The sequence below is a fragment of the Cryobacterium sp. Y50 genome (assembly GCF_002929805.1).
Classification (GTDB): Bacteria; Actinomycetota; Actinomycetes; order Actinomycetales; family Microbacteriaceae; genus Cryobacterium.
This window is the reverse complement of the sequence record NZ_PJJM01000095.1, coordinates 1-57,671: the sequence shown is the minus strand read 5'-3', so window position 1 is coordinate 57,671 and position 57,671 is coordinate 1. Positions and strand designations below refer to the sequence as shown.

49 protein-coding genes, 1 tRNA gene, 2 pseudogenes and 1 riboswitch are annotated in these 57,671 nt (G+C 64.9%); of the genes and pseudogenes, 19 read left to right on the top strand and 33 right to left on the bottom strand.

Annotated features, from left to right (window positions below; genetic code table 11):
* Positions 1-130 precede the first annotated feature (130 nt).
* The 4 genes from CXY73_RS12850 to CXY73_RS12835 all read right to left on the bottom strand — a co-directional run bounded on the left by CXY73_RS12850 (position 131) and on the right by CXY73_RS12835 (position 3,739).
* Entirely contained in the window at positions 131-1,018 is an 888-nt protein-coding gene (locus CXY73_RS12850) for an aminotransferase class IV (RefSeq protein WP_104177928.1), read from the bottom strand.
* A gap of 148 nt (positions 1,019-1,166) precedes the next feature.
* Positions 1,167-2,051, bottom strand: coding sequence for an anti-sigma factor domain-containing protein (locus CXY73_RS12845; protein ID WP_104177927.1), 885 nt, complete (start codon positions 2,049-2,051; stop codon positions 1,167-1,169).
* Positions 2,048-2,632 (bottom strand): sigma-70 family RNA polymerase sigma factor, encoded by a 585-nt coding sequence (locus tag CXY73_RS12840; RefSeq protein ID WP_233198320.1) that lies wholly within the window; start codon positions 2,630-2,632, stop codon positions 2,048-2,050. The genes CXY73_RS12845 and CXY73_RS12840 overlap by 4 nt, the downstream gene beginning before the upstream one ends.
* A gap of 477 nt (positions 2,633-3,109) precedes the next feature.
* Positions 3,110-3,739 (bottom strand): DNA-directed RNA polymerase subunit beta, encoded by a 630-nt coding sequence (locus tag CXY73_RS12835; RefSeq protein ID WP_104138231.1) that lies wholly within the window; start codon positions 3,737-3,739, stop codon positions 3,110-3,112.
* A gap of 104 nt (positions 3,740-3,843) precedes the next feature.
* On the opposite strand from CXY73_RS12835, the gene CXY73_RS12830 reads away from it, so the two are divergent.
* A tRNA-Lys gene (locus CXY73_RS12830) sits at positions 3,844-3,916 on the top strand.
* A 224-nt stretch (positions 3,917-4,140) separates the two neighbouring features.
* Here CXY73_RS12830 and CXY73_RS12825 read toward each other — a convergent pair.
* From CXY73_RS12825 to CXY73_RS12815, 3 genes are all read right to left on the bottom strand, one after another.
* On the bottom strand, positions 4,141-4,659 hold the full coding sequence (locus tag CXY73_RS12825) for a pyridoxal 5'-phosphate synthase (RefSeq protein WP_104138233.1): 519 nt from the start codon (positions 4,657-4,659) through the stop codon (positions 4,141-4,143).
* Between the two features lie 61 nt (positions 4,660-4,720).
* Positions 4,721-6,001, bottom strand: coding sequence for a GAF domain-containing protein (locus tag CXY73_RS12820; protein ID WP_104177925.1), 1,281 nt, complete (start codon positions 5,999-6,001; stop codon positions 4,721-4,723).
* Positions 6,002-6,092: 91 nt separating this feature from the next.
* Complete coding sequence (locus tag CXY73_RS12815; RefSeq protein ID WP_104177924.1) at positions 6,093-7,376, bottom strand: DUF445 domain-containing protein; 1,284 nt, start codon at positions 7,374-7,376, stop codon at positions 6,093-6,095.
* 331 nt (positions 7,377-7,707) lie between these two features.
* Between CXY73_RS12815 and CXY73_RS12810 the strand changes: the two genes are divergently transcribed.
* Entirely contained in the window at positions 7,708-9,852 is a 2,145-nt protein-coding gene (locus CXY73_RS12810; RefSeq protein ID WP_199185361.1) for a heavy metal translocating P-type ATPase, read from the top strand.
* 179 nt (positions 9,853-10,031) lie between these two features.
* Here CXY73_RS12810 and CXY73_RS12805 read toward each other — a convergent pair whose 3' ends face one another.
* The 3 genes from CXY73_RS12805 to CXY73_RS12795 are packed head-to-tail and all read right to left on the bottom strand — an operon-like array spanning position 10,032 to position 12,799.
* Positions 10,032-10,946 (bottom strand): DMT family transporter, encoded by a 915-nt coding sequence (locus CXY73_RS12805; RefSeq protein ID WP_233198319.1) that lies wholly within the window; start codon positions 10,944-10,946, stop codon positions 10,032-10,034.
* A 40-nt stretch (positions 10,947-10,986) separates the two neighbouring features.
* On the bottom strand, positions 10,987-11,931 hold the full coding sequence (locus CXY73_RS12800; RefSeq protein WP_104138244.1) for an aldose 1-epimerase family protein: 945 nt from the start codon (positions 11,929-11,931) through the stop codon (positions 10,987-10,989).
* A 4-nt stretch (positions 11,932-11,935) separates the two neighbouring features.
* Positions 11,936-12,799 carry a DeoR/GlpR family DNA-binding transcription regulator gene (locus tag CXY73_RS12795; protein WP_104177923.1) on the bottom strand — a complete coding sequence of 288 codons (864 nt, stop codon included), beginning with the start codon at positions 12,797-12,799 and terminating at the stop codon, positions 11,936-11,938.
* Between the two features lie 85 nt (positions 12,800-12,884).
* Between CXY73_RS12795 and galT the strand changes: the two genes are divergently transcribed.
* Positions 12,885-14,057, top strand: coding sequence for a galactose-1-phosphate uridylyltransferase (gene galT / locus CXY73_RS12790; RefSeq protein ID WP_104177922.1), 1,173 nt, complete (start codon positions 12,885-12,887; stop codon positions 14,055-14,057).
* Positions 14,058-14,074: 17 nt separating this feature from the next.
* Entirely contained in the window at positions 14,075-15,238 is a 1,164-nt protein-coding gene (gene galK / locus CXY73_RS12785; protein WP_104138378.1) for a galactokinase, read from the top strand.
* Here galK and CXY73_RS12780 read toward each other — a convergent pair.
* Positions 15,231-16,277, bottom strand: a complete 1,047-nt coding sequence (locus CXY73_RS12780) for a LacI family DNA-binding transcriptional regulator (protein ID WP_233198318.1) — start codon at positions 16,275-16,277, stop codon at positions 15,231-15,233. The genes galK and CXY73_RS12780 overlap by 8 nt on opposite strands.
* 250 nt (positions 16,278-16,527) lie before the next feature.
* Between CXY73_RS12780 and araB the strand changes: the two genes are divergently transcribed.
* The 3 genes from araB to CXY73_RS12765 all read left to right on the top strand — a co-directional run bounded on the left by araB (position 16,528) and on the right by CXY73_RS12765 (position 20,471).
* Positions 16,528-18,231, top strand: a complete 1,704-nt coding sequence (gene araB / locus CXY73_RS12775) for a ribulokinase (protein ID WP_104138252.1) — start codon at positions 16,528-16,530, stop codon at positions 18,229-18,231.
* Between the two features lie 66 nt (positions 18,232-18,297).
* Positions 18,298-19,815 (top strand): L-arabinose isomerase, encoded by a 1,518-nt coding sequence (gene araA, locus CXY73_RS12770; RefSeq protein WP_104177921.1) that lies wholly within the window; start codon positions 18,298-18,300, stop codon positions 19,813-19,815.
* Between the two features lie 113 nt (positions 19,816-19,928).
* Positions 19,929-20,471, top strand: coding sequence for a gamma carbonic anhydrase family protein (locus CXY73_RS12765; protein WP_104138257.1), 543 nt, complete (start codon positions 19,929-19,931; stop codon positions 20,469-20,471).
* 321 nt (positions 20,472-20,792) lie between these two features.
* Here CXY73_RS12765 and CXY73_RS12760 read toward each other — a convergent pair whose 3' ends face one another.
* The 8 genes from CXY73_RS12760 to CXY73_RS12725 all read right to left on the bottom strand — a co-directional run bounded on the left by CXY73_RS12760 (position 20,793) and on the right by CXY73_RS12725 (position 29,795).
* Positions 20,793-21,677: a bifunctional methylenetetrahydrofolate dehydrogenase/methenyltetrahydrofolate cyclohydrolase gene (locus tag CXY73_RS12760; RefSeq protein ID WP_104138260.1), complete on the bottom strand. Its 885-nt coding sequence runs from the start codon at positions 21,675-21,677 to the stop codon at positions 20,793-20,795.
* 215 nt (positions 21,678-21,892) lie between these two features.
* Positions 21,893-23,182 (bottom strand): serine hydroxymethyltransferase, encoded by a 1,290-nt coding sequence (gene glyA, locus CXY73_RS12755; protein WP_104138263.1) that lies wholly within the window; start codon positions 23,180-23,182, stop codon positions 21,893-21,895.
* A gap of 42 nt (positions 23,183-23,224) precedes the next feature.
* A riboswitch (ZMP/ZTP riboswitch) is annotated at positions 23,225-23,313 on the bottom strand.
* Between the two features lie 208 nt (positions 23,314-23,521).
* Positions 23,522-23,866 (bottom strand): monovalent cation/H(+) antiporter subunit G, encoded by a 345-nt coding sequence (gene mnhG / locus CXY73_RS12750; RefSeq protein ID WP_104138266.1) that lies wholly within the window; start codon positions 23,864-23,866, stop codon positions 23,522-23,524.
* A complete protein-coding gene (locus CXY73_RS12745) occupies positions 23,863-24,132 on the bottom strand; it encodes a monovalent cation/H+ antiporter complex subunit F (RefSeq protein ID WP_233198317.1) in 270 nt (89 codons plus the stop codon). Before CXY73_RS12745 ends, mnhG begins: the two co-directional genes overlap by 4 nt.
* Entirely contained in the window at positions 24,129-24,722 is a 594-nt protein-coding gene (locus CXY73_RS12740) for a Na+/H+ antiporter subunit E (RefSeq protein ID WP_104177920.1), read from the bottom strand. The genes CXY73_RS12745 and CXY73_RS12740 overlap by 4 nt, the downstream gene beginning before the upstream one ends.
* The gene (locus CXY73_RS12735; protein ID WP_104177919.1) at positions 24,719-26,326 is read right to left on the bottom strand and encodes a Na+/H+ antiporter subunit D; all 1,608 of its coding nucleotides are present in this window, start codon (positions 26,324-26,326) and stop codon (positions 24,719-24,721) included. The genes CXY73_RS12740 and CXY73_RS12735 overlap by 4 nt, the downstream gene beginning before the upstream one ends.
* Positions 26,323-26,847 carry a sodium:proton antiporter gene (locus CXY73_RS12730; RefSeq protein WP_104138279.1) on the bottom strand — a complete coding sequence of 175 codons (525 nt, stop codon included), beginning with the start codon at positions 26,845-26,847 and terminating at the stop codon, positions 26,323-26,325. The genes CXY73_RS12735 and CXY73_RS12730 overlap by 4 nt, the downstream gene beginning before the upstream one ends.
* Positions 26,844-29,795 carry a Na+/H+ antiporter subunit A gene (locus CXY73_RS12725; protein ID WP_104138282.1) on the bottom strand — a complete coding sequence of 984 codons (2,952 nt, stop codon included), beginning with the start codon at positions 29,793-29,795 and terminating at the stop codon, positions 26,844-26,846. Before CXY73_RS12725 ends, CXY73_RS12730 begins: the two co-directional genes overlap by 4 nt.
* Before the next feature lie 358 nt (positions 29,796-30,153).
* On the opposite strand from CXY73_RS12725, the gene CXY73_RS12720 reads away from it, so the two are divergent.
* Positions 30,154-31,629 carry an amino acid permease gene (locus tag CXY73_RS12720; RefSeq protein ID WP_233198327.1) on the top strand — a complete coding sequence of 492 codons (1,476 nt, stop codon included), beginning with the start codon at positions 30,154-30,156 and terminating at the stop codon, positions 31,627-31,629.
* Positions 31,630-31,655: 26 nt separating this feature from the next.
* Here CXY73_RS12720 and CXY73_RS12715 read toward each other — a convergent pair whose 3' ends face one another.
* Entirely contained in the window at positions 31,656-32,921 is a 1,266-nt protein-coding gene (locus CXY73_RS12715; RefSeq protein WP_104138387.1) for an MFS transporter, read from the bottom strand.
* Between the two features lie 198 nt (positions 32,922-33,119).
* Between CXY73_RS12715 and purU the strand changes: the two genes are divergently transcribed.
* Both purU and CXY73_RS12705 read left to right on the top strand, forming a co-directional pair.
* Positions 33,120-33,980, top strand: coding sequence for a formyltetrahydrofolate deformylase (purU, locus tag CXY73_RS12710; RefSeq protein WP_104138285.1), 861 nt, complete (start codon positions 33,120-33,122; stop codon positions 33,978-33,980).
* Positions 33,981-34,057: 77 nt separating this feature from the next.
* The gene (locus tag CXY73_RS12705) at positions 34,058-34,414 is read left to right on the top strand and encodes a YrdB family protein (protein ID WP_233198316.1); all 357 of its coding nucleotides are present in this window, start codon (positions 34,058-34,060) and stop codon (positions 34,412-34,414) included.
* A 71-nt stretch (positions 34,415-34,485) separates the two neighbouring features.
* On the opposite strand, the gene CXY73_RS12700 is transcribed toward CXY73_RS12705, so the two are convergent.
* From CXY73_RS12700 to CXY73_RS12675, 6 genes are all read right to left on the bottom strand, one after another.
* Positions 34,486-35,145 (bottom strand): alpha/beta hydrolase, encoded by a 660-nt coding sequence (locus tag CXY73_RS12700; RefSeq protein ID WP_104177918.1) that lies wholly within the window; start codon positions 35,143-35,145, stop codon positions 34,486-34,488.
* Positions 35,145-36,122: a ring-cleaving dioxygenase gene (locus CXY73_RS12695; RefSeq protein ID WP_104138290.1), complete on the bottom strand. Its 978-nt coding sequence runs from the start codon at positions 36,120-36,122 to the stop codon at positions 35,145-35,147. Before CXY73_RS12695 ends, CXY73_RS12700 begins: the two co-directional genes overlap by 1 nt.
* Positions 36,123-36,351: 229 nt before the next feature.
* On the bottom strand, positions 36,352-37,590 hold the full coding sequence (locus tag CXY73_RS12690) for an MFS transporter (protein ID WP_233198315.1): 1,239 nt from the start codon (positions 37,588-37,590) through the stop codon (positions 36,352-36,354).
* 107 nt (positions 37,591-37,697) lie between these two features.
* A complete protein-coding gene (locus CXY73_RS12685; RefSeq protein ID WP_233198314.1) occupies positions 37,698-41,390 on the bottom strand; it encodes a S8 family peptidase in 3,693 nt (1,230 codons plus the stop codon).
* A 225-nt stretch (positions 41,391-41,615) separates the two neighbouring features.
* Entirely contained in the window at positions 41,616-45,197 is a 3,582-nt protein-coding gene (locus CXY73_RS12680) for a S8 family serine peptidase (protein WP_233198313.1), read from the bottom strand.
* Between the two features lie 410 nt (positions 45,198-45,607).
* Positions 45,608-46,822, bottom strand: a complete 1,215-nt coding sequence (locus CXY73_RS12675; protein ID WP_104138393.1) for an NADP-dependent isocitrate dehydrogenase — start codon at positions 46,820-46,822, stop codon at positions 45,608-45,610.
* A gap of 158 nt (positions 46,823-46,980) precedes the next feature.
* On the opposite strand from CXY73_RS12675, the gene CXY73_RS12670 reads away from it, so the two are divergent.
* Positions 46,981-47,433 (top strand): GNAT family N-acetyltransferase, encoded by a 453-nt coding sequence (locus CXY73_RS12670; protein WP_104138299.1) that lies wholly within the window; start codon positions 46,981-46,983, stop codon positions 47,431-47,433.
* A gap of 9 nt (positions 47,434-47,442) precedes the next feature.
* Complete coding sequence (locus tag CXY73_RS12665) at positions 47,443-47,778, top strand: MGMT family protein (protein WP_104138302.1); 336 nt, start codon at positions 47,443-47,445, stop codon at positions 47,776-47,778.
* A gap of 97 nt (positions 47,779-47,875) precedes the next feature.
* Here CXY73_RS12665 and CXY73_RS12660 read toward each other — a convergent pair whose 3' ends face one another.
* Together CXY73_RS12660 and CXY73_RS12655 are read right to left on the bottom strand one after the other, a co-directional pair.
* The gene (locus CXY73_RS12660) at positions 47,876-48,280 is read right to left on the bottom strand and encodes a DUF4389 domain-containing protein (protein WP_233198312.1); all 405 of its coding nucleotides are present in this window, start codon (positions 48,278-48,280) and stop codon (positions 47,876-47,878) included.
* A gap of 144 nt (positions 48,281-48,424) precedes the next feature.
* Positions 48,425-48,703 (bottom strand): hypothetical protein, encoded by a 279-nt coding sequence (locus tag CXY73_RS12655; protein WP_146071750.1) that lies wholly within the window; start codon positions 48,701-48,703, stop codon positions 48,425-48,427.
* Between the two features lie 145 nt (positions 48,704-48,848).
* Here CXY73_RS12655 and CXY73_RS12650 point away from each other — a divergent pair, with 145 nt between their 5' ends.
* From CXY73_RS12650 to CXY73_RS22345, 6 genes are all read left to right on the top strand, one after another.
* Entirely contained in the window at positions 48,849-49,202 is a 354-nt protein-coding gene (locus CXY73_RS12650; protein WP_104177915.1) for a cupin domain-containing protein, read from the top strand.
* Between the two features lie 326 nt (positions 49,203-49,528).
* Positions 49,529-49,999: a hypothetical protein gene (locus CXY73_RS12645; protein WP_104177914.1), complete on the top strand. Its 471-nt coding sequence runs from the start codon at positions 49,529-49,531 to the stop codon at positions 49,997-49,999.
* 47 nt (positions 50,000-50,046) lie between these two features.
* Positions 50,047-50,199, top strand: a complete 153-nt coding sequence (locus CXY73_RS22000) for a hypothetical protein (RefSeq protein WP_158253146.1) — start codon at positions 50,047-50,049, stop codon at positions 50,197-50,199.
* A gap of 200 nt (positions 50,200-50,399) precedes the next feature.
* Positions 50,400-50,954 carry a hypothetical protein gene (locus CXY73_RS12640; RefSeq protein WP_104138311.1) on the top strand — a complete coding sequence of 185 codons (555 nt, stop codon included), beginning with the start codon at positions 50,400-50,402 and terminating at the stop codon, positions 50,952-50,954.
* Between the two features lie 684 nt (positions 50,955-51,638).
* On the top strand, positions 51,639-51,929 hold the full coding sequence (locus CXY73_RS12625) for a transposase (RefSeq protein ID WP_104177912.1): 291 nt from the start codon (positions 51,639-51,641) through the stop codon (positions 51,927-51,929).
* 11 nt (positions 51,930-51,940) lie between these two features.
* Complete coding sequence (locus tag CXY73_RS22345) at positions 51,941-52,360, top strand: hypothetical protein (RefSeq protein WP_199185359.1); 420 nt, start codon at positions 51,941-51,943, stop codon at positions 52,358-52,360.
* A 376-nt stretch (positions 52,361-52,736) separates the two neighbouring features.
* On the opposite strand, the pseudogene CXY73_RS22845 reads toward CXY73_RS22345, so the two are convergent.
* Positions 52,737-52,988: pseudogene (locus tag CXY73_RS22845) on the bottom strand (IS4 family transposase); the annotation flags it as partial.
* Positions 52,939-53,355, bottom strand: a complete 417-nt coding sequence (locus CXY73_RS12610; protein ID WP_104177911.1) for a transposase — start codon at positions 53,353-53,355, stop codon at positions 52,939-52,941. The gene CXY73_RS12610 and the pseudogene CXY73_RS22845, both read right to left, overlap by 50 nt.
* A 147-nt stretch (positions 53,356-53,502) precedes the next feature.
* Here CXY73_RS12610 and CXY73_RS12605 point away from each other — a divergent pair, with 147 nt between their 5' ends.
* Positions 53,503-54,657, top strand: coding sequence for a transposase (locus tag CXY73_RS12605; protein ID WP_104177910.1), 1,155 nt, complete (start codon positions 53,503-53,505; stop codon positions 54,655-54,657).
* 356 nt (positions 54,658-55,013) lie between these two features.
* On the opposite strand, the pseudogene CXY73_RS22840 reads toward CXY73_RS12605, so the two are convergent.
* From CXY73_RS22840 to CXY73_RS12590, 3 genes and pseudogenes are all read right to left on the bottom strand, one after another.
* A pseudogene (locus tag CXY73_RS22840) lies at positions 55,014-55,340 on the bottom strand (IS3 family transposase); the annotation flags it as partial.
* Positions 55,341-55,498: 158 nt separating this feature from the next.
* Positions 55,499-56,374: a helix-turn-helix transcriptional regulator gene (locus CXY73_RS12595; RefSeq protein ID WP_104136527.1), complete on the bottom strand. Its 876-nt coding sequence runs from the start codon at positions 56,372-56,374 to the stop codon at positions 55,499-55,501.
* A gap of 273 nt (positions 56,375-56,647) precedes the next feature.
* The gene (locus CXY73_RS12590; protein WP_104177908.1) at positions 56,648-57,565 is read right to left on the bottom strand and encodes a leucine zipper domain-containing protein; all 918 of its coding nucleotides are present in this window, start codon (positions 57,563-57,565) and stop codon (positions 56,648-56,650) included.
* Positions 57,566-57,671 lie beyond the last annotated feature (106 nt).

Below are 57,671 nucleotides of genomic sequence, written 5' to 3'. Positions count from 1 at the left end.
TCGGTCTACGGGTTCCCAAGACCGGGTTATGCCCGTCGATACTGGTCTCCGCTAGTTCGATCTGCCTGCCTGCCTGCGAGCCGCGACTGTCCGCAGGCGCGTGAAGTAGCCGCGCCTGCGCCGGCGCGCCCTACGCCGTCCGCGCCAACAAGTACGCGTTCAGGGCCTCGGTCACCGGCTGGTCTGCCGGGAACGGCTCGCTGTCCAGGGCGATCACGGACACGGCGAGGCGCACGCTGGAGACGAGCCAGGCGGCATCCGCTTGGCGAAGTTCGTCGAGCGTGACGTCGCGGTATTCGACGGAAGCCCCCTGCCCGCGCAGATAGTCGAACATGCTCTGCTGCGTGGTTCCGTGCAGAATCGCGCCGCTCGGGGCGGGCGTGACGTACGATCCGTTGCTGCGCAGCACGACGCTCGAGGTCGGACCTTCCATGACGTAACCATCGGTGGTGACGAAGATGGTGTCGTCGGCGCCGCGGCGGTGGGCCTCACGAATAGCGGCCATGTTCACCGCATAGCTAAGGGTTTTGGCGCCCATCAGCAGCCAGGGTGCCTTTTCGGCGACACCACGCGGGTAGCCGCGGTCGAGGGTCACGACGCGCACGCCGGTCGCGCGCACGCCGCTGAAATCCGCCGCGGCGACCGCGTGCAGCCAAGCGGTCGGCGCCGGGCCGTGCTCGACACCGCGGCTGAGCACGAACTTGAGCGCGATCTCGCCCCGCTGCGGGATGCGCAGGGCGGCGTAGGCGATCGCGGCGCGCCACTGCTCGGCGTTTGGAACCGGGAGATCGCAGATGCGCGCGGAGTTGCGCAGCCGACTGATGTGCGGCTCAACCTCCTGCGGATGCCCATCGACGACGGCGAGGGTCTCGAAGATTCCATCGCCACGCTGCGTGCTCAGCTCGCCGACCCGCAACGCCGGGGCGCTGGATTCCATCTCGTGGAACGTGTCGTCGAAGTTCTGCTGCAATGAATCGGCGGGGACGGGATCGATCAGCAACGTGAAGGGCAGTCTCATGCCCCGAGCCTACTTCGCGCTCACCAGGGCGCGTGCGGCGCATCTGCGGCCGCCGCCGCTATGAGGGGTCGCAAATCGCCCTGTGGAAGTCAGAATCAGGACGACTTGCGATCCCGCACCGGCTGGCGGCCGACGTCGAGATCGAACGCTAACTCTGAAACGCGACGATCGGGGTGCTCGAGGGCTGGTCGGACCCACCGTTGGGTTCAACGGTGATGCCGACCTGGTCGCCGGCGTGCATGGTGCCGTCGAGCACGCGCCAGGCGGGGCCATCGCCGGTCGAGTCGAAGGTTCCAGCCGAGGCTGGGCCGTCACCGTTGATGTACCAGAGCTGATAGTCCTGATCGCTCGGCAGCACGGGCAGGTCGGCCACAAGCACGGCGGAGATTCCGAGCTTGTTCGACCAGACCAGCGTCGCTTCCTGCCCCTCGGCCGTTGTCGTCGCGGCACGCTGAGAGTCATCCGCCGCGTTGATCTGGGCGAGCCCGGCGGCCTGCTGCGACTCAAATTCGTCGTTGTTGAGTGTCTGGCCGAACAAGGATCCGCCGACGAACAGGGCTGCCGCCGCCGCAGCGGCCAGCAGGTAGTACAGCGCTGGCCGCTTGAACCAGCGCGCCTTGGCACGCTCGGTCGCCGACGAACGGTGTGGGCTCGACGCATCACCAGAACGGATGCCGGTGACCGGCCCGGACGGCGCCGTTCCCGACGTAACCGGGGAAACGACGGGAGTCGTCTCGGAGACGGCGGTGGCGGCATCCGTTGTGGCGGGGCCAACAGCGCGCGGCAGTGGCGCAAGTTGCGGGGTCGACGCGAGCATCGACATGAGGTTGGCCTTGAGCGCAGCGGAGGGCTGGACCGGGGCCACGGCGAGGCCGAGGGCCACCGCTGTGTCGTTCAACTCGGCCGTTTCGATGCGCGCCCGTTCTGATTCGGCGAGGTGCGATTCGAACGCGGCCGTGTCGTCGGCGTCGAGGGCGTGCAGGGCGTAGGCGCCGGCCAGGTCGGCCGGGTGCTGCTCGTTGCGGCCGGTCATGATGCCACGCCCAATTCGTCGCGCAGGCGGATCAGTCCGTCACGGAGTCGTGTTTTCACGGTACCCAATGGAATGTGGAGTATGTCGGCGACCTCACTGTGACTAAACCCGCCGTAATACGCGAGACTCACAGCCTGGCGCTGCAGCTGAGTCAATCGAGTCATCGCCTTCTCCACCCTTTCATGTTCGATTCGTACTTCAACGGTTTCGGCCACGTGATCGTAGGCAACGGCCAGGTCACGGATTCCGATTTTGGTATCGCGGTCACGGCCAGCCTGCGACGACCGAATTCGATCGACCGCTCGCCGGTGTGCCATGGTGAGGATCCAGGTACTCGCCCCGCCACGCGTGGATTCGTACCGCGATGCCGACTGCCAGATCTCCAGAAAAATCTCCTGGGTCACTTCCTCCGACTGCGCGTGATCGATGAGCAGGCGCTTGACCAGCCCAAGCACCCGCGGGGCGATCTGGTCATACAGCTCTCCGAAGGCCGATTGGTCGCCGAGCGCTACTCGAGCGAGCAGCTCCTCCTTGGTGGCAGGGGCTGCCGATGCAAGATCTCCGACGGAATCAGCAGTCATGAGATCTAGCATGTCAGGTCTCGTCCCGTTCCATGACTAGGGTTCGGTGCGAAGTCGCTAACAGATTGGTATTTGCGGGAATTAAGCTTCGAAACGGATGCCGGATGCCGGTCTCATCACGCCCGCCGCGTCAACGCAAAAGGCCGGGCCGCAGAGCACCTCTCGGCGCGAGGCCGCTCGAAGCGGCGAATAATGGAACCCGGGATTACTGCGGCCCGACCAGACTCCAGTGTATTCGAGCGAAGCGGCCGTCGTTGAATGTTCGCCGTCGGCGCACAGGGGATTTCGGGTTGCGTGGGCCGGTAGGTCAATCGTCGAGCAATCATCGGGCAATCGTCGGGCAATCGTGATCAGCGAGCCGGCGTGTTGGAGACCGAAAGCCGGAGCGACTGCGCGTGAACCCACCGGGCTCACCCTGCGGAAGCAGACCCACGATAGGTCATGGGCCCACTTTCCGGGCCTGGAAAAAAGGGCGGGCTACTCCAGGGAGTCGCGGCGCCAGAGGCGCGCGCAGGCCGCGAACTCGGCGGCGGTCGTGGAGAACCGTAGAGCCCGAGTCGTTAATTCCGAGGAGCGGTGCGGCTCGGTCAGGTCGTGGTCGTCGGCGATGCTCGTCGCCCCTAGTGCGGTGACTCGGCAGTACGCCGCTCCGCGATCAAGCGCGACGGCGAAGTCTCCGGTGAACAGGCCGCGCAGAATCTCGTCGGCGAGCACGATGATCTCGGCCGGACCGGTCGGCACCGCGGCACCCGCGACGAGCGGATCGATCGTGGCGGCAGCATCCGTTCCCCGCTGGTACAGGTACGCGCAGCCCTCGGGATCCTGCCGAATCAGCATACGAACGAGATAGATGCGCCAGAGTGCGCCGGGCAGGCTACGCGGCGTGGCCCGCGACCACAGTTCGGCGACCGCGTCGATGCCGTTTTCGTCGGTGTAGGCGACGAGGCGTTCGACCGTCTCGGGGTCGGGGTTGCTGCGCACCCGGTTGAGCAGGGCCTGCGCGGTTTCGTGTGCGATGCGGCTGATGTTCGCCGGGTCTTCGCCGCCCTGGAACGCCTCGAACTTGTTTCCGGAGAACAAGGTGGGCTTGTGGAAGTTGTCGGCCACGGCGGATTCTCCTCGGTTCTTTCGGCATTTAGACGGCTGGTTTTTGCTGCCCTCAACGCTACCCAGAAAAGCTGAGCGCGAATCCACGGTAGATTAGAACCCACGGGCCTCTAGCTCAGTTGGTAGAGCAAAGGACTTTTAATCCTTGGGTCGTCGGTTCGAGCCCGACGGGGCCCACAATAATCGCGCAGGTGGCGCGGCAGATGCGCACTGAATCCTGTGGATTCGGTGCGCATTTTGCGTTTCAGCGAGCATTATCACCACTCAAGGCGCATGATTTTGGCAAGTTCCGGTGGCGCGCGCTGGGTGCGCAGCGTTTTGCTGACATCGGCGAGAAGCTTGCCGCAATTTGCAGGAGTTATGACCAACCGACGAGGTCAGCGGCTGCCGACGGGTGACTTTCAGAGGTCGTAGCGGTGGCGAATATGGTGACGATCGGGGCTGGCCTGCCAGAATTCGACCTCGGTGGGGTGTAGGGCGTAGAGCTGCCAGTCGGGATTGGCTCGACCATCGGCTCCTGGCCGCTCCTCCCAATCCAAAGCGGATGCCTCAGCCGTCAGCAGTGAAACCGAGCCGACAACGCGCACCTGCCGGCCGAGAGCATGCCAATAGAAGTTCATCGCCGCCTGGGGGTTGGCAGCGAGCTCGCGTCCCTTGCGGGAACCGCGTGTGCTCGCGAATTGCCAAGCCCCGCCGGCAACGTTCTTCAGGATGAGCATGCGCGACGATACCCGACCATCGGTGGTCGTCGTCGCGAGGCTGAAGGCATGGGGCTGTGGTACACCGGCGGCGAGCGCGTGATCAAGCCACTGCAGAAACAGGTCGACCGGGTCGGCCGGTGCGTCGGACGGATCAAAAACGGGCAGTAGGTCGGGAAAGTCTGGCAGGGCGCGCAGTCTGCGCCGCAAGGAGTCGCTCACGCCGCGAGCTTACAGTGCGCGGCCCGGATATCGTCGACGCTCTCGAACGGATCGACCGCCGTCACCGGCTGCCACGGTCACCGCCCATTTCACCGCCCAATTGACCGCACGATAGCCTCGGCTGCGCCGACGGCACGCGCAGTTCACACTGCACGAGCAGCGCAAGCTCGCGCAACAGCACCTGGTCGACCTCCGCCAGCGCCCGCGGTCGAGAGTCGAACACGCAGAGCGCACCGATGCGCTCCCCCGATGGCGATTCGATGGGAAACCCGGCATAAAAGCGGATGCGCGGCTCATCCACCACGACCGAGCTGCCACTGAATCTCTCATCGGTTCGCGCGTCCTCGACAACGAGAGCACCGGTCCCCTCAATGGTGCGTGCACAGAAGGAATCGGCGCGCGGAATCTCCGTGGCGGCGAGCCCGACCCGGGCCTTGTGCCACTGACGATCGTGATCGATGACGCTGATGACTGCAGATTCGGTGTCGAAGAGCCGCTGAGCCAGGGCAACCAGTTGGTCGAACCGAGCCTCCGGTGGGGTATCGAGAATGGCCAGGCCATCGACGGCCGCCTGCCGGGCGCGTTCCTGGCTGGCTGCATCCGTTTGACGCGGATCGATGTGCGGCACGATGCCGACGCGCGCGGAGTCGAGGCTGTCGGCCAGGGCGCCGGCCAGGAGCACGGCCCAACCGCGGTAGTCGGCTGGGGTGCGGTGCCGGTCGGTTTCAGCTGTCGCCGACGGCGAGAATGGTATGAACGTCGTGCGCGGCGCCCCGGCAGCTAATCGTGCCGTGACCGCGTTGAGGTCGGTGGCTGACCAATCAGCGATGCGTACGAGCGGACGTTGGAAGATGTCGATGCTGTGGATGGGCGGAATCCCGAGCAGAAATATCTGGGTTCTGCGTGACGTCTCGCGTTCCAGCTCCTGGAGCAGGGTGGTCAACCGGTCGCGCCACTCGGTGACGCCGGTCAGGTCGAGCGCTTCGTTGAGGCCGAGAACGACAAGGACCGCGTCGAAGCGGCCGAGCCGGCTGTCAGCAAGCGCCGTCAGCGCATTCTCGGCGGTCATGGTGCGGCTGGCCAGGAGGTCGATGTCGACGCCGCGTCCGGTGCGTATCGAGATTTCGCGGGCGAGCGAGCCGGGCAGGGCAAGCTGGTGGCTGAGCACGCCCCAGCCGACCGCGGGACCGCAGCCGAGGATCAAAACGCGGTCGCTGTCGATACCAGGGGCGTGGGCCTGCGGCACGTCGCGCGGGCGAGGCAGGTGGCGGTCCGCCCGTTCGGCAGATGCCGTCCAAACGCGCATCAACGGACGAAGGGCCCACCGGACGAGGTCGTGCATTCGCGCCTTTCGGGACAGGAGAAGACCCCATTCTGTCCCGAATGGGTAAAACCTACGTATCGAGTCGCCGATTATCAGCCAATTAGTGGTCTCAGAGCAGGGCTGACACCGCGTGGGCGAGCGTAAAAATGGTCAGGCCGGCGAGGGCACCGACGACGGTTCCGTTGATGCGAATGAATTGCAAGTCGCGGCCGACCTGCAATTCGATCTTCGCGGCAGTCTCGGCGGCGGGCCAGCGCTCCACTGTTTCGGTGATGACTTCGGCGATCTCATGGCGATAGTTGGCCACGACATAACTGGCCGTGTCGGCGAGCCAGCGGTCGATGCGGGCGCCGAGCGCGGCATCCGTTGTCAGTCGTCGGCCGACGTCTTCGAGCGTCGAACAGATGCCGGCCCGCAGCGCGCTGGCCGGGTTCTGGAGTGCCTCGCTGAGTGAGGCCTTGACCGTCGCCCAGGTGTCGCCGGCGAACTCGCGTAATTTGGCGTTGTCGAGTACCTCTGCCTTTCGCATTTCAACCCGGTTGATCATGGCCGGCTCGTGTTGCAGGTCGTGCATGACCTCGCTGAGATAGTCATCGAGGGCTTTTCGAACCGGATGCTGCCGGTTCTGTCGGGCGGACGCAACGAAGGCGAGCACCTCGCGGTAGGCCTTGTCGTCGACGAGTTTGTCGACGAATCCGGGCAGCCAGGTGGGCAGCCGCTGCGACACCACGCGGCCAAACGCCTCGGGGTGGGCGCGCAGCCAGCGGTCAGCGCGGTCGAGGAGCAGGTCGACGGCCGCGTGCTGCTGTCCGCCGGTGATGAGGCGTTCGCCCACCCGTCCAAGACTCGGGCCCCACTCGGGCTTGACCAAATGTTCACGGGCGACGGACTCGATGAGGCTCTTGATGGCATCGTCGCCTAGCAGGTCGAGCACGCCCTGGCCGGCGACGGCAAGTTCGTCGGTGAGCTTTTCGGCGTTTTTCTCCTCACTGAGCCACGCGCCGAGGCGTCGGGAAGGCTGCACGGACTCGAGCTTGCCGCGGATGACCGCCTCGGAGAGAAAATTGACCTCGACGAACTCTCCGAGGCTCGCACCGATCTCGTCCTTGCGGTTGGCGATGATGTTGGTGTGCGGGATGCGCAGGCCGAAGGGGTAGCGAAACAGAGCGGTGACGGCGAACCAGTCGGCGATGGCGCCCACCATGCCGCCCTCGGCCGCGGCGCGCACGTATTCGAGCCAGGGGTAGCGATTCTGCAGGGCGAACGAGACGGTGAAGATGAGAGCCATGAGCACGAACAGTCCGCCGGCGAGCTGCTTCATGCTGGTGAGCGCGGTGCGGCGGGCGGTGTCCTGGGGGGATTCGACGGGTGGTGCCGTTTCGATCTGGGCCATGGGTCAAGCCTGCCCGATTGTGCGGTGCGGTGCGCGCACATTGATTCGTATTCCGCTCAGATCGGATACTCTGTGGGGGTATGCGCTTTCAACAATGACGACGTGATGATTGCGCGATTGATGATTCCGCACCACGAGGGCGAGCTCGCGCTGGCCGAGGCGATCGTGAGTTCACAGAAGGCCCAAATCGCTGTTATGAACGACCTGCTCGCGACGGACTAGTCGTTTCATCGGGTTTCGACTGCCGGGCGATCGCGTGCCAGCCGGGTGCGCAAACCCGTTTAAAGGTATACCCTTAGGGGGTATTAGGCTACTCAGTATCGAGGAAAAAATGACCCAGCCCCAGATGAACCACAGCACACCCAGCAGCGCCGATCACGCGAACATGGAGCATGGCGCTGTGAAGCAGGGCGCGAAAGAGCCCGGCCATCAGGACCACGGTGCCATGAACCACGCGGGCCACGGCGACCACGTCGGGCAGTTTCGGCGCTTGTTCTGGACTATGCTCATCATCGCAATACCCGTCGTGGCGTTCAGCCACATGTTTTCGATGTTCGTCGGCTACTCATTGCCGGATTTCGTGGGCATCGGCTGGATCTCCCCCGTGCTGGGCACCGTCATGTACGTCTGGGGCGGGCGGCCGTTTCTGACCGGGGCTGTATCCGAGCTGAAGACTCGCAAGCCCGGCATGATGCTGCTGATCGCCCTCGCGATCACGGTCGCGTTTCTCGCGTCCTGGGGCGCGAGCCTCGGCTTCATCGATGCCGAGCTCGACTTCTGGTGGGAACTCGCCCTGCTGATCGTGATTATGCTGCTCGGCCACTGGATCGAGATGCGTTCGCTCGCGCAAACGTCTACGGCCCTAGAATCACTCGCTGCGCTGCTGCCCGATGAGGCCGAGCGGGTCGAGGGCGAGAACGTCGTCGTCGTCTCGCCCAGCGACTTGGCGCTCGGCGACCTCGTCGTGGTGCGCCCCGGTGGGCGTGTTCCGGCCGACGGGCAGGTCACCGAGGGCACGGCCGATGTCGACGAATCCATGATCACCGGCGAATCACGGCCGGTGCAGCGCGGTGTCGGCGATCAGGTCGTTGCGGGCACGGTCGCTACCGATTCCGCCCTGCGGGTGCGCATCACTGCGGTCGGCGATGACACGGCCCTGGCCGGAATTCAGCGGCTCGTCACCGAAGCGCAGTCGTCGTCGTCACGAGCGCAGCGCATCGCCGACCGCGCGGCCGGCTGGCTGTTCTGGTTCGCGCTCGGCGCCGGCGTCGTGACCGCGATCGTCTGGACGCTGCTCGGCCAGCCGCAGATTGCCGTGGTACGCACCATCACCGTGCTCGTGATCGCCTGCCCGCACGCTCTCGGGCTGGCCATTCCGCTTGTGGTGTCGATCGCCACCGAACGCGCAGCGAAGGGCGGCGTGCTGATCAAGGACCGCCTCGCCTTGGAGAGCATGCGCCAGGTCACCTCGGTGCTCTTCGACAAAACCGGCACGCTCACCAAGGGAGAGCCCACGGTCAGCCACATCGCCGTTCGTGAAGCGGATGCCACGGCACCCGCTGGCTCCGCTTCGGCCGATCCGAATTTGACCAGCGACGAGGTGCTCGCCTGGGCGGCCGCAGTAGAAGGTGACAGTGAGCATCCGCTTGCCCGCGCCATTGTGACAGCCGCGCGCACCCGCGGGCTGACCGTGCCGCGTGCGAGCGAGTTTCAGACTGCCGCGGCGATCGGCGTGACCGGCCTGGTCGACGGGCGTCGGATCGGTGTAGGCGGGCCGAACCTGCTCGATGAGCACGGGGCGGCGGCGCTCGCCGAGACCGAGGCGTGGCAGAGTCAGGGTGCGATCATTCTGCACGTGCTACGGGACGGTGAAGTCATCGGTGCGATCGGCCTCGCCGATGAGATTCGCGAGGAGTCACGGCAAGCCGTTGATGCCCTGCACCGGCAGGGCATCGAGGTCGTCATGATCACCGGCGATGCCGAGGCGGTGGCCCAGTCGGTGGCCGCTGAGCTCGGAATCGAACGGGTGTTCGCGGGCGTACACCCGGAGGACAAGGCGCGCAAGGTCGCCGAGTTGCAACACGAGGGCCGCCGCGTGGCGATGGTCGGCGACGGCGTCAACGACGCTCCAGCGCTCGCTCAGGCCGATGTCGGTATCGCGATCGGTGCCGGCACCGACGTGGCGATCGCGTCGGCTGGCGTCATTCTGGCGAGCGACGATCCGCGCTCGGTGCTCTCGGTGATCGAGCTGTCACGGGCGAGCTACCGCAAGATGAAACAGAACTTGTGGTGGGCGGCGGGCTACAATCTGCTGTCCGTTCCCCTAGCCGCCGGAGTTCTCGCGCCGATCGGGTTCGTGCTGCCGATGGAGATCGGCGCGCTGCTCATGTCGGTGTCCACCGTCGTCGTCGCGCTCAACGCGCAGCTGCTGCGTCGCCTCGACCTACGCCCAGAGTCGAGCGTGCGCGACCACTAGGCGACCGGGTGGGACGGTGGTCTGGCGGTCTTGACCAGCGGATGGTCGCGGCCGGCGCATCCACTCGCGGAACTGTGAGCATCGAGCGCCGAGGAGTGAGTTTCGGGCCGATTCGAACCAGAAACGGGTCGAAACTCACTCCTCGGCGAGCGACTCGGGCACTCGAACCAGAAGTCGCGCTAGCCTGAAATCATTCGGTGACCAGCCTCGATGCGCTGGCCCCAGAAGGTTCCCGCAATGATGAGAATCGCCCCGATAGCGCCCACCAGGCCGAGCGTTTCACTGCCGAGCGATACTCCCACGAGCACGGCCCAGATCGGTTCGGTGCCCATGAGCAGGCTGGCCCTGGCCGCCGAGGTGCGGCGAATCGCCCACATCTGGGCCAGAAACGCGAACACGCTGCAGGCCAGGCCCAGGTAGAGCACGCCGATCCAGGCGGCTACATCGAAGGACGCAATCGCCGCGACCAGTCCGGGAACGTCGAATGCCGTGAACACGACCGCGCCAACGAGCGCCTGCAGCAGGGTAAGTGTGATGGTGCTGTCGCTGCGGCCGCGGGTGAGGTGACCCATCATGGTCACGTGCAGGGATCGCACGAGTGCCGCCGCGAAAATGAGCAGGTCGCCCACATTCGGCTCGGCGAATCCGTTGCCCGAGACCAGCAGGGCGACGCCGACGACCGCGAGCACCGCGGCCACAAAGAACGGGCGCGGCAGCCAGCGCCGGGCCGCAACCGACTCCAGCACCGGTGTGACGATGATGGTGAGGCTGATGATGAGCCCGGCATTCGTGGCGGAGGTGAACGCGACACCCTGGGTTTCCAGCCAGAGAATGCTCGCCTGCGTCACCCCGAGGAGCAGCCCGAGCCCGAGCGCTCGCCGCGTTGGAAGCCGTTCGCGCCGCACGACCCAGACGATCAGCAGAGCCAGGGCCGCCACCAGAAACCGCAGGGCGAGCACGGCCGACACGCTCGCCTGCTCGGTGAGCACCTTCGCGCTCAGATAGCTGCCACCCCAGACCGCGGCCACGAGCAGCAGCACGAGGTCGACGCGGTAGCGCCCAAGAGCGTGCGGCAGCAGCGTGCGTCGGTTCAAGACTGTGATCATGAGGCGGTGCTGCTCGGCGGCATCCGAGTTAGGCCGACAGGTCAAACCCGGCATGACGGATGCCCCAGCGCACTATCCACTGCTCCCCCGGCGCCAGCCAGTGCAGGCCCGCACCGGAATTGAAGGCATCGGCGGGCGCCGTCATGGGTTCGAGGGCGATAGCCTGGCCGCGGATCGGATCAGCATCGACGGTGCTCACCGGAAAGATCCGCGGCGTGAATACTTGGACGTAACGCATGTTCTCGTCGCCCCAGAGGGTGACGCTCCGGCCATCCGCTGCGGTGACGGTGTGTTCGCCGGAGCCGCCGACCCGGCCAAAGCCATCATCGAGGTCGAGCTCGCCGACCGTGACACCCGCGCGCAGGTCAAACCGGGTGTCATCGACAGGGGTCTCGCCAGTCGGGTTGAGGCGGTCGTCGACGTCGAGGTGGGTCGCGGCATCCACTCGCACGACGAGATCACCGGTCGGCACGTCGCCAATTTTTAGATACGGATGCGCCCCCACGGCCACCGGCGCCGCCTCGGTGCCGACGTTCTGCAGCCGGTGCGTCACGTTGAGTCCGTCGGCGTTGAGGGTGTAGGTCACATCGGTCTCGAGGTGAAACGGATAGCCGGACTGGGGGAAGACAGTCGCACCGAGCGTTACGGAGTCGCTCTGCCGGGACACCTCCCGATACGGCGTAAAGCGCAGCAGCCCATGGATGGCGTTCTGCCGGGCCGGCTCGGTGAGCGCGAGCTGACGGGTCACACCACCCTGGGTCCACTGGCCGTCGCGAATGCGGTTGGGCCAAGGCACCAGCACGATTCCCGCACCCATCGGCGGTTGTGACGTCTCAGCAAAGGTCTCGACCAGGTCTATGCCGTTCACGGCATATGCCCGCAGGCCGGCCGCCACCTCGGTCACGACCGCCCGCGCCGTGCCGCTCGGTGTCTGCAAGGTCAGGTCGTACTGGATTCCAGTGGGTGCGCACATTCGTTCAGACTACGGCCTGCGTATTCGGCGTGGTTTCCGGGAGCAAAACAGTGAGTCCGCCCTCGCGCAATTTATCCAGCGCTTCCCCGTCGGCCGTGGCATCGGTGATCAGGGTGTGGAAGGCGCTCAGCGGGCCGACCCGACCGAGGTGCACCTGGCCGAGCTTGGAACGATCAGCCACGACGATCACCCGCTCCGCCGCGGTGAGCATGAGCGCCTTAACCCCCGCCTCGGGGAGGTTGATGTTGGTCACGCCACCGGCCAAATCGACGCCGTTGCAACCGATAAAGGCCAGGTCGGCATGAACCTGGCTCAGCACCAGGCCGGCGAGCGGATCGACCAGGGAGTGTTGCAGCGGCCGCAGCGACCCGCCGGTAACGATCACGGTGAAGCGGGGGATAGCTTTTTCCAGTTCGAGGGCGATGCTGAGCCCGCTGGTGATGATGACGACGTCGTGGAGGTCGGACCTGGCACAGAGAGCGCGCGCGATCGCGTGGGTTGTCGTTCCTACGTCCAGAATCACGCTCTGGCCGCTCTGCACGAGTTTCGCCGCGACCTCGGCGATCTGCTGTTTAGGAACGACGGATGCTTCCAGCGCTTCTTCGAAGGAGTGCTCACGTTCCACCCCAAGCCCGTCACCCGGGGAATGCGCCGGCACCGCCCCGCCGTGCACGCGCCGCACGGCGCCCTGCCGCTCGAGGGCGTCGAGGTCGGCCCTGGCGGTCACTCCCGAAATACCGAAAGCACTGCGTAGTTCGCTCACCCGCACAAAACCGCGTTCGTCGACGAGGCGTTGCGCTCGCTCACGGCGCAGATGAGCGGGCAGTGGATCGGGGAGCGGATCGGGGAGCGGGCTGCGCACGTTCATTTAATCAGTATCGCTTCTTTTCTTTTACTTATCAATAAGTAAATAACTGGTTTCGTTTGGGCAAATTTGCTATCGTGGCACTGCTATGACGAATCCAGACCGCCCTCATTTTGTTGCCGACGAGACCATCGCAAGGCAGTCCAGCACCCTCGCCGACGGTCGCGATCTGGTCTATTTCGATGACCCCGACACCACGCTGCCACCCGAACGGGCCCTCGATCTGCGGGCGCCCACCGAGCGCGCGGCGACCGCGACCATGCGTCAGGACCCGCTCACCGGCGAGTGGGTCTCCATCGCCGCCAACCGCCAAAACCGCGTGTTCCTGCCACCAGCGACGCGAGACCCGCTGGCACCGCAATCCCCCGGCAATGCCTCCGAGATTCCGAGCAATTACGACGTGGCCGTGTTCGAGAACAAGTCTCCGTCCTTTGGTCCGCTGCTGGCGGAGGCTCCCATCGATCTGGCCGATCTCGACCGCATCGGCATCGGTCGCACGCGACAGTCCGTTGGCCGTTGCGAGGTCGTCTGCTTCAGCCCCGAGAATGAAGGATCCTTCGCGAGCCTGTCGGTGACTCGAGCACGCACCGTCATCGAGGCCTGGGCCGAACGCACCCACGTGCTGTCGCAGCTGCCGGGCATTGAACAAGTGTTCCCGTTTGAGAATAGAGGCGAACAGATCGGGGTGACCCTGCGGCATCCGCACGGTCAGATCTACTCGTATCCCTATATCACCCCCAGAACGCAGCGTCTCGCCGACTCACTCGAGCGTTATGGCCCCACCCTGTTCGCTGACATTCTGGCGAGCGAACAAGCCAGCGACCGGGTGATTCTTCGCGGCGAACACTGGACCGCGTTCGTGCCGTTCGCCGCTCGCTGGCCCATTGAAGTGCATATGCTTCCGCACCGCCAGGTACCCGACTTTGCCGAAACCACCCTCGCCGAACGCGACGAGCTGGCCGTGTTGTACCGTCGGCTGCTGCGCGGCATCGACGCGATCTACTCGACCCCGACTCCTTATATCGCCGCCTGGCATCAGGCCCCTGTGCGGGCGCATCGGGCGGACATCCGTCTGATGCTGCAGCTGACCAGTCCGAGGCGCGCCGAAGACAAGCTCAAGTTTCTGGCTGGCTCGGAGGCAGCGATGGGTGCCTGGATCGGCGATGTCACTCCAGAGGATGCCGCCACCACGATTCGCGCGGCCGTTGCGCGCGCCGCCGAAGCGGACTCAGTCGCCGTTTCAGCGGGGACACCGTCGTGACCGCGGCCGTCAACGCCCTGGATCGCGCGGCCGAGAAAGGCTTCGCCAGTCGCTTCGATCGCCCAGCGACGGGCCTGTGGTCGGCGCCCGGTCGAGTGAATCTGATCGGCGAGCACACCGATTACAACGACGGTTTCGTGCTGCCGCTCGCCATCGACCGGCGCACCATCGTTGCCCTGGCGACGAGGACCGACCGGGTCATTCGGGTGGCCAGTTCCTTCGCCGACGAGACCGTCGAGGTTTCCCTCGACGAGTTGATTCCCGAGAACCTCAACGGCTGGTCGGCTTACCCGCTCGGTGTGGCCTGGGCGCTGGGGCAGTTCGGAGCCGACCTCGCGGTCGTGGCGGGGTTCGATGTCTATGTGGACTCCGAGGTGCCGGTCGGGGCCGGACTTTCCTCATCGGCCGCGCTCGAATGCTCTGTCGCGGTAGCCCTCAACGATGTTTGGGGACTGAACCTCGATCGGCCGACCCTGGCCCGGGTCGGGCAGCTCGCGGAAAACCGGGTCGTGGGCGCCCCAACCGGCATCATGGACCAGTCGGCGTCGCTGCTGGGCCAGGTCGACGCGGCCGTGTTTCTAGACTGCCGCAGCCTCGCGGCCGAGGTGATCTCGCTCGGGCTCAACCCGGCCGGCCTGGAGCTGCTGATCATCGACACAAAGGTCAGCCACTCGCACGCAACGGGCGGTTACGCCGCGCGCCGCGCATCCTGTGAGTCCGGCGCCCGCATCATGGGGGTGCCCGCCCTGCGCGACCTCAGCGTCGATGATCTTCCCCGAGCGGAGGCGCTGCTCGACGACGAAACTTTTCGCCGGGTGCGCCACATCGTCACCGAGAATCAGCGCGTACTCGACACCGTGCAAACCCTGCGCGTGAGCGGATGCGCCGCAATCGGTGACCTGCTCGATGCCTCGCACCTGTCGATGCGCGACGACTTCGAGATTTCAGCGCCTGAGCTCGATCTCGCCGTGGTCACCGCACGCGCGGCCGGCGCGATCGGTGCGCGCATGACCGGTGGTGGTTTCGGCGGCGCGGCCATCGCCCTGACCCCGACCGAACTCGTGCCGGCCGTGCAAGCCGCCGTTCTCGCCGCCTTCACCACCCACGGCTTTGCATCCCCCGACCTGTTCGTGGTGCATGCTGCCGATGGGGCCGCCCGCGACGGAAGTCCGCTCAACTAGCGGAACGAACGCGGCGCTCCCGGGGCGCCGCGCTGCTGTCGCGCACCACCAGTTCCGGCTGGATGACCGGGATCAGCTCCGCGGGCTCGCCAGCCATCAGCCGAAGCACGCGCTCTACCGCCAGCCGGCCGACCTCGTTGAAGTCGAGCCGAACGGTCGTAAGGCTAGGTTGAAAATAGCGGGCCTCACTCATATCGTCGAAGCCGACGACGCTCACGTCGCCGGGCACGTCGATCCCTCGTTCGGTGAGGGCTTTGATGACACCGAGCGCCATCGCGTCGTTGGCCACCAGGACCGCGGTGATCGTGGGATCCTCAGCAATGGCTATCCCAGCCCGGTAGCCGGAATCGGCCGTCCAATCCTCGGTGCGGAACTCGGGATTGACCGTTCGATGGCGCAGCGCGAGTTCGGACAGCCATCCGGCGCGCCGTGCCTCCGAAGCCATCCAGCCGGGTGGCCCGCCAACGTGCCAGACCGTGTCGTGCCCCAGATCGAGCAGGTGCCGGGTAGCCAGCTGTGCGCCCAGCGCATCGTCCATCGACACCGCCGTCGAACTCGCGGGTGAACCCTGCTCGAATCGCACGATCGCTACCTCAGGTTCCAGCCCCCGCAACACCGGGGCGGCGGCCGTCATCGGCGCGAGCACGATGATCCCGTCCACCGCATCGGCGACGAGCGTGTCGAGCGCGGTACGAATGCCGGCCGAGTCGACCCGGGGAATGGTCACCAGGCTGGTCGCATAGCCGTTGCGCCGCGCCTCCTCGGCAATACCGAAGAGCACCAGGGCGGAACCGTGGACCGGAAGGGAATGGGAGACCACGCCTAAATTCATGGATCGGTTCGTGGCAAGGGCGCGTGCGGCCCAATTGCGGTTGTACCGCAACTGCGCAATGGCCCGTTCGACCCGTTCTCGCACTTCGGCGCCGACGTTGCTGTGTCCGTTGACGACCCGGGAGACGGTTTGTTGTGACACCCCGGCGAGTTTCGCAACGTCGGTCATGCGCACGCTCTGGCCGCGCGGCCGAGGCTCCCTGGCCATGCGACTCCTCTCGTCCGAGGTGACAACCCCGATCACTCCATGTTAGCGCACCATAAATGGTGACATAAGGGCCCGAAAACCAAGCCGAACAGTCATCAGACTGGTTTCCAATCAGTGCAACCCGGGCAGAAATTGCCAATAAACAAGAAGCAGTAGTGCGCTAACATTTAGTCATCGTGATCGGTCATCGACAGCGAGTATCTCGCAAACGTGACCCGTCGCATCCGCATGCCGCCAAGGGAGTCGATCAGTGAGCACGACCGCAGAGCAATCGCGCGCAGACCAACCAGCCGGGACCGAGTCCTACGTCATCGGCATCGATTACGGAACACTGTCCGGCCGCGCGGTCGTCGTGCGAGTCTCGGACGGTGCCGAACTCGGCTCGGCCGTGCTCGACTATCCTCACGCGGTCATGGACACCACCCTCGCGACCACGGGCACGAAGCTGCCCCCGGAGTGGGCCCTGCAGGTTCCGCAGGACTATGTCGCCGTGCTGAAGAGCGCCGTTCCGGCTGCGGTCGTCAGTGCGGGAATCGACCCGGCCCGGGTCATCGGCATCGGCACCGACTTCACCGCCTGCACGATGGTACCGGTTATCGCCGACGGCACCCCACTCAACGAGCTGCCGGAGTACGCCGACCGACCGCACGCCTACGTCAAGCTGTGGAAGCACCATTCTGCGCAGTCTCAGGCCGACCGCATCAACGATCTCGCTTTCGAGCGCGACGAAAGCTGGCTGCCCCGCTACGGTGGGCTCATTTCCAGCGAATGGGAATTCGCTAAGGGATTGCAGCTGCTCGAGGAAGATCCTGAGTTGTACGAGCGCATGGACCACTGGGTCGAGGCCGCCGACTGGATCGTCTGGCAGCTCACCGGCCGGTATGTGCGCAACGCCTGCACCGCCGGCTACAAGGGAATCCTGCAGGACGGCGAGTACCCGAGTGAGGAGTTTCTCCGGGCGCTCAATCCGGCCTTTTCACGGTTCGCTCTCGACAAGGTGACCTATGAGATCGGCCAACTGGGAGCATCCGCCGGCACCCTCACGGCCGAAGCGGCGGCCTGGACAGGACTACCCGAGGGTATCCACGTCAGCGTCGGCAACGTCGATGCGCACGTCACGGCACCGGCCGCGCGCGCCGTGAACCCGGGCCAAATGGTGGCCATCATGGGCACAAGCACCTGCCACGTCATGAATTCGGATCGACTCGCCGAGGTACCCGGCATGTGCGGCGTCGTTGACGGTGGCATCGTCTCCGGGCTGTACGGCTACGAAGCCGGCCAGTCCGGCGTGGGCGACATCTTCGCCTGGTACGTCAACAATCAGGTTCCCGAACGGTACTTTGCCGCGGCGGAGGCTGCAGGCCTGAGCGTGCACCAGCATCTGACCGAACTGATCAAGGACCAGCCGGTCGGCGGGCACGGCCTGATCGCCCTCGACTGGCACAGCGGCAACCGTTCGGTACTCGTGGACCATGAACTCTCCGGGCTCGTGCTCGGCACGACCCTCACCACCCGCCCGGAGGAGATCTACCGCGCCCTGCTCGAAGCCACGGCGTTTGGCGCCCGCACCATCGTGGAAACCTTCAACGCCAGCGGAGTGCCGGTGACCGAGTTCATCGTGGCCGGCGGACTGCTCAAGAATGCGTTCCTGATGCAGACCTACAGTGACATTCTGCGGATGCCCATCTCCACGATTGACAGCGAGCAGGGGCCTGCACTCGGCTCCGCCATCCACGCCGCCGTGGCCGCCGGCGCGTATCCGGACGTGCGCGCCGCGGGAGAGGCCATGGGCAAGCTCAACCAGAACGTGTACACGCCCAATGCCGAGTCGGCCACGGCCTACGACCAGCTCTTCGCCGAGTATTCCCTGCTGCACGACTATTTCGGCCGCGGGGCAAACGACGTCATGCACCGGCTCAAGGCGCTCAAACGCGATGCCGGCGCGGCGGCGTGACCACCAGCTACCCCGCCGCGATCACCTCACACTTCAACCGTTAGCACCTCAAGGAGCACTCGACCAATGCCTTCTCTCACTACGAACCTCGACCATGTAGAAGTCTGGTTTCTCACTGGAAGCCAGAACCTCTATGGCGAACAGACGCTGCGACAGGTCGCCGACCAGTCCAAGGCCATCGCCGATGCACTCGGCGCGAGCAGCGACATCCCGGTGAAAATCGTCTGGAAGCCGGTTCTCAAGGACTCCGAATCGATCCGCCGGGCGGCGCTCGACGCGAACTCCGACGACTCGGTGATCGGCTTGATCGTCTGGATGCACACCTTCTCGCCCGCGAAGATGTGGATCTCCGGGCTCGACGCTCTGACCAAACCGCTGCTGCACCTGCACACTCAGGCCAACGTCGAGCTGCCCTGGAGCGAGATCGACTTCGACTTCATGAACCTCAACCAAGCCGCCCACGGCGACCGTGAGTTCGGCTACATCCAGACCCGGCTCGGGGTATCCCGCAAGACCGTCGTTGGCCACGTCTCCAACCCGGCCGTGACTCGTACCATCGGTACCTGGACCCGCGCTGCCGCCGGTTGGGCTGCGAGCCGCAGCATGAAACTCGCCCGCTTCGGCGACAACATGCGTTACGTCGCCGTCACCGAGGGTGACAAGACCGAGGCCGAATTGCGCTTCGGCGTGCAGGTGAACACCTGGCCGGTCAATGAGCTCGCGGAGGCCGTGCACGCAGCGACGGATGCCGAGATCACCGCCCTGATCGCCGAATACGAAGAGCGCTACGACGTCGTTCCCGAATTGCAAACCGGCGGCGAACGGCACGAGTCGCTCCGCTACGGCGCCGCGATCGAGATCGGGCTCAAATCCTTTCTCGAGGCCGGCGGCTTCAGCGCTTTCACCACGAGCTTCGAAGACCTCGGCGCGCTCCGCCAGCTGCCCGGTCTCGCCGTGCAACGACTGATGGAGCAGGGCTACGGCTTCGCCGGGGAGGGCGACTGGAAGACGGCCATCCTCGTGCGGGTAGCCAACGTGATGGGCGCCGGTCTTCCCGGCGGCGCGAGCCTCATGGAGGACTACACCTACGACCTCACTCCCGGGGCCGAACTCATCCTCGGCGCCCACATGCTGGAAGTCAACCCGGCGTTGTCGGCCGAGAAGCCGACCCTCGAGATCCATCCGCTCGGCATCGGTGGCCGCGAGGACCCCGTGCGCCTCGTCTTCAACGCTGCCCCCGGCCCCGCAGTCGTCGTCGCGATGAGCGACATGCGCGACCGATTCCGACTCATCGCGAACCTCGTCGAGGTCGTCGCTCCCACCGAGGCACTCCCGAAACTCCCGGTCGGCCGCGCCGTCTGGCGTCCGGAACCCGACTTCGCCACCTCAGCCGCAGCCTGGCTGACCGCCGGCGCCGCCCACCACACCGTTATGTCGACGGCCGTCGGCATCGAGGCCTTCCAGGACTTCGCCGAGATCGCGCGCACGGAACTCCTCGTGATCGACAAGTCGACCACCCTGCGCGACTTCATCCGCGAGGTGCGATGGAACCAGGCCTACTACCGGCTGGCGCAGGGCATCTGATCCCACTGGCCGAGTTCGGTCTCGAACTCGGCCGCCTGCTCACCACAGGGGCTCGCCGCACCTTGCTGGCCCGCCGCCTCGGTGCCTCCCTCCCCCGGGCTAGGCTGGCGCGTATGACTGCTGAGTGCGCCGCCCGAATCATCGTCCTGCCCAACACGCCTGCCCCGAGCATCGCCGAGAGCGCATTCGTCGCTCCCGGCGCGGTGATCGTGGGTAATGTCACCCTCGCCGGCCGAGCCAGCGTCTGGTACAACTCCGTGCTGCGCGCCGAACTCGAGCCGATCACGATCGGGGCCGGCTCAAACCTGCAGGACAACGTCTCCTGCCACGTCGACACCGACTTTCCGCTCACCCTCGGCACCGGCGTCTCGGTCGGTCACGGCGCCGTGTTGCACGGCTGCACGATCGAAGACAACGTGCTGGTGGGCATGGCCGCGACGATTCTGAACGGCGCCATCATCGGCACTGGATCCCTCGTCGCTGCCGGTGCCGTTGTGCTCGGCGGCACCATAGTGCCGCCCGGATCCCTCGTGGCCGGCGTTCCCGCCAAGGTTCGACGCCCGCTCACCGACGACGAGATCGACAGCATCCGTCACAATGCACAGAACTATCTGGAGCACACCGAGCTGCACCGTTCCGCCCTCGCCCAGCCGTAGCGCCACTGGGACCACTGGAAGCGCTGGAAGCGCTGGATATTTAACCGGCTGAGCTTCGCATTCCGGTGGCTAATTCAGGAAATCTGCGGCTGTACCGCGCTCCGCGCCCGAATTCGTGCGGGTGGAGTCACTCGGATGCCGGTGATTTCCTGAATACGCCACGGGATCCCGTGGAGTCACCGCGCTTCGGACCGTTCAAGCGGACTGGAACCATCCAGCTAGCGGTAGTCTCGTTCATAACTGCAGAGATTCCTGTGCGGAACCGGCGAGAACGCCTATTTTCGGGCCATCCGTCGAAAATCTCCGTCGATAGAGCCGCCGCTACGCCAGCAGCGACTGCTCGGCGGCCTTGACCACGTTCGACAGCAGCATGGCGCGGGTCATCGGTCCGACGCCGCGCGGGTTCGGCGACAGGTGCCCGGCGACAACGGCAACATCGGGATGCACGTCGCCGGTCAGCCGGCCCTTGCCGGTGAGCGGGTCCTGCACGCGGGTGATCCCCACGTCGAGCACTGCGGCGCCCGGCTTGATCCAGTCGGCCTGAATCAGGTGCGGCACGCCAACGGCGGCCACGACGATATCGGCACGGCGTACCTCATCGGCGAGGTCGACCGTACGCGAGTGGGTCAGGGTGACCGTCGCGTCGAGGCCCTTGCGGGTGAACAGCAGGCCAAGCGGTCGACCGACGGTCAGGCCACGGCCCACCACGACGACCTTCTGACCCACGATCGGCACGTCGTAGCGTCGCAGCAGTTCGACGATGCCGGCCGGAGTGCACGGCAGCGGGGAGCGTAGCTCGCCCTCAATACCGAGCACGAGGCGGCCCAGGTTGGTCGGGTGCAGCCCGTCGGCGTCCTTGGCAGGGTCGATCAGTTCGAGCATGGCGTTCTCGTTGTGACCCACCGGAAGCGGCAGCTGAATGATGTAGCCGGTCACTTCGCGGCTGTTGTTGAGATCCTTGATGGCGGCACGCACGTCGGCGCTGGTCGCCGAGCCCGGCAGGTCGATGCGAATCGATTCGATACCGACCTCGGCGCAGTCGCTGTGCTTGCCGGCGACATAGGTCTGTGAGCCGGGGTCGTTGCCGACGAGCAGGGTGGCGAGTCCGGGCACGATACCGTGCGCGCGCAGGTCCACGATGCGATCGCGAAGCTCAGCCTTGATGTCGGATGCGGTCTTGACTCCGTCGAGTGTGATTGCCGTCATTCTGGTTCCCTACTGTTGTGGTTCAGGTCAGTGCTATCGTCCAGGTCACTCGGTCGGGGCTCGGCCCGGAGCGCAGGCCAGTTATAATGCGGGCCCAGATCACGGGCTTCAAACCAAGGTGCGGCAGAAGTAGATCGCACAGTTCACTCGCAGGCAAGCACGAGAAGGCGGATGCTGCCGGCCAGACCGGCCAGCAGCATCCGTTCTCGAAAGAGCTACTGCTCCAGCCCGGAGTACAGCGGGAACGCCTGCGTGAGCACGCTGACGCGGGTGCGGAGCGCTGTAATGTCGGCGCCGGGCTTGAGGGCCGCGGCGATGACATCGGCAACCTCGGTGAACTCGGCATCTCCGAATCCGCGGGTGGCCAGGGCCGGCGTACCGATACGCAGGCCCGAAGTGACCATCGGCGGGCGCGGGTCGAACGGAACTGAGTTGCGGTTCACCGTAATGCCCACCTCGTGCAGGGCATCCTCGGCCTGCTGGCCGTTAATCTCGGAGTGGCGCAGGTCGGCGAGCACGAGGTGCACGTCGGTTCCGCCGGTGAGTACATCGATGCCGTGCTCACGCGAGTCGTCAGCGGTCAGGCGTTCGGCGAGGATTCGGGCACCGCGCAGGGTGCGCTCCTGACGTTCCTTGAACTCGGGCTCGGCAGCGAGCTTGAACGCAGTCGCCTTGGCGGCGATTACGTGCATGAGCGGGCCGCCCTGCTGGCCGGGGAACACGTTGGAATTGAGCTTTTTGGCCAGGGTCATATCCCGCGAGAGGATGAAGCCCGAGCGCGGGCCGGCGAGGGTCTTGTGCACGGTGCTCGACACGACGTCGGCGTAGGGCACTGGCGAGGGGTGCAGGCCGGCGGCGACGAGTCCGGCGAAGTGGGCCATGTCCACCCAGAGCAGCGCACCGACCTCGTCGGCGATGGCGCGGAAGGCCTCAAAGTCGAGGTGACGCGGGTAGGCCGACCAGCCGGCGATGATGACCTTCGGCTTGTGCTCGATGGCTGTGTCGCGCACGACGTTCATGTCGACGCGGAAGGTCTCCGGGTCAACGCCGTACGCCACCGGGTTGTACAGCTTGCCCGAGAAGTTGAGCTTCATGCCGTGGGTGAGGTGGCCGCCGTGGGACAGCTCGAGGCCGAGGATGGTGTCACCGGGGGTGGCGATGGCCGAGAGGACCGCGGCGTTCGCGGTAGCACCGGAGTGCGGCTGCACGTTCGCGTAGGCGGCTCCGAACAGGCTCTTTGCCCGGTCGATGGCGAGCTGCTCGGCGACGTCGACATACTCGCAACCGCCGTAGTATCGGCGCCCCGGGTAGCCTTCGGCGTACTTGTTGGTGAGCACGGAACCCTGCGACTGCAGCACTGCGCGCGGAACGAAGTTCTCGCTCGCGATCATTTCGAGGTAGTCGCGCTGGCGGCCGAGCTCCTGCTCGAGCACGGCGGCGATCTCGGGGTCAACGACCGAGAGCGGTTCGTTGAAAGTCGACTGCACTGCGTAATTTGACTGCATAGTGGTGGCGGAATCAGGCACGGAGTTCTCCTCTTATATGGATGTTGCGGCCCAGGCGTGCGGCCACTAACCGTGTCAGTCGCTCCCCGATGGTGACCCATCTTCGTGCTACGCCAGTTGCGACTCCGCCAGCCTATCAGCGGATGCCGCCGCGTGCGTCTTTTCGCGGCGCCGCGCCTCAGGCCGGCGCGACCCCGGTCGTCGCGGCACTCGCTGGCTCGGCCTCATGTCGTCGCGGTACTCGGTAGCGACGCCGGTACCCCCAGCTAGGGCGCCCCGATCTCTAGCAAGCGCCGCGAGCCGGGCGAGCTGGCCAGGCGACCGCGCCGCGCAACCGGATCAGCGGGCAGCGCGGCGATCGCGCAACTCGTCAACGATAAGCAGGTCGGGGCGCAGGTGCTCGGTCTCATAGGCGGCCCGGCCCACCAGGTGCGCGGCCATCGGCGCGGTCAGCGCTTGAAACACCACGATGGCGACCACGAGAGTGACGGTGCCGACGGAGAAATTGTTGATCGCGACATCCGCTGTCACGGTCATGAGCCCGAAGATCTGCGGCTTGGTCGCGGCATGCAGGCGCGACAGAACGTCGGGAAAGCGAATCAGCCCGATTCCGGCCGCGAGGCACATCGCGGCCCCGGCGAGCACTAGAATCGCCGTCAGCATGTCGTGCAGTACGGCGCTCATGCGCTGTCCCGAGCTGGCAGAAAGCGGGCGACGCTGAGGGAGCCGAGCACCGCGAACAGCGCCAGAACGAGCAGCACCGGCAGGGTATCGGTGTGCCGGTTGAGAGCCATCTCCGCGGCCAGGGCACAAATGATCGTCGCGACCAGCACGTCGGAGGCAATGACCCGGTCCAGCACGCTCGGGCCGACGACGATGCGGTACACGGCCAGGAGCGCACCGACGCCGAACATGATCGACGCAACGACGGCCACAATCTGCAACATCATGATGGTTCCTTTCCGTTCATTCGCTGGGCGCGCCGATCTACGGGCCGCACCCCGCGCAGCCGTTCAACGTCTTCGCGCGAGCCGAAACCGCGCACGATGCGCCGCTCGGCGGCGAGCACTCGGCGGCGAAAACTTTCGATATCGCGAGCGCTCTGCATATTGAGCACGTGCAGGTAGAGGATCGACGATTCCCGGTCGATATCGACCACGATCGAGCCGGGAACGATCGATGTGGCCACGGCGGTCCAGGTGAGAATGAGGTCGCTGCGGGTGCGCAGTCGAATCGCGAGGATTGCATTCGACGTGACCAGCCGCGGCTTCACGGCAAGCCAGGACACGTCGATCGAGGCGCGCACAATGTCCAGGATCAGTCGTACGAAGAAGACGACGGCGTCCAACGGATGCAGCCGCCCACTCAGCTGCACCGGAACCAGATAGAACGCCACGGTAACGACGATGCCAACGACGAGCCCGACGAGCAGGTTGAGCCAGGAGAACTCGCCCCAGAGCAGCATCCACAGCACGATCAGGGCGATCAGCGGCGGAATCTGGTTGCCGACTGCTTCGAGGCGTTCGCGCGGCGTGGTCACTTCGCGCCCCCCACAAAGTTGGTGCCGACGTTGCTGTCTTCGATTGAGCCGGTGCCGTTCGGGAGCACGGCATCAATGTAGGTCGACGGCGAGCTGATATTGGCGGCAGCTCGGGTGGTCAGGTCGAAGATCGGCCCGGCGAACACCGTCAGCCCCAGGGTCAGCACGAGCATAGAGATGGTCGCGCCGACCATGAGCGGCGAGATCGTCTTCTTCTGCACGAGCCCAGCGTCCTGCGGGTCTTCCACGAGCTGCGCCGACATCGACGAGGTGTAGTCCTTCACCTGTTTCTTCGGCCTCCAGAACGCCAGGTTCCAGGCCCGGGCGAGGGCGTAGAGGGTCAGCAGCGAGGTGAGCGCGCCGACCCCGATCAGCACGTAGATGAGCGGGTCGGCCACGATTGTGCCGGCCTGAAACAGGGCGATCTTGCCGAGAAAACCGGAGAAGGGTGGGATTCCGCCGAGGTTGAGCATGCCGAGAAAGAACAAAATGGCCACGAGCGGCGACGATTTCAGCAGCCCGCCGAGTCGCGACAGCGACGTGGTTCCGCCGACCCGATAGATCAGCCCGGCTGCCAGAAACAGGGTTGTTTGCACCGTGATGTGGTGCACGACGTAGAAGATGGTCGCGGCGAGGGCGAGCGGAGTGCCGATCGCGATGCCGAACAGCATGTAGCCGATGTGGCTGACCAGGGTGAACGAGAGCAGTCGTTTGATGTCGGCCTGGGCGAGCGCGCCCAAAATGCCCACCAGCAGGGTCAGCGCGGCGACGACCATGAGCGGCGTCGCGAACTGGTTGTCCGGAAAGAACAGGGTCTGGGTGCGCAGAATCGCGTAGACACCGACCTTGGTGAGTAGCCCGGCGAACACCGCGGTAACCGGCGCTGGCGCGGTGGGGTAGGAGTCCGGCAGCCAGAATGACATCGGAAATACGGCCGCTTTCACCCCGAAGGCGAGCAGCAGCAACAGACCGAGAATCAGCTGAATATCGGCGGGGAGGTCGGGCATCCGTTCAGCGATCAGGGCGAGGGTGACCGTGCCGGTGGCGCCGTAGATGAGGGCGATCGCACTGAGGAACAGCAGGGACGACACCAGGCTCACCACGATATAGGTGATGCCCACCCGAATGCGCGCGCCGGTGCCGCCGAGGGTCAGCAGCACGTAGCTGGCCGAGAGCAACATCTCGAAGCCGACATACATGGTGAAAAGGTCACCGGCCACGAAGGCGTTGAACAATCCAGCGGCCAGTACGAGATAAGTCGGGTGAAAGATCGAGACCGGCGTTTCGGTATGACCGTCGATGATGCCCTGGCCGACCGCGAACAGCAGCACGCCGAGCAGCATGAGCGCCGAGATGAGCAGCATGATCGCCGACAGCCGGTCGACGACGAGCACAATGCCCCACGGCGCGTCCCAACCGCCGACCTGCACCACGGCTGGTCCGAACCGGTCGACCAGTACGAGCAGCACGGCACTCATCACGGTCGCCGCGGTGAGGCTGAGAACGCTCACGATGACTTGCAGGCGTCGGCGCTGGCCGAGCATCAGCGCGATCGCCGCACCGAGCAACGGCAGGCAGACAATCAGGGGAACGAGGGCGGTCATCGCGCGTTCCTCTCATCTGAAGCGGATGCGCCGGCGCGGCCGGCAGCATCCGTTTTCGACGTGTCTTCATCACTGGTGGCGCCGTCGCCGCGCTCAAACTCGTCGATGGACTCGGCAATCGCGTCGTCATCGTCGGAGGAGGAACGGAAGGTGGCGTCGGCGTCGCCTGCGCTTTCGGTGGCGTGCTCATCGGTGAGGGTGTCGCCCTCGTCGCCGAGCTGGGCCAGCCACCAGGACCGGTAGATGAGGGCGAGCAGCAGCGCGGTGATGCCGAAGTTGATCACGATCGCGGTGAGCATGAGCACCTGCGGAATCGGGTCGACCATGTCCTGAACGCTCGTGCCGGTGACGATCGGCGAGCTGCCGGGGCGTCCGCTCATGATGAAAATGAGCAGGTTGGTGGCGTTGCCGACCAGCAGAAAGCCGATCAGCACCCGGGTCAGGCTGCGTTCGAGCATCACGTAGACGCCGGCCGCGTACATAACAGCCATGACGATGACGAGGGTGAGGGAGGCGCTCATCGGACGACCTCCTTGGGAGTTGCCGTGGATGCGGCCTCGAGAGCGGTGTGCGGCCGCGGCCCGATCTCGTCATTCTCACTCTGCCGATCGATCTCACTGCCGAGACTGCGCAAGATGTCGTAGGTGAGGCCGATAACGACGAGGTAGACGCCGATGTCGAAGATGGTCGAGGTGCCAAACGACAGGTCGCCGAGAACGGGCACCGTGGCGGTGAAGTAGGCCGATTCAAGCGGGATTCCGTCGAAGAACAGCGAGACGACGGCCATGCCCACGGCGAGGATGACGCCGAGCCCGAGAATCTTGCCCGGGTCGATCGGGGCGGCTTCGCTGAGTTCGTAGCGCCCCCCGGCAAGGTAGCGGGCCACGAGGGCAAGGCCCGCGAGCAGCCCGCCGGCGAAACCGCCGCCGGGCAGGTTGTGGCCGGCGAAGAGCAGGTAGATCGACACGATCATGGCCGGATGGAACAGCAACCGCACGAGCACTTCGATCAGGATCGACCGGTTGCGCGGGTCGTTCTTGCGCCCAGCAAGCAGGAACGCCTGCCGGGTGACGGCATGCCCGTCGCTGGACAGCTCCGGGTCGGCCACGACGCGGCGTCGGTTGGCGCCCGAGCGCAGGCTGCGGGATTCCTTCAGGCGCGGCACGACCGAGTTCCGGCCGGAGACGAACAGCAGGCTCGCGACGCCGGTCGCGACGACGATGAGCACGGACACCTCGCCCATGGTGTCCCAGGCGCGAATGTCGACGAGCATCACGTTGACGATATTGTCACCGTGCCCATCGTCGACCGAGAGGCGCGGCAGTGCGCCGGCGATGCTCGCAAAGTCGCGGGCGCCGAGCGCGATGAAACCGATCGTGCCCATGACCAGGCCGACTAGGCTGCCGATCAGCAGGCGGCGTTTGCGGCGCACCGGTTTGTTGTGCTGGGCGATGTTCGCCGGTAGGCGGCGCAGCACGAGCACGAAGATCACGAGCGTGATCGATTCGACCAAGGCTTGGGTGAGAGCGAGGTCGGGCGCTCCATGAAAGGCGAACAGGGCGACGAGGCCGTAGCCGGTGACGCCGGCGAGAATGACCGCGGTCATCCGCTGCCCGACCCGAGCCGCCATCACCGCGCAAATGGACATGATCAGGGCAATCAATACCTGGCCGGGGTAGTCCCAGAGCACGATCGTTCCGGGCCAGGTGCGGTTGACGAACGCCGCGAAGCCGAGGGCGACCACGAACACGCTGAGAATCGTACCGAGATACTGCGGCAGCCCGCCCTGCTGGGCGAAGTGGGTGACCCGGGCGGCGACGCGATCCACGCCGCGGATGGCTTTGCCGTAGCCGCGGCCGGCGTCGATGTAGTCGGGCACCTTCGCCTGCAATTTCGACACTCCCCGGCGCGCCCGGAACAGCAGCGCACCGAGCAGCAGAACGACGGCGCTCAGGTACAGGGCCGGTTCAAACCCGTGCCAAAGCGCGAGATGGTAGGGCGGCTCGGTGACGCTGCCCGCGCCCGGCACGGTGTCGGCGTAGGGCGTGAGCAGCGGGTCGAGCAGCGAGGCGAACAGGCCGAGGCCGATCGTCGCGACGGTGAGCACGCCGGGCGCGAGCAGGGTGTCCCAAGGGCTCGCGTGCAGCACAGTGTTCGGCTGTTTCTTGCGCGTTCCAAACGCACCCCAGAAGAAACGGATGCTGTAAGCCACCGTCAGCACGGATCCAACGGCCGTGCCGATCAGGGCCGCGTAGCCCCAGCCGGATCCCCCGACGCCGGCGTCGAGCAGCGAGGTGAACACGGCTTCCTTGGCGACGAAACCGAACAGCGGGGGCAGCCCGGCCATTGACGCGACGGCGACGAGCGCAATCACCGCGAGCGTCGGGGCGCTGTGGCCGACACCACTGAGTTTGCGCCAGTCCCGGGTGCCGGCGCGGTGGTCGATAACGCCGACGACGAGAAAGAGGGTGGCCTTGTAGAGGGCGTGCGCGAGCAGCAAGGCGGCCCCGGCGAGTGCGGTGTCGCGGGTATTGAATCCGATCGCGATCATGAGAAAGCCGAGCTGGCTGACCGTGCCGTAGGCGAGCAGCAGCTTGAGGTCGTACTGACGCAGCGCGCGCCAGGCCCCGACCACCATGGTCCAGACGCCCAGGGTGACGAGCACCGGTAGCCAGCCGTCGCTGTCGGCGTAGCCGGGAGCGAGCCGGGCGACGATATAGATGCCGGCCTTGACCATGGCGGCGGCGTGCAGATAGGCGCTGACCGGGGTGGGCGCGGCCATCGCGGCGGGCAGCCAGAAGTGGAACGGCACGAGTGCACTCTTGGAGAGCGCCCCGATCAGGATGAGCAGAATCGCCCAGCTGCCCATCGTGCTGGTCACCGGGTTGGCCACGATGTAAGCCAGGCTCGTGGTGCCGGAAGCGACCGAGATCATCACGACGCCCACGAGCATGACCAGGCCGCCGAAGGTCGTCACGATCAGGGCTTGCAGGGCGGCGCCGCGACTCTCCCGTTTATGGGTGTAATGCCCGATCAGCAGGTAGGAGAGCACGCTGGTGATCTCCCAGAACATGAACATGATCACCAGATCATCTGCGGTGACCAGGCCGTACATGGTGCCGGCGAAGGCCAGCAGCAGCGCGGCGAACCGGCCGAGACTCGGTTCGTCGTCGGTGAAGTAACGCGCGCAATAGACCAGCACGAGGGCACCGACGCCGGTGACCACGAGGGCGAGCAGCCAGGCCAGGGTATCGACCCGAAAAGAGAGGCTGATGCCGAGCTGCGGAATCCATGGGATCGACTGGGTCACGGCCCCGCCGGCGGTGACCGTGGCGGTCTGGGTGAGCGTGTACGCGAACGCTCCGGCCGGCAGCAGGGCGATGAGGTAGAAGACGCGGGTACCGAGGTGCCGGGTGAGCCACGGCGTGAGCACCGAAAGAACGACAAACGCGAGGAGGAATTGAATCATGCGGCCTCCAGGCTTGTCAGGTCGGGGTGTGGGGGTCTAGTTTACCCGCCGACAGGTGTCACCCTGACGGGCTGTCGCTCAGGAGTATCCTGCGGCCGAGCGCGCGGGACCGCGGGGTAGGGTTGCGCTATCCCCCCGGTCGACGTTGCCCGCCGCCAGAAGCGCGCGAGTGTACAGTTTCCGGCCATTTCCCGTGCCACGAAGCTTTCTGCGTGACCGGCCAGCGAAATCGAGTTTCGTTTTGAGCCCCACCCGCGGCCAGCAGCCCTTCCCCACGCCCGCACCGAACTCCTCGTCCTCGGAACCGCACGGTCACCACGACCACGCGAACCCGTCGGAGGAGACGCCGTTCGAGCACATCGAAGACGCTTTGGGCGTTCACGAGGATGACGCCCTGCATAAGGGACTCAAGTCTCGCCACGTGCAGATGATCGCCATTGGCGGTGCCATCGGCACCGGATTGTTCCTCGGTGCGGGCGGACGCCTTGCCAGCGCAGGTCCCGCCCTGGTGTTCATCTATGCAATCTGCGGCTTCTTCGCTTTTCTCATTCTGCGAGCACTCGGCGAACTGGTGCTGCACCGCCCGAGCTCCGGCTCCTTCGTGTCGTACGCGCGCGAATTCTTCGGCGAGAAGACGGCCTTCGTGACTGGCTGGTTGTACTGGCTCAACTGGGCCATGACGGCGATCGTCGACGTGACCGCTGTCGCGTTGTACATGAACTTCTTCGCGACCTACTGGGCACCGTTCGGTGCGGTGCCGCAGTGGCTGTACGCCCTCGCCGCGCTCGCGCTGGTCATGTTCCTCAACCTGCTCTCGGTCAAGGTTTTCGGCGAGATGGAATTCTGGTTCGCGCTGATCAAGGTGCTCGCGATCGTGGCCTTTCTCCTCGTCGGAACCTGGATGGTGATCTTCGGCACTCCCCTCGACGGGGCCACGGCCGGCTTTGCGCTGATCGGCGAAAACGGAGGCTGGTTGCCGAACGGGCTGATCGCATCCGTTTTGGTCGTGCAGGGCGTGGTGTTCGCGTACGCCTCAATCGAACTCGTCGGCACCACCGCTGGCGAGACGAAGAATCCCGAGAAGGTCATGCCGAAGGCGATCAATACGGTCATCATTCGCATCGCCGTGTTCTACGTCGGATCGATTCTGCTGCTCTCACTGTTGCTGCCGTATACGGCCTACCAGGCCGGCGAGAGCCCCTTCGTCACGTTTTTCGGTACGATCGGGGTCGACGGTGTTGACGTGATCATGAACCTCGTCGTGCTCACTGCGGCGCTGTCGTCGCTCAACGCCGGGTTATATTCCACCGGACGCATACTTCGGTCGATGTCCCTTGCCGGATCAGCGCCGCGCTTCGCGGGCAGGATCAGCCGCACCGGGGTGCCGTTCGGCGGCATCCTGCTGACCGGGGTCGTGACGCTGCTCGGTGTGGCGCTCAACGCCATCGTGCCCGATGAGGCTTTCGAGATCGTGCTGAACATGGCCGCGATCGGCATCGTCAGCGCCTGGGGAATGATCGTGCTCTGCCAGCTGCGGCTGCAGGCCTGGGCCAAGCGGGGCATCCTGGTGCGTCCGGTTTTCCGCATGCCGTGGGCGCCGTACTCCGGCTATGTCACGCTCGTGTTCCTGGTCGGTGTGCTCGTGCTGATGGCGTTCGACTGGCCGGTCGGTACGCTCACGATCGGCTCGCTCGTGCTCATTATTCCGGGGCTCATGGTCGGGTGGTATGCCTGCCGTAGCCGCATTATCGAGATCGCGGCCGCCCGCGACGGCTTCACCGGCCGCGTACCCGTCGTCGCCAACCGTCCGCTCTCCGACCATCCGCACAACTAGCTGCATGGAGTCTGACGGTTAAGCGCTCAGGCGCGGGCGCGGCGCTGGGTCATGCGGTCGGTGACGATCACCAGCGCGAGGGCGACAACCAGCAGTCCTACATAGATGATCGGCACCAGTTCGAGGCCGACGCTCTCGATCAGCAACGCTCCAAGTAGTGCACCACCGCCAATTCCAGCGTTGAAAGCGGTCGTGTAGAAGGCACTTGCAGTATCGCGGATTTCGGGGGATGCGACGTGCAACATCCGGGTCTGCATGAGCGGGGGGAGCATACCGAACGCCATTCCCCAAAGCACGAACGCGGCGATCGCGAGGGGAAGGGTTGCCGTGAACATCGCCAGGATACTCACGCTAAGGGCGCTCATGGCCAGGCCCAGGATCAGACCAAGGCTCGGGCGCGGGCCGAAAACAGTGCCGACCAGCAGCAGTCCGATTGCGCCGGCGACGCCGTAGGCGAAGAGCAGCGGGGCCACGAAACCGAGGTCGACGCCGAGCCCATCGAGCAGGAACGGCGCGATGTAGGTGTAGAAGCTGTAGTGGCCGATCATGGTGATGCCGGTGATGATGCAGATCAGCACCACCGCAGGCACCGTGGCGTCGCGCGAAGTTTTCGTGGCCGACTTCTTCGCAGTGGATGCCGGTGCGCCGGTTGAATACCGCGCCACCGGTGGTAGAAATTTCCAGACCAGGACCGCGCCGACGAGCATCAGCCCGGCGAGGACAACGAAGGAGAGCCGCCAGCCGACCAGGTGGCCGCCCGCCGTGCCGAGCGGCACACCGAAGACGAAGGCGAGCGTGCCGCCAGCGACCGTGATGGAGACGGCGCGACCGATCTGCGCTTTAGGCACGAGGTGCCCGGCGTAGGCACCAACCACCGACCAGAACAGGCCGTGGGCGACGCCGCCGAGCACCCGCGCCGCGACGACGAACTCGTAGGTCGGTGCGATGGCGGTGAGAATATTGCTCACCGCGAAGATCACCAGCACGACGATGATCAGGTCGTGCCGCGGGAATCGTCGGGTCCAGATGGCGACCGGTGCGCTCGTGAGCACAACCGTGAACGCGAACCACGACACCAGGAGGCCGATCTGCGACTGCGCAACATTCAGGCTACGGCTCATTTCGGGGAGCAGGCCGGTCGGCAACATTTCGCTGGTGACCGAGAGGAACACTGCGGCAGACAGGGTGATCAACCCGACCCACGGGAAGGGAGGGTCGACCCGGCCGGAGCGGGTGGGGGCAATGACCGGGTTCGACCCGGTGGGCAAGAAAATACTGGCGGTGTTGGTCATGACTGCATTCGAAGCTGGGGAGACGAGGTCGACCGGTGGAACCATTCACACCGAGGCCGAAGCTACTCGACTGCGCGCCGACGTGCGCGCCCGGGGCCGACTTGTTCAGTGCGACCACCACGTAGTCTACCCAAACCCAATGCGGCGGCAAGGTGAGCGAGCCGCGGCATCCGCTCTCGTGCCGGGTATTCTGAGTCAATGACTTCTTCGACCCCGCACCACTGGGTAATCACGCTGGTCTGTGCCGACCAGCCCGGCATCGTGCACGCCGTCAGTGGCGCAATCGTGCAGGCGCATGGCAACATCTCGGAAAGCCAGCAGTTCTCCAGCGACGATACCGGACGGTTTTTCATGCGGCTGCAGGTGCAGTCACCGGCCACCCAGCCCGAACTCGAGGCGGCACTCGCACCGGTGATCGAGCGCTACGCGATGGCCTCGGTCATCGATGTCGTCGGGCGTCCGCTGCGCACACTCGTGCTCGCGTCCTCGGCCGGGCACTGCGTCAACGACCTGTTGTTCCGCCAGCGCGGCGGGCAGATTCCGGTGGAAATTCCGCTCGTGTTGAGCAATCACGGCACGCTGCGCGACCTGGTCGGATTCTATGGTGTGCCGTTCGAATCGCTGCCGATAACGGATGCCGCGAGCAAGGCCGCCTTCGAAACTCGCATCATCGAGGCGGTCGACGAGCTCGATATCGAACTCGTCGTGCTCGCCCGCTACATGCAGATCCTCTCGCCGGAGCTCTGCGAGCGGCTCAACGGGCGCGCCATCAATATTCACCACTCATTTCTGCCGGGGTTCAAGGGTGCCAACCCCTACCGCCAGGCGCACGCGCGGGGAGTGAAGCTCATCGGCGCGACCGCGCACTTCGTGACCGGAAACCTCGACGAGGGGCCGATCATCGAACAGAACGTGGTGCGGGTCGATCACTCGCGTACGCCAGCCGAGTTGGTGTCGATCGGGCAGGACGAGGAGAGCCGCACGCTGACCCAGGCGGTGAAGTGGTTCGCCGAGAACCGGGTGCTGCTCGACGGCGCCCGCACGATCATCTTCAAGTAGCGCGCCTCTGGTTTCGGGTTCACCTTACGGGACCGTGCCCGGAAAGCAGGGGCACCATGGATCGGTAGGATTAGCGAGTGACAGATACGCGCGACCTGCCGAAAATCGGCCCCAACGACATGCTCCGGTTCGTGCTCGAACTCTTCGCCTTCGTCAGCCTCGGAATCTGGGGTTTCATGGCCTGGCCTCTCCCGTGGCCCGGTGTGTTGGTCGGCCTCGCGGCCCCCGCCTTCGCCATTCTGGTCTGGGGCCTGTTCCGCTCCCCCAAAGCAGTCTTCCAGCTCGACCCTTTCGGCAAGGCCTTCATCGAAATCGCTATTTTCGGTGCGGCCGCGATTGCCTGGTGGGACCTCAGTTTACCGATCATCACGGTGTTCTTTGCCGTCGTCGCCACGGTCAGCGGCGTCATCTCCGGTCGCAAAGAACTCCGCTAGCCGCCCACCGATAACGCAAAAGTTCCCGATTGACACGCGTCAATCGGGAACCTTTCCATTCTTGCGACCAGCTACGAATGACCCGACAGCCAGGCCGCTGCGGCGGCGACATCCGTTTCGGCTATGCCGTGGCCACCGGGGCGCAGCTTCTGCAGCACCTTCGCTCCGCGCTGCTTGAGCAGAACGACGAGCTTCTGCACACTCGCCAGCGGTGCCATCGGATCACTCTCACCATTCAGCAGCAGCACAGTGGATGCCGCCAGGTCGCTGGCCGCGACCCGTGCGCTGAGCTCAGCACCGTCGAGCTCAGACGCGTCGAGCGGATGCATCCCGGAGAACGCGATGACCCGCGACAGCACCTCGGGGTGCAGCAGCGCCGTGGCAAGGGCGATGTCGGCGCCGTTCGAGAATCCCACAGCGACGAGCGGGCGATCCCCCAGGTCGTAGTGATTGCGCGCCCAGACCAGGAACCCGGCGAGGTCATCAGCTCGCCGAGCCACATCGTCGGTGTCGAAGACACCCTCCGACAAGCGGCGGAACCAGCGGTTCATGCCGCTCTCCGTCACTCGACCTCGCGGCGCGAGCACTGCGGCGTTCGGGTCGATCGCTCCGGCCAGTGCACTGATCTGCTGCTCATCACCGCCGGTTCCGTGCAGCATCAGCAGCACAGGTGCGCCGACCGAGCCCGGATGAAACAGGTGCGGCCACTCGGCGTTCAGTTCGGCGCCCACTAAAGTGCAGCCGAAACTGCCGCGGGGTTGTTCTCGGGCGGCAGCACGATCGGCGCGACCGCGTTCTCGATGGCCTCGCGGCTCGGCTCGAGCCACGGCGGCAGCTTGAGCGCGCGACCAAGCTCGAGCAGCGGCTCGTCAATGTCGAAGCCGGGGGTGTCGGTGGCGAGTTCCAACAACACGCCGCCGGGTTCGCGAAAATAGATTGAGGTGAAGTACTGACGGTCCAGGATGGCGGTCACGCCATAGCCGCGTTCTGCTAGCTGTTCGCGCCATTCGGCCTGGGTGGCGCGGTCCGGCACCCGGAAGGCCACGTGATGCACGCTGCCGCCGGCGGTCAGGCCCGGGGTTCCGGAGGGGTCGGCGAGCACGTCGACGAGGTTTCCGGGCGCGCCATCGCCGGCACCAACGCGGGTGCGGCCATCCGTTTCGGAGATGATGTGCATACCGAGGTCGTCCGTGAGCACCTGAACGGTCTTTGCCGGGTCGGCGACGGTGAGCACCGACGAGTGCTGCCCGCGCACTGCGAATTCAGCCGGAACGGATGCGGAATCCCAGGGATTGCGCGGATCCACCGTTGAGGATGCCACCAGGTCGAGCTGAAGCCCGTCGGGGTCGCGCAGCGAGAGCCGCTCTTCGCGGGACGAACGCCCAGCCACTGCGGATTCCACACCGAGCTTGGCGAAATGGTCTTTCCACCAGCCGATGCTGCCGGCCGGAACAGAGAACGCGGTCGTGGTCGACTGGCCGGCGCCGGCATGGCCGCTGCGAACGCCGGTCCAGGGAAAGAAGGTGAGTAGCGAGCCGGGCCGGCCGGAATCATCGCCGTAGTACAGGTGATAGGTACCCGGGTCGTCGAAGTTGACGGTCTTCTTGACGAGACGAAGTCCCAGCCCGGTCACGTAGAAGTCGATATTGCGTTGCGGGGCACCGGCAATCGCGGTGACGTGGTGCAGTCCGGCGGTCTGAACGGTCATGAGGTCCTCCTGGCGATTTTGATATTCATGCAAACGCATGCACCGCCCGTGGTATTCCCATCCCGTGTTCAGCCAGACCGCTCACGCGCGCCTTTCTGTGGCTAATTCAGGAAATCCGCCACCACTGCCCTGCGAGCGCCCCGCAGTCATGCACAAGTCCGATGGGCAATGCCCGATTTTTCTGAATACGCCACACGCGCCCAGCTGCCCTGACGCCGCTCCAATGGTCTCAGGCGCGACGTTCCGACGGCATCCGCAGAGCATAAGCAGCGGCGATCAGCAGGAACACTCCGCCCACGGCGAATCCGACCGAGAACGAGAAGGTATCGACGAGCAGACCGGCGACCAGCGGACCAACGATCGCACCGGCATCCGCGCACATGGAGAACACCGAGACCGGCCGGCCCCCGCGCGCACCGGCCGCGTCGCCCACCGCTGCGGCCGGCGCGGTTCCCATAAACGCGGCGGCGACCCCGTAGACGCAGAGCAGGGCACCGAGCACCCAGATGTTCGGCGCGAACGAGATGGCAACAATCGCAACTCCGGCCACCGCGAAAGCCCCGATGATGGCCGGTTTGCGTCCGACGGTATCGACGAACCGGGCCGCCGGCGCGAGAGCGAGCGCCTGAGCAACGGCCGCGGCAGCGAAGGCGATGCCGGTCCACGAGCTCGTACCACCGAGCACGACGACCACAAACAACGGAATGAGCGTCGTGCGCACCCCGAGCGAGGTCCAGCCCTGCGCAAAGTTGGCAAGGCAGGCCGCCCGAAAGCGTTCATCCCGCAGTACTGTGCGAAACGGCGTCCGCACAGCGGATGCGTCGGCGCCGGCCAGCGCGCTGCCCGGCCCGCCCGACCGCAGTAAGAACAGCCCGACCAAGCCGGCCACGCCAAGGGTTCCGGCGTAGAAGAAGAACGGAGCCGTCAGCGAGATGGTCGCGAGCAAGCTGCCGATCGCCGGGCCAGCCATGCCGCCGATGAGAAATCCGCCCTGGTAGAAGCCGATCGCGCGGGCTCGGCGGCCCGGTTCGGCGGTGCGCAGCAGCAACGTCATCGCCGACACCGAGAACATGGCCGAGCCGATGCCGCCGGCCCCGCGCAGCAGCAACAGTTGCAGATAGCTATCGGCCAGGCCGACCAGTCCGCTGGAGAGCGCGACGATGCCGATTCCGATCGCGAGCACGGTGCGTTCCCCGGCCCAGTCGATCAGGCGACCGCACGCCGGGCTGAACACGAATCGCATGAGCGCGAATGCCGAGACGACCGCGCCGACCTCGAGGTTGCCAACCCCGAAGCTCTGCACGTAGACCGGCAACACCGGAACGACGACGCCGAAGCCCACCATCACAAAAAACGCGATGACGCCGAGCACAATCACGTCGCGGTTGAGCCGCGGCTTCGGAGTAACACCCGGTTCGGGTACAGCGGATGCCCGGAGTCGCCCCCGCATCCATCCCGCCAGTCGCATCCCTCCAGCCTAAGCTGCCCAGCCACGCACCGCGTTCGCGGCCCGGGCCTACCTTCCGGGCCCGGACCGGGTACAGAAGCCGGGGCCCGGGCACCACTACCACGGGGTCAGCGCACGATCAGTAGCGAGCGCGACGCGCTGTTCGCGGGCGCGACCAGCGCGTTGCCAGCGTATTGCCCGGCGACCTTGTAGAGGCCACGGCTGAGCTTCGGCAGGGTGACGCTGCCGCGCCCGTTCTCATCGAGCGTCACCGTGAAGCGGCGCTTGTCGACGGTGATGGTGGCGGTGTCGCCGACTTCACCCTTGCTGGTGACCGTGATAGACGCGGTGACGCGACTGGAGAAGAACACGGCTCGGTGGTTGAGGCTCACCGCCACCTTCGCGGCATACTTCACCACGACCCCGGCCGAGGTCGCCGTTTTGCTGGCCCCGTTCGGTGCCGAAGCGGTGACTAGCACGGTCAGCGTCGTTCCGGCGAGCGCCGCGGCCGGCTTGAACGTCGCCGAGGTCGCGCCGGCGATGTCAACGCCGTCGCTCTGCCACTGGAAGCCAAAGGTCAGACCCTCGGTGTTCCACTGGCCGGGGTCAGCCGTCAGCACCAAACCGATCTCGGGCGTGCCCGAAATGCTTGGCGCCACCGTGTTCAGCACAGGTTCGCTGCCTTCGCTCGCCGCGATGGCGAGAATCGTCGACGCCGTGCTGTCGCCATAGTCGACCACGCCCAGATACGGCGTGTTCGGTACGAGGCCGGCCCATCTCAGCGCGTACGTGATCGGCACGCCCTGCGGCCCCTGAATCGTCGGCGTCGTCGTCGCGAACCCGTTCGTGGGCTCGCCAGACGAAACCGAGAAGGTGTTCACGTCGAACGCGGTCGTGCCGGAGAACACGTCAACGATGACCTGATAAAAGCCGGCCTCCGGGTCGCTCAGGTCGACCTGCTCATCGGCGGACCCGGTGGCCGACTGCCAGCCGGCGATCGGTTTGCCACCCGGGCCGTCGAGCAGCAGCACGAACAGGTCGAGGTCGGTGGAATCATCCACGGCGTTAAGGTCGAACCGGGCCAGCCGGTCGCCCTGGATTTCCATCTCGTAGGCGAACTGGTCGCCGGTCGTGCCTGCATTGGTGTGCGGGCTGGACGGGTCGTCGGCGTTGTTCTGGTGCACCCCGTTGGCCAGGCCGCTGAGGTTCAGCGCGACCGGCTCTGATCCGCCGGGAGCGACGGTCACGTCGACGGTGCCGTCCACGCCGGTGCCATTCACCTGGGTGGGGGCTACGACGGTGACCGGACGAACCGCGATCGGGCTGTGCACAATGGAGAAGAAGTCGCCAGGGTCACCCGAGCCGCCATCGCCGTAGCCCCAGTCCAGCGAGCCGGTGGCAAACACGTCGAGCGGGGCATCCGTTCGAGTGAACGTCACCGTGTAGCTCTGTGTCTCACCGACACTCGTGAACGTCATCTCGGCCGGAGAAACGACCGCATCAATGCCGGCAATCTCGATCGGAGTGGAGGTGTAAGTGCCAACCTGTACGGCCGTCACCGTGCGGGTGATCGTCTCCGGCGCGGTGAGTGCACCGATCTGGATCGACGCCAGGTTCAGGTTGCTCGCGTCGATCGGCGAAACGCCGGCATCGAACCCGATTCCCTGCAGGTAGGCCAGCCAGTCGGCCGGACCACTCTGGTAGATCAACCCTGGAAAGTCCATTGCCGACGGGGTGACCTGTCCGGCACCCTGCGCGAACGGGTCGGTCACGCGCACACCGGCGGAATCGACGGTGTCCAGGGCGGTCGTCATCATGACCGACTTGATCTCGGCGGGCGTCGCAAGCGGGCGCACGCCGAGGTACAGGGCGGCCAGGCCGGTGATGTGCGGACTCGCCATCGAGGTGCCCGAGAGAAACTGGAAGGTCGGGTCATCCCAGGCCGCGTTGGCGCCGTCGGCGAGAATGCCAACGCCGGGGGCGGCGATGTCGGGCTTGAGCAGGTCACCGCCGTCGGCCAGCAAGGGTCCGCGCGAGGAGAATCCGGCAACCTGGGGTACCGGCGTCTGCTCGGCGGTCGTATTGTCGGTGGTGAATGTGACCGTCGCGCCGTCCGTCGCCGCATAGGCGAAGATCGGATCGAAAGCAGGAGCGTCCAAGTGGATGCTCGGCACCGAGTGTTCATCCGGATCGACGTCGAGCGGAGTGCGGTTGACCAGCACCATTCCGCTGCCACCGGCCCGCAAAACCTCGGCCGACTTGGCGACTCGGTCGTAGACGCCGCGCTCGCAGAATACGATTGCGCCGGCTACCTTCGTCGTATCGAGCGAGTTCGGAGCACAGAGCAGCGCGTCGGTCGGGTCAAAGCCGTCGACCGACACGAGATCGGCCCGTACCAGTGAACCCAACAGCGGCGTCGCCACCGGCGTGCGGTCGACGGTGATCGACGCTCCGGCATAGGCCGAGCCGTCACCGAGGGTGGCGGTGGCTTCGAAGGCCGGAATCGTGCTCGCCGCGACCGTGGTGATCCACGGGGCGACATTGTCCACGGTCGACGGACCAGGGCCGGCGTTTCCAGCGGATGCCGCCACAAAGATTCCCGCCGCCGCAGCGCCCAGGAACGCCTGGTCAGAGGCCGAGAACGTGGTTTGGGCCGGACCGCCACCGATGGAGTAGTTGATTACGTCGACTCCGTCGAAGATGGCCTGGTCGATGGCTTTCAGAATGTCGGATTCGGCGCAACCATCATCATCCGTTGTCGTGGGGTCAGCGCCCGACCAGCACACCTTGTAGGCGGCGATTTTCGCGGCCGGAGCGACACCCGAGATGGAGCCGAAATCGACGCCGTTGATGTTGGCGGCGACCTCGAAGTTGCCGCCGGCGGTGCTGGCCGTGTGCGAACCGTGTCCGTCGCCGTCGCGCGGCGAAACATACTCGGCGATCGAGGTGGTGCCGATCTGATCGGCGCCAAACCCGTCGAGGTAATACCGCGCACTGACGAGTTTCGTGCTGCAATCGCTCGCCGCGAACTGTTCGCCGGTCTGGCAACTCCCGGTAAAGGTGCTGCCGTCGGCCTTGGTCATGGTGATTGTGTCTCCGTCAAGCCACGGCTCATCGCCGGGCGTCGTTCCGAGGGTTTCGCCGGCGAATGACGGGTTCTCCGGGGCGATTCCCGAATCGAGTACCCCGATCACCACGCCCTTGCCGGCTTTGCTCGGGCCGCCCAGCTTGGACCAGACCCCGGTCGGGCCGCTCAACCGCAGAAAGTCGGTCGACGACTCGGCGACCAGGTGTTTGAGCGTATCGGGGACCACCGATACAACATTCTTTTTCCCGGCGAGGGCGGCCGCCTGCTTGCCGCTCAGTTGCGCCGAGAATCCGTTCAGAGCAAGCGTGTAGGAATACCCCACGCTCGCATCAACGGATGCCGCCACCTCACCCTGCACCCGCTTGAGATAGTCCCGGTAGGTCTCGGCCGAGCGGCTTTGCGCGTCCAGCTTGGCTCCAATACCCGGCATCGTCGCCGAGAAACCATTGACACCACCCCGATACAGCGCAACGGCCTCGTCGCTGAGGGTCACGATGTAGCGGCCAGCGGTGAAGTCCATGCGAGTGCCGCCGGGCAGACCGATGCTGCCGGTGACGCCGGTCACTGCGGGGACAGCACTGGCCGGGAGGTTACCGCCGACGAATGCTGAAGCGCCCACCAGGGCGAAAGTGACGGCCGCCGCGATTGTGGCGCGACGGCGTGTGCGGGATGTTGGCGCCGGGTTCGGCGCTGAATCCGGCGCTAAAATCATACGCCTGAAGAAAGAACTCACGTGAGTGTCCAATCGAATAGAGGTGCGGGGTGGTCTCGTCCACGACAGGAACAGAAGCTGTTCCGATGCACGGCACGGCACGGTTCGCTGGTGACCGTAGCGCGCTCCACGAACCCCCGATAGGGGAAGTCCCTAAGCACCGCAGGCAGTGGCACACGCAGACGCGCGCCGCGAACATCCGCTTCGAAACGGATGTACGCGACGCGCGTCTCGCGCTTAGCCCGGCTACCGCACGGTCAGCGTGCGCGGCTTGCTCGTCGCCGCAGCGACGAGGTCGGTTCCCGCATAGTGTGCGATGACCGTGTACGTGCCGCGGTCGAGGTCGCTCAGTCGGAGCATTCCCTGGCCCGTGCGGTCGAGGGCCACGTCGTAGCTCGTGTCATCGACCAAAACCTGCACGGTGCCCAGCTGTGCGGCGCGCGGCGCATCGGTCTCGACCGATACCTCGATCTTCACGCCGTTCGAGTGCGGTTTGGCCTTCGAATCCACCGTGAGATCGACCGTGGCAGCGTACTTCACCACGACTCCGGCGGAGGTGGCCGTGCCGGTCGGAAGCCCATCGCCCGTCGCGGTCACGACCACGCTGAGCGTCTTGCCCCCGAGCGACTTACTCGGCCGGTAGTCGACTTTGGTGGCCTTCTTGATATCGTGCCCGTCGGACTGCCACTGGTAGCTGAAGGTCAGCCCCGCCACACTCCACCCACCGGGGTTGGCGGTGAGTTTCTGGCCAACGACCGGCGTGCCCTCGATCGATGGGGCGACGGTGTTCACCGGCGCCTCCGGCTCGGGTGCCGCCCCGCCCGCGACGGAGACCACCGTCAACACGGAGCTGTCACCGTAACCGACGAGGCCGAGGTAGCCGGTCTCGGGAGTGAGGCCCGACCACGACAGCGAGTATGTTGTCGCAATACCCTGCTGACCGGCGACGACCGGCGGAGCGGCCGCGAACGACCCCTCGCCGGCGCCGGCAAGCACCGAGTAGGTGTTCACGTTGAACGCGGTCGCTCCGCTGTAGACGGAGTTGATCACCTGGTAGAAGCCACCGGGAGGGTTGGCGAGGTCGATGAGCTCATCGGCCGAACCGGTCGCGGACTGCCAGCCGGCCACGGGGTCTCCCCCGTCACCGCTCAGGCGATACACGATCAGGTCGAGGTCGGCACTCTGGTCGACCGCGTCGAGGTCGAAGCGGGCCAGCTGGGTTCCCTCCGGCACCTCGACCTGGTAGCTGAACTCGTCGCCGGCGACACCGGATCCGCTGTTCGGGCTGGTCGGATCGGCCGGGTCGGACTGGTGCAGACCGGCCGCGAGACCGGTCAAGTTGAGCGCCACATCCCCGGTGGCTCCGGGGGTGATCGTCACATCAACCGAACCGTCAACGCCGGTCCCGTTCGCAGTGGCTGGGGCCACGAGGGTCACCGGCTGAATGGCGATGGGACTGTGCACGACGGTTCCCGAGCCGCTCACCCAGTTGAGGGAGCCGGTCGTGAACTGGTCGAGCGCGGCATCCGTTCTGGTGAAGGTCACGGTGTAGCTGGCTGATTCTCCGGCGGCGCCGAAGCTCAATGTCGTCGGCGACACGACGGCGTCGATGCCCGGAACGGTGACCGGCTGGGCGGTGAACGTGCCGGCCTCGGTGCTCGTGACGGTGCGGGTGAGGGTCTCCGAGGCGGTCAAGGCGCCGATCGCGATGGAGGCCAGGTTGAGGTTGCTGGGGTCGACCGCTTCGGCACCGACGTCGTAGCCGATGCCCTGAATATAGGAATACCAGTCCGCGGTGCCGTTGAGGTAGAGCAGACCGGGCTCGAACATTTTCGTCGGGTCGACCTGGCCGGCCCCCTGGGAGAAGGGGTCGGTGACTGTGTCCCCGTTGGAGTCGACGGTGTCGTAGGCGCTCGTCATCAGCGCTGACTTGATCTCGCCGGGGGTCGCGAGCGGGCGTTCGCCCAGGTAGAGGGCGGCGAGTCCCGCAATCTGCGGGCTCGACATCGACGTGCCGGAGAGGAACTGCCAGGTCGGCTCGCCCCCGTCGGCGTTGGGACCATCGGCGAGAATGGCCACGCCGGGCGCGGTCACGTCGGGCTTGAGAATGTCGCTGCCGTCGGCCTGCACCGGTCCGCGCGAGGAGAACCCGGCCACCTGCGGTGTCGGCGGCGTGTAGGCCGTCGAATTTCCGTTGCTGAAGACAACGGATGCCCCGGCGCTGCCCGCGTAGGCAAACGTCGCATCCCAGTACGGAGCGTCGAGGTGAATAGTGGGTACGGTGTGCTCGTCGGTGTCGACCGAGCCGGGCACACGGTTCACGAGAAGCATGCCGATACCGCCAGCCCGCAAGACCTCGGCGGATTTCGCCACCCGATCGTAGACGCCGCGCTGGCACATCACGATCAACCCAGCGACGACGGCGGTATCGAGCGAACCGGGGCCGCACAGCAGCGCATCGGCGCTGTCGTGACCGGCGACGGCCACGAGGTCGCCGCGCACGAGGGCACCTTCCAACGGCGTTGCACCGTCGGTGCGGTCGACCGAGATCGACCCGCCCGCGTAGGCCGTTCCATCGCCAAGGGTGGCGGTGGCTTCATAGCCCGGGATGGTGCTGGCCGCGACCGTGGTGATCCACGGTGCCGCGTTGTCGAGCGTGGACGCGCCGGGGCCGGAGTTTCCGGCCGAGGCCGCCACGAAAATGCCTGCGGCGGCCGCTCCGAGGAAGGCCTGGTCGGTCGGCGAGACCGTGGTGTCGGCCGCGCCGCCGCCGATCGAATAGTTCAGTACGTCGACGTTGTCGGCAACGGCCTGGTTAATACCGGCCAACAGGTCGGACGTAGCACAGCCGTCATCGGTCGATACCGTGGAATCTGGACCAGACCAGCACACCTTGTAGGCGGCGATCTTAGCGGCCGGGGCGACACCGGAGATGATCCCGTAGGCGAGGCCACCGATGGTCGCCGTCACGTCATGGTTACCGCCAGCGGTGCTCGCGGTGTGCGATCCGTGGCCGTCGCCGTCGCGCGGCGAGAGGTACTCGCCGATGGAAGCACCGCCGATGCGGTCGGCCCCGAAACCGGTCACGAAGTACCGTGCACCGACGACTTTGGTGCTGCAGTCAGCGGCATCGAACTGCACGCCGGCAATGCACTGGCCGGTGAAGGTGGTGCCGTCACTCTTTTGCATGGTGATCGCGTCACCATCGAGGTACGGATCCGCGCCAGGCGTCGTGCCGAGCGGGTCGCCGGCGAAGGAGGGGTTCTCCGGCGCCAGACCGGTGTCGAGCACGCCGATGACGACGCCCTCCCCCGCGGTCTCTGCGCCGCCGGTCTTCGCCCAGACGCCGTCATCACCGGACAGTCCCATAAAGTCTGTCGACGAGGTCGCCGTCACGTGTTTGAGTTCGTCAGGCGTGATCGCGACTACGTCCTTCTCGGCCGACAGCTTGGCTGCCTGCCGAGCTGTGAGCTCGGCGGCGAAGGCGTTGAGGGCGAGCGTATACGAATAGTCGATGACGGCGTCAACGGATGCCGCTACCGCCTTCTGTTTGTCTCCCAGGTAGTCCGAGTAGGTTTCCGACGCGCGGCTCTGCGGGTCGAGGCGGGCACCGGCACCCGGGGTGGTGGGGGCAAAACCGTCGACTCCGCCGGTGTAGGTGGCGACGGCTTCGTCGGCGAGGGTCACAATGTAGCGGCCGGCGGTGAAATCGGTCACCGGCTGGCCAATGCCGGCGCCGATGATGCCCCCGAGGCCGGGGGCCATCGGGGCCGCGGCAGCGCCGGTCACGCCCACCATGGCTCCGGCCGCGACGAGGGTGCTGGTCACGAACAGCGCCATCGCTGTTCGGGCATGATGTGGGGTGAGATGCCGGCTTTCGGGCGGGAGTGTGGTTCGCCAGAAGTGTGAGATCACGTGCGTGTCCAATCCGATCGGAATGCGCTGGCGCTTGCCCCGGTTGGGGGCACAACGTGCTCGTGAACGTATCGCACAGGCTGCACCCCCGTACAGTGTGCAGATTGCTCGGTAACCCGATCGTTACCTTGGTTTGCGCACAATCAGAGCCTCAGGCGCGTCCGATGCAGACCGGTCTGACTACCACAAGGTGAACTGGTCTGTCTCCAGTTTTCGATCGTAATTGCAGTGATTCGCGCCCCGGTGCAGCCGACAGACTGACAAACGAAGGCAAGGCCCCGACCAGAACGGTCGGCGCCTTGCCTTCGTGTTGCCGGGGCTGCTTACGCCAGGCGCGTCTGCAGGTTCTCAGCGAGCGAGGCGAGGAATTCCTCGGTGGTCTGGTACTTCTGCTCCGGGCCGACCAGCAGCGCGAGGTCCTTGGTCATCTTGCCGCTCTCGACGGTCTTGATGACGACGTCTTCGAGGGTCAGGGCGAACTCGGCCAGGGCCGGGTTGTTGTCGAGCTTCGCACGGTGCGACAGGCCGCGGGTCCAGGCATAGATCGAGGCGATCGGGTTGGTCGAGGTGGGCTTGCCGAGCTGGTGCTGACGGTAGTGACGAGTGACGGTACCGTGGGCCGCTTCGGCTTCGACGATCTTGCCGTCGGGGGTGGAGAGCACGCTGGTCATCAGGCCGAGCGAGCCGAATCCCTGGGCGACCGTATCGGACTGAACGTCGCCATCGTAGTTCTTGCAGGCCCAGAGGTAGCCACCCTCCCACTTCATGGCCGAGGCGACCATGTCGTCGATAAGGCGGTGCTCGTAGGTAAGGCCGGCCGCTTCGTACGCCGTCTTGAATTCGGTGTCGAAGATGTCCTGGAAGATGTCCTTGAACCGGCCGTCGTAGGCCTTGAGGATGGTGTTCTTGGTCGACAGGAACACCGGCACGTTGCGCTCGAGGCCATAGCTGAGCGTGGCCCGGGCGAAGTCGGTGATCGATGAGTCGAGGTTGTACATGCCCATGGCGACGCCGTCGCCGGGAGCCTCGAACACCTCGAAGGTCGACGGCTCACTGCCGTCCTGCGGGGTGAAGGTCATGCTGAGCGTGCCCTTGCCCTTGAAACGAAAGTTGGTGGCCTTGTACTGGTCACCGTAGGCATGACGGCTAATGATGATCGGCTTGTTCCAACCCGGCACGAGGCGTGGGATGTTGGAGATGACGATCGGCTCGCGGAAGATGGTGCCGCCGAGGATGTTGCGAATAGTGCCGTTCGGCGAGAGCCACATCTGTTTGAGGCCGAACTCTTCTACCCGCGCTTCGTCGGGCGTGATGGTCGCGCACTTCACGCCGACGCCGTGCTTCTGAATGGCGTAGGCTGCGTCGATCGTGATCTGGTCGTTGGTTTCGTCGCGCTTCTGAATGGAGAGGTCGTAGTACTCGAGGTCGATATCGAGGTACGGGTGAATGAGCGTTTCCTTGATCGCATGCCAGATGATACGGGTCATCTCGTCGCCATCGAGCTCGACGACTGTTCCCTCAACCTTGATCTTCGACAAAAAATTCTCCTCTTTGTTCAGTGTGGCCGTCACGACCATCGTCAATCTTACTAGAGACGGGCAACTATCTTCACATCGAGATAAATTTACAGATAAATTGCCGTCGCCAAAAACTCGCTCGACTACCGACGACCCCGGGCGCACGTTAGCCTGAACACATGGGTGAGCTGAAGCTGGAAGAATTATCCGCACGAAACATCGTTGCGGCCAATAACCTGAGCCTGAAGCCGGGCCAGGAGCAGTTCATCGCGCCGGTCTCCTATTCGGTGGCCGCGTCGGTGATCAACCCGGCTACCTCGTGGCAGCGCGTAGTGCTCCTCGACGGCGTCGTCGCCGGTTTCATCCACGGCAATTTCGACCCCAACTCCGAGCACGAAGAATTTCGCGCCTGCATCTGGCGCATCAACGTCAACGCGGAGACCCAGGGGCAGGGCGTCGGCAAGTTCGCCGCCGAAGCCCTCGCCACCGAGGCCCGTGAACGCGGATTCGACCACGTCAACGTCATCTGGGAGCCGGGCGCCGACGGGCCGGAGGCTTTCTTCCACCGGCTCGGTTTCGTCGATGTCGGCGAAACCCAGTACGGCGAGGTCATCGGCTCCCTGCAGCTGTGATTTTCTTTTGTGAGTGAGCCCGACGACTTCGTCTCCCGGGTGCTCGGCGTAGTCGATTCGATCCCGCCGGGCCGGGTGATGACCTATGGTGGTGTGGCCGCGCAGCTGGGTTCCCGCGCCGCCCGTGCCGTCGGTCAGGTCATGGCCCGGTACGGCTCCGACGTGGCATGGTGGCGCGTAATTCGCGCCAGCGGGCATCCGCCAATCGCTCATGCGGCCCAGGCGCTGCCGCACTACGAGGCCGAGCACACGCCGTTACTGCGGTCTGCCGCTGCCAGCACCATAGAAGCGGATGCCGCCTACCGCGTCGATTACCGCGCCGCGCGCTGGTCACCGTCTGCCTAACGCAATCGACCACGCCACGCAACGCAACGGATACCGCGCACATCGAGGTGCCGGGCCCCAACCCGGGCCCGGCACCTCGATGTGCACCTTTCGCCACTCAGCCTTGGGTGGCTTCGTTCGGATCTGGTATCGGCTCGGTTGGGCCCTGGTCCAGGCGGAACGGCGGGTATTCGTCGCGCATCAGCGCTGTGTAGGTGATGACGCGGTACACCCAGCGGTTGACGCCCATGATGGAATTGAACAGCGGCCGTTGGTACCGTCCGGTTATCAGCAGAATAACCCCGGCGACGACGACGAGCACGCCCAGCAGCGAGCTTCCATCGGTGTTCGCGCTATTGTCCCAACCGCCGTCGCCGCGCCACGGGTAGGCCCAGGTCGACATTCCACCGACCAGCACCGTGAGCAGCACGAGGTGCGGAACGGCCAGCAGCCATTTCACCAGCCACAGGCCGCGCGAGAGCACGGGGTCGAGGTGGCCGGTCAGGGCTGCCGGATAAATCACCTTCTTTGAGTCAGCGACTGAAACGGATGCTAGCGCAATGGTTCCCGCCGCTGCTGCCAGTGGCAGGACCGGCTGACCGGCGGCATCCGTTCTATTGAAGGCAAGTGGCTGGGGCTCACCTCGCTGGTCGGGCGAGACGCCTGCCTACGGTTCCGGCTTGAGATGGCGTCCGAGGCCGATGGCGCCGAAGACGACAAACAGCCCACCGATCAACAAGAGGATGCCGCCACCCACGAGAAGCGCCGCGGCGATCGGTTCGAGCAGGTCGGTGTGCACGCCGGCGGCGACCAGGCCGAGCACCGTGCCCAGAACGAGCATGATGATCGGCCCCGGCCGAGCGCCGGTCCGAGCCCGGGCTGGAGCCGTGAGCAGGGAATTAGGAGGAGTCAAGCCGAGTGGCGGTGGAGGGGTCAGATTGCTCATCATCTGGCGGCCTTTCAGAAATCGTTCATGCCGAGGGACGGAAAGTCCCTGTTCAGCATCGCCCACCTCCGCACGGCTGGCCAGTGACCAAAGGCCTGATTGCGGGCTCCTGTGCAGGGTGGCGGCGCGGTGCTACCGTGCTGGCATGCAAAGCGATCCGGTCGTCACCAACCCACAGTTCTACCGCGTAATTTTCGAGAACGACCGGGTGCGGGTGCTCGAATATCTCGACCGGCCCGGTCACGAAACCGTGCCGCACCGGCACCCCGACAGCGTCATGTTCACGCTCACCGCGTTCACCCGGCGGCTCTCGTCCGGTGGCCGATCCCTCGACGTCGACCTGCCGGAGGGGGTCGCGCGATGGCTCCCGGCACAAAAGCATTCGGGGACGAATATCGGCGAGACGGCCACTCACACCATTTTCGTGGAGCTCAAGGAACCCGCCCCGGACACACTCGCCTCCGGCACTCCGGAGCCCCTCGGCCTCCTCTCCAATTAGCCAGACTCGCTGCGCGTCATTTTCTGCAGAGGGCGGCGAGGCCTTTTCTGTGAGGCCGTCCAGCCGTTGGCGATCCGTGCGCGTAGTCAACCGGTCTCCCGGTCATGATCGTAGGGTGTCCCGTTTGTCCGCCGCCCCTGCAGCGAGCATTTTCTCGATCGGGACATACGGGAATAGGGCGACCCCGAAACTTTGCGGAACGTCTTCGGCGCTCCGTGCGCGTTCGAGTGTCCCGGTGGGCGTCCGGCTTGTGGGACCCCGAGGCTGAACTTTTTGCGAGGGCGAGCGCACGCGTCAGCAAGAATTCCGGTCAGTAGGATTTATCCATGCAGTTGAAGGGGTACGAATCGTCAGTAACGTTGGAACCTGATCGATATGAGTTCGCGAACCCTGCGGGTGATGAGTGGGATAACAATTGGCTGGTCATCAAGGGGGACGTATCGGCGCCTGACGCGGAGTGGCAATTTGCTGTTCCGTGTTTGACGACGTTTGAAGCGAAGCGCATTTCGGCTTGGCTGCGCGGCGTAGCCAACGGTGACGTCCCCGTGAGCGTCAGTGGAGACGCCGGGGTTGTGCCGTCACTCGAATTTACCGAACCAAATCTTGCGTTCAGTGTTGGCAGCTATCAGGACGGGTCGATATCGGTCAGGGTGCACTTTGCGCTTGAAAGCAGGCCCGTCGGCCAGAGCAGCGATGGCCGTGATCAGTTTTGGGTGGAAATTGCAGTGACGGCTGCAGATATCGACTCGTCGGCCAATCAGTGGGACAAGGCGCTCTTAGCCTTTCCGGACCGCTAAGCGTTCCCGTCGACAACGCCCGTGCCCACCGCCATAAGCCGTGGGAAATGCGAGAAGGCACAAAGCAGCGCACGGCGCTGCGAATCCTCATTGTCGGCGTTATCATCCTGATTCTCGCCGCGGTTCTCGTTACCACGAGCGGGGTTCTAGCGACGTGGTTGGATCCTGAACGCGAGACGAGTACTCATCTCACGCAGTGAACAGGCCGGCTCGGCCCGAGATAGCACGCTCTTGGGCTTCGACTCACGATCAATCCGCAAAACCGGGAACAAGTCGTGATGTCGATAGCCTACGAAGCCTGTAGGCGCGTTGAACGCGAGGTGTCTGGTCGAGCTCTCGCTGACCACTGGAGTTTGCGCGATGCTTCAATTCAGAGACCACATCAACAGGAAGAGAAGGCATGACCGAGGAACGTGTCGTTTCGCTGCTCACCGCGGCCAGAGAACATTACGCGGTGCCTGCGGCCACGACTCTGATGGAGGGGACGACCTTATTGGAAACATGGGGCGGTATCGAGCTGCCTTTCGACCGCTTTGCGGCGAATCTTTTCGACGAGTTCGTTGACGCGTCGCTGGCTACCTCCATGTTCACCATCCTGGATGCACCACTGCTCAAAGCCCGGGCAACTGCCGAAGAACGGCACATCTTCAGCGCAGATCCTGACGAACCCTTTGACCCGAACGAGTACGGTGCGGATCAGGCCGACTGGACGACGTACTCGCATCAGATGGAGACCCTCCAAAGAGCCATCATTATTCTTGAAGCTGCCCCGGCAGAACCTGACCGTGTCGGCAATTTTCGGGTCTACGGTGCAGCGCAGTGGTTACGGGAGAGCCTCTGGGCCGCGACAGGAATTGCGCCCCGCGATTCAGGATCGCCCGACGCGAATTCTTCCCTTTTTGGCGAAGCATTCACTTTGGCTGAACGAGACCCATTCGCTGCGGCGCCAATATAAACGCGGACAATGAGTAAGACGAGGTAGCCAGTCTGCTCGAGTGCTCAGTGCCAGCATCCTGTTGGGAATCGTCGACGCTGTTACATCCCCAAGGCATACCGCCGGGCATTGAGCAACTCGATCATCACGGCACGTGTCAGTCCGACCGGCATGATCGTCGACACTGCCCGTTCGGGGTTCCCTATCTGGAACTTGAATCCGCGTTGGACGGCGCAGATGTGCTGATCGCGGACTAGCGTTTCAGGGAGGGCTTTGGCCGTGCCTTGAATCAGAGGATTCACTGATTTCGGCTGCCGGCCTCACTGTCATTTAGGCCGTGTGGGAGATACGGCGATGCTGCGAACAGTGAGTTCCTGACCACGTTGATTACCACGCGAGTCGTCTCAGAGAGTTCCCGCTGCTCGTCCCCGTTCGTTTGTAGTTGACGCTCGTGACTTTTGGCGGTCGGGTGGGTTCACGCTGAGGCGGTTGCCGTTGCTCGATGGAGTGGCCCACGCTGTTCCGGCGAGGATAAGAGCGATACCGAAATATCCGGCGGGGGCCACGCTGTCGTGAGCGATCGTGATTCCGACGATTGCGGCCCAGATTGGCTCGGTTCCGAGGAGAACGCTGACTCTGGATGGCGATGTGCGCCGGACTGCGCCCGTATGGTGAATTGAGACAGAGGTAAGGAGAATCTGTTTCATGACTAATCGTCGAAAGTTCAATGCCGAATTCCGTGCCGAGGCCGTGGATCTGGTGATCTCATCGGGTCGGCCGGTCGCGCATGTCGCCCCCGAAATCGGTGTCGTCGAGAGGACGCTGGGCAACTGGGTGCGCCTCTGGAAAGAGGAACACCCCGAGGCTGGTGCTGCCGAGCTAGGCCCGGTCGAGTGGGCCAAATACAAGGCCCTGCAGGCGGAGAATGCTGAGTTGAAAAGGGAGATCGAATTCCTGGGAAAAGTCAGCGCCTTCTTCGCCGCGAAACAACGATAAACGACTATTTCGTGTTTATCTTGGCGGTGAAGGCTTCCTTTCCCATCGACTGGATGTGCCGCAAGCTGAAGGTCTCACGGGCATCGTTCTACCGCTCGCTGCGGCCGGCTGTTCCGACGCCGACGCAGGTGCGTCACACTGTGCTGGACGCGCACGTGGTGCGGGTCTACGAGCGTGACAAGGGCATGGCCGGCCGGGACCAGATCACCACCATTCTCGGTCAGGAAGGCGTCAGCATCGCCACGGGCACGGTCGGGACGATCCTTACCGGCCGCGGCCTACGGGCCGTGCGCATGCGGGCGTGGAAGAAGACCACGACCGTTGACCCAGACGCTCGAACCGAGCACATCCGCAATCACATGCTCGACGGGGACGGGAAGCGAGAGTTCATCTCGACCGTCCCGGGCACTCGATTCTGCGGCGACATCTAATGCCGACGTCGGCATTAGATGTCCCACGAGTAGACCTGGCCTGGCCCGTTGCCGTCAGCTCGGGGATCGCCCGCGCCGGATGGCGATCCAAGCGGCGGCGGTCCTTGACCTGCTTGTTCTCGTTCAACACCCGATACATCGTTGATATTGAGCACAAGTACGTCCCGGCATCGAGCAGCTGCGCGTAGATCTGGATCGACGGCAGATCCACGAACGACTCCGAATTGACGACGTCAAGAATCTGCCGACGGTCGCTGTCACCGATCTTGTTCGCCGGGATCGGCGCCGGCCCGACCACCGGGATTCGTCGTTTTCGGGTCGCGGTCGCTCGAGGGACCCCGATCAATCGGGCGGCGACGCGAGTCGAGATTCCTCGGCTGGCCAGTTCGCGGTAGGCAGTCATTACGGCAATNCACTCGGCCAGGGCCACCAGGCGTGCCTGCGGAAAAGCAGATTGCTCCCCACGACTCACCGGTGGCCGGCCAAAGAACTCCGCATTCACCACGCTGTCGGCCAGATCCAGGATCGTTCCATCGATGGACATTAGACGCCGCCCAGCCAACCACGACCCCGGCGTGTCAGGCCCAGCCAGCGGCCGGGCTACGCGGACAAACAAGTCTGGTACGGGTGCGCCAAAACATCTTGTCCAGGTCGGCAAAGAGCTGATCGACCCGTCCTTCGGCGCACAATGAATCCGGGGTGGGCGTGATGGCGCGCTGGTTCATGGGCACGGCCATCACGTAATGCATGCCGCGGGCCTCCAGCCGGCGGCGCAGCCCGGTGTGTTGGCCGTAGACCGCATCCCCGGTGGTCCAATCAGTCTCGATGCCGGCGTCCAGGGCGCGCTCGATCATCTCGGCGGCCAGCACGGGCTTGGTGCCCATCACCCGTTCCTCGAAAATTCCCGCCCGCTTGCACAGAGATACTGGATGTGACTCTGGTGCGGGGTGACTCAAAATTACACTGACTCCTTTCGAGGTTGTCTTTGAGTGGATCTGTCCGCCACACCAGCGCCGCTAATGCTGCTTGATCGGGGCGACATGGCTTGATAGGAGCCTGGCTAATAGTCTCACCTCTGTGCTGTCTGCCCTCCCGACCCAACGGTGATTTCCCTTCAACGAAGAAATGGGAGTACCGAAGTCATGACAGTTGCAATTAGTGAACCGCCACAATTCACCATCGCGGTCGAGTCACCACGAACCATTTTCGCCGGGGTTGATACCCACAAAGACACGCACCACGCCGCTATCGTCGACGACCACGGACAACCGATCGCCGACCGGGAGTTCCTCGCAGTCGGAAGCGGCTACCGCAAAATCATCGACTTCGTCCACGCCTACGGTATCGTCGACGCTGTTGGCGTCGAAGGCACCGGTTCCTACGGTGCGGAACTTGTCCGCGTTGTGGCGAATGCCGGAATGCGCGTGCTTGAAGTCAATCGCGCCAACCGTGCCGAGCGTCGGCTGCGCGGCAAATCCGATCCCCTCGACGCCCACCAAGCGGCGATGTCGCCTCTTGCCGGGCGCGGGCTATCAACCCCGAAACAACGTGATGGTGACGTCGAGTCGATGCGGGTCTTACTTGCGGAACGCTCCTCTGCCGCCAAGACGCGCACTGCCAGTATCAATGCGATCCATGCCCTGTTGGTGAGCGCGCCCGACGCCATCCGGCAAGATTTTCGCCGTTACGACGGTAATAAACTCGCGATTGCTCTCTCGCGCACACGACCCACACCGGGCACCACCCCGGCGCTGATCGTGCGGGCATCAGCGAAACGCCTCGCTCTACGCCATCAGGCGCTGAGGGCGGATATCGCCCTTATCGACAGCCAACTTGGTCAACTCGCCAGCCGTCAGAATCCGGCTCTCATCGCCGCAAGCGGTGTCGGCCCGTTTGTTGCCGCGCACCTGCTCGCCACCGCCGGCGACAACCCAGAACACATCTCCACCAAGGCCCCGTTTGCCGCTCTCTGCGGCGTCGCACTCATTCCGGCATCTTCAAGAAAGCGGCACCGTTTTCGTCTCGCGTGCGGTGGTGATCGGCAAGCTAACGCCGCCCTGCACCGTGTCGTCCTGCTACGCAAACGCCACAAGGAACCTCGGACTATGGCCTACATCGCCCGACGCACCGCTGAAGGCCTTTCCGACCGCGACATCGTCCACTGCCTCAAACGCCACGTCGCCAACGAAATATTCGCGTTACTCACCCAAAAATCACGCTGCTCCTCGGCATCGTCCTCACCGACGCAGCCAAACAGCTCAACGTCCCCTACCAGCGCCTACGCCAACTCGAAATAGGACAACGCGCTGACACCGACCTGGAAACCACCTTCAGCGCCTGGCTCGACGACAAATCCCGACAATCGAATCCCACCCCAAAGGCCGCTTGACATCAATAGGAGCATCCACCCAATGTGACATGACCCGGTATGACCGGTGAAAACCCCCGAGGGCAGGGTACCAAGGCACTGTCTCGATGTCGCCGCAGACGAACTTGGTCCCCGCGCAAATGCGAAACAGGCTCTGTTGGTTTTGTCAACCGTAGTTCGGTGTCCAGGCTGTGCTGGTGGTGAAAAGTGAATGAAACCCGCGCACGTAGCTGCANGTGTTTCGTCCCGCGAGCTCTTCGAAAGACTTTCGAGTAGCTCGTGCATTTTTGACATGATCTCCAACGCCACCCCCGTCGTCTCCAGGCGCTGCTCGGTCTTGCTCAGCTGGCGGCGCAGCCGGGCGATTTCAGCTTGCTCCGGCGTTAACCGACCAATCTTCTCCCCGGGCTTCTTCCCCGCCAGAACACCCGCGTCACGAAGTTTTCGCCATTCCGTGATCTGCGACGAGTACAACCCTTCGGTGCGCAGATACGCGCCGCCCTTGTTGTTCTTGATGGCCGCGTCATACGCGGCCAGGTACGCAAGCTTCTGCGCTGGGGTGAATGACCTTCTCGAGGTCGGGCCACCAGCTCGGGGTCCGGGACTACTCATAGGACTATCGTCACGCAGGGCGATCAAAGACGGGCTGGACATGGTGATGATTCCTGATTCTCGCCCTACGTCACACGGCGGACTTGCTGTTAGCTACTGGCCTCACCCAACCCTGGCACGTAGGGGTGGGACAGAATTGGGATGTCGATGCCCCGCGATCAGCGCAGCAGCCCGCTTTGGTAAGCGTGAGCGACGATTTGTGCTCGGAAAGTGAATCCAAGTTTGGTGAGGATGCTGCTGAGGTGAGTTTTGACCGTTGACTCACCGATGTGAGCGCTGTGGGCGATATCGCTGTGGCTCAGCCCCCGGGCAGGCAAAAGGAATATTTCCCGTTCGCGCGACGATAGGGCGGCGATCGAATCCCATCCAGCGGAACCTGGGTGCGGGCGATCGGGATCAGAGGCGTAGATCTCTGTGTCGGCCGCGGCCGCACCCGTGGGAAGTTCGCCGGATGATTCCTCTTCGGGACGCATGGCTGGTACTCGAAGTCGCGATCCGATATGCCAGGCACCCAGCGTCAGCAGAATGCCCACCACCGACCAGGTGACGAATCCTTGAACGACTTCGATGCTGGCCGCTTCCTTGCCGTTGATGGTGCCCCACACGCCGGACATTGACAGGAACGGGACGTTTAGCAATGCGCTCACGGCAATACTGCAAACGATTGACAGGCCCAGCAGTACCCGGCGTGTGTTGACCCGGCTAAAGGCGCTGATGCCAACAACAAGAAGAACAAGGGCAAGATAGGCAACCCAGCTGACCTGGCTGAAGCGCGCCGGCCAAAACAGGAGTTGCAAGACCAGCAGTCCCCCAGTTAATGACAGCGCGGTGCCGGGTCGAACCCGGCAGAGCGCGATGGCCAGTCCGAATCCTGCCGCAATCAACACCGCGTACGGATTCGTCAGGAACGTGTCCGTTCGCGACGGCACGTACCCGACAATGCGATTTGACGACTGCACAAACCACGCAGTGAAGCACAACGCCCCGAGCGCTGGCTCACGGAAACGGACCAACTGTGCACGAATCTTCGTCATGCTTTGACAGTAGATGCCGCAGCAGCGCTTCGACGCACAGGGGCGAGGCTTTCTTCCCTCTGGAGGATCCCTCTCCGCCGAAGGAACGAGAGACCGAGGCCTTACCGTCCCGCAGGGGGTTCAACTTACGGGAACGGAGCAGGACCCGTCGATCGGCCGTTCGCGTGTTCCTGTGGGCGTCCAGCTTGCGGGCAGCGTTCCCAGGCTCGTCGTTGGNGTGGTGAAAAGTGAATGAAACCCGCGCACGTAGCTGCACCTAGGTGTACCCGGTCATCAGGTTGGTGACACTCGCTGGAGCGGGGTGGATCCGATGCCCGTGTGGATACGTTCAGTGTTGTAGCACTTGAGCCACGGGTCAAGGGCGTGGGTGCGCTCAGTGCTGTTGGTGAATACCTGTCGGTAGGCCCATTCGGCTTGGAGTGTGCGGTTGAAGCGTTCGACTTTTCCGTTGGTCCAGGGGCAGTGCGGTTTGATGAAGCGCTGCTGCGCGCCGAGGGTCGTCACGGCGTCCTTGAAAGCGCGGGATTTTCGGTAGGCGCAGGCGTTGTCGAAGAGGACGCGTTCAATCGTCGGGATGCCACAGCTGGCGAAGAACGCGGCCGCGCGGAGGAGGACACCGGCGGCGGTGACGCCCTTTTCGTCGGGGTGGACCTCGGCGTAGGCGAGGCGGGTGCGGTCGTCGATGACGGCGTGTACGTAGTCGTAGCCGACCCGAACGTGGCCGGCGGTGTGGTTGGTGCGGGTTTGGCCGGGCTGAGCTCGCCAGCCTCCGCCGTCGGGGATGCGTCCGAGCTTCTTGACGTCGATATGCACCATCTCGCCCGGGCGGGCGCGTTCATATCGGTTCGCCGTGGCGCGGGTGGCGCGAATCTTTTCACCGGTCAGCGGATCGCATTCCCAAAGCGCCGGAACGTGGTGGCGCGCCAGCACTCTCGACACGGCCCGTGCGGGAACGCCGGTGTCGGCGGCGATGCGGGCCGGGCTGGTTTGTGTTGGCATTACGTGTAGTCGCGACGACCGATCGCTGAGATCCGCGACACCCTCGGCACGGTAGCGGCGCACCCACCGATACGCGCACTGCCGAGAGATGCCGAGTTCCTTGGCGACGTGCGCCGCCGGACGACCGCCGAGAAACCTTTCAACCAGCAGAGCCCTTCCGCGAACGTTCAACCGGGCATTAATGTGTGACACGAGGACCTCCGTTGTGTAGTGAGACGTTGAACATCTCCACTAAGCACCGGAGGCCCTCCCTTTTTCACCCCCTTAAGTCACTAACGTCATGGCCGAGTACACCTAG

Bases quoted from the DNA above. Each gene is read 5' to 3' on its own strand.
- CXY73_RS12850 (WP_104177928.1), bottom strand. From the start codon at position 1,018: ATGAGACTGCCCTTCACGTTGCTGATCGATCCCGTCCCCGCCGATTCA.
- CXY73_RS12845 (WP_104177927.1), bottom strand. From the start codon at position 2,051: ATGACCGGCCGCAACGAGCAGCACCCGGCCGACCTGGCCGGCGCCTAC.
- CXY73_RS12840 (WP_233198320.1), bottom strand. From the start codon at position 2,632: ATGACTGCTGATTCCGTCGGAGATCTTGCATCGGCAGCCCCTGCCACC.
- CXY73_RS12820 (WP_104177925.1), bottom strand. From the start codon at position 6,001: ATGCACGACCTCGTCCGGTGGGCCCTTCGTCCGTTGATGCGCGTTTGG.
- CXY73_RS12815 (WP_104177924.1), bottom strand. From the start codon at position 7,376: ATGGCCCAGATCGAAACGGCACCACCCGTCGAATCCCCCCAGGACACC.
- CXY73_RS12810 (WP_199185361.1), top strand. From the start codon at position 7,708: ATGACCCAGCCCCAGATGAACCACAGCACACCCAGCAGCGCCGATCAC.
- CXY73_RS12800 (WP_104138244.1), bottom strand. From the start codon at position 11,931: ATGTGCGCACCCACTGGAATCCAGTACGACCTGACCTTGCAGACACCG.
- CXY73_RS12795 (WP_104177923.1), bottom strand. From the start codon at position 12,799: ATGAACGTGCGCAGCCCGCTCCCCGATCCGCTCCCCGATCCACTGCCC.
- galT (WP_104177922.1), top strand. From the start codon at position 12,885: ATGACGAATCCAGACCGCCCTCATTTTGTTGCCGACGAGACCATCGCA.
- CXY73_RS12780 (WP_233198318.1), bottom strand. From the start codon at position 16,277: ATGGCCAGGGAGCCTCGGCCGCGCGGCCAGAGCGTGCGCATGACCGAC.
- araA (WP_104177921.1), top strand. From the start codon at position 18,298: ATGCCTTCTCTCACTACGAACCTCGACCATGTAGAAGTCTGGTTTCTC.
- CXY73_RS12765 (WP_104138257.1), top strand. From the start codon at position 19,929: ATGACTGCTGAGTGCGCCGCCCGAATCATCGTCCTGCCCAACACGCCT.
- CXY73_RS12760 (WP_104138260.1), bottom strand. From the start codon at position 21,677: ATGACGGCAATCACACTCGACGGAGTCAAGACCGCATCCGACATCAAG.
- glyA (WP_104138263.1), bottom strand. From the start codon at position 23,182: ATGCAGTCAAATTACGCAGTGCAGTCGACTTTCAACGAACCGCTCTCG.
- mnhG (WP_104138266.1), bottom strand. From the start codon at position 23,866: ATGAGCGCCGTACTGCACGACATGCTGACGGCGATTCTAGTGCTCGCC.
- CXY73_RS12745 (WP_233198317.1), bottom strand. From the start codon at position 24,132: ATGATGTTGCAGATTGTGGCCGTCGTTGCGTCGATCATGTTCGGCGTC.
- CXY73_RS12735 (WP_104177919.1), bottom strand. From the start codon at position 26,326: ATGACCGCCCTCGTTCCCCTGATTGTCTGCCTGCCGTTGCTCGGTGCG.
- CXY73_RS12730 (WP_104138279.1), bottom strand. From the start codon at position 26,847: ATGAGCGCCTCCCTCACCCTCGTCATCGTCATGGCTGTTATGTACGCG.
- CXY73_RS12725 (WP_104138282.1), bottom strand. From the start codon at position 29,795: ATGATTCAATTCCTCCTCGCGTTTGTCGTTCTTTCGGTGCTCACGCCG.
- CXY73_RS12715 (WP_104138387.1), bottom strand. From the start codon at position 32,921: ATGACCAACACCGCCAGTATTTTCTTGCCCACCGGGTCGAACCCGGTC.
- purU (WP_104138285.1), top strand. From the start codon at position 33,120: ATGACTTCTTCGACCCCGCACCACTGGGTAATCACGCTGGTCTGTGCC.
- CXY73_RS12695 (WP_104138290.1), bottom strand. From the start codon at position 36,122: ATGACCGTTCAGACCGCCGGACTGCACCACGTCACCGCGATTGCCGGT.
- CXY73_RS12690 (WP_233198315.1), bottom strand. From the start codon at position 37,590: ATGCGACTGGCGGGATGGATGCGGGGGCGACTCCGGGCATCCGCTGTA.
- CXY73_RS12670 (WP_104138299.1), top strand. From the start codon at position 46,981: ATGGGTGAGCTGAAGCTGGAAGAATTATCCGCACGAAACATCGTTGCG.
- CXY73_RS12655 (WP_146071750.1), bottom strand. From the start codon at position 48,703: ATGAGCAATCTGACCCCTCCACCGCCACTCGGCTTGACTCCTCCTAAT.
- CXY73_RS12650 (WP_104177915.1), top strand. From the start codon at position 48,849: ATGCAAAGCGATCCGGTCGTCACCAACCCACAGTTCTACCGCGTAATT.
- CXY73_RS12645 (WP_104177914.1), top strand. From the start codon at position 49,529: ATGCAGTTGAAGGGGTACGAATCGTCAGTAACGTTGGAACCTGATCGA.
- CXY73_RS22000 (WP_158253146.1), top strand. From the start codon at position 50,047: ATGCGAGAAGGCACAAAGCAGCGCACGGCGCTGCGAATCCTCATTGTC.
- CXY73_RS12640 (WP_104138311.1), top strand. From the start codon at position 50,400: ATGACCGAGGAACGTGTCGTTTCGCTGCTCACCGCGGCCAGAGAACAT.
- CXY73_RS12625 (WP_104177912.1), top strand. From the start codon at position 51,639: ATGACTAATCGTCGAAAGTTCAATGCCGAATTCCGTGCCGAGGCCGTG.
- CXY73_RS12605 (WP_104177910.1), top strand. From the start codon at position 53,503: ATGACAGTTGCAATTAGTGAACCGCCACAATTCACCATCGCGGTCGAG.
- CXY73_RS12595 (WP_104136527.1), bottom strand. From the start codon at position 56,374: ATGACGAAGATTCGTGCACAGTTGGTCCGTTTCCGTGAGCCAGCGCTC.